The sequence below is a fragment of the Bradyrhizobium sp. DN3 genome (genome assembly GCF_041357655.1).
GTDB lineage: Bacteria > Pseudomonadota > Alphaproteobacteria > Rhizobiales > Xanthobacteraceae > Bradyrhizobium.
Genome location: NZ_JAULLN010000004.1, coordinates 1 through 56,359 on the forward strand (window position 1 = coordinate 1; position 56,359 = coordinate 56,359).

At 64.6% G+C, this 56,359-nt stretch carries 51 protein-coding genes and 2 pseudogenes (1 of these 53 cut by a window edge); 12 read left to right on the forward strand and 41 right to left on the reverse strand.

All coding sequences use genetic code 11. The annotated features are described in order from the left end of the window. Nucleotides 1-227: 227 nt before the first annotated feature. On the reverse strand, nucleotides 228-1,145 hold the full coding sequence (locus tag AAE027_RS07265) for an NADP-dependent oxidoreductase (RefSeq protein ID WP_370990457.1): 918 nt from the start codon (nucleotides 1,143-1,145) through the stop codon (nucleotides 228-230). 249 nt (nucleotides 1,146-1,394) lie between these two features. On the opposite strand from AAE027_RS07265, the pseudogene AAE027_RS07270 reads away from it, so the two are divergent. Further along, nucleotides 1,395-1,553 (forward strand): annotated as a pseudogene (locus tag AAE027_RS07270) (EamA family transporter); the annotation flags it as partial. Nucleotides 1,554-1,675: 122 nt separating this feature from the next. Beyond that, on the forward strand, nucleotides 1,676-2,542 hold the full coding sequence (locus tag AAE027_RS07275; RefSeq protein WP_370990458.1) for an alpha/beta fold hydrolase: 867 nt from the start codon (nucleotides 1,676-1,678) through the stop codon (nucleotides 2,540-2,542). A 113-nt stretch (nucleotides 2,543-2,655) separates the two neighbouring features. Here AAE027_RS07275 and AAE027_RS07280 read toward each other — a convergent pair whose 3' ends face one another. From AAE027_RS07280 to tolQ, 11 genes are all read right to left on the reverse strand, one after another. After that, the gene (locus tag AAE027_RS07280) at nucleotides 2,656-2,895 is read right to left on the reverse strand and encodes a hypothetical protein (RefSeq protein WP_479714208.1); all 240 of its coding nucleotides are present in this window, start codon (nucleotides 2,893-2,895) and stop codon (nucleotides 2,656-2,658) included. Next, complete coding sequence (gene ftsH / locus AAE027_RS07285) at nucleotides 2,892-4,814, reverse strand: ATP-dependent zinc metalloprotease FtsH (protein WP_091880422.1); 1,923 nt, start codon at nucleotides 4,812-4,814, stop codon at nucleotides 2,892-2,894. The genes AAE027_RS07280 and ftsH overlap by 4 nt, the downstream gene beginning before the upstream one ends. A gap of 300 nt (nucleotides 4,815-5,114) precedes the next feature. Next, nucleotides 5,115-6,173 (reverse strand): tRNA lysidine(34) synthetase TilS, encoded by a 1,059-nt coding sequence (gene tilS, locus AAE027_RS07290; protein WP_370990459.1) that lies wholly within the window; start codon nucleotides 6,171-6,173, stop codon nucleotides 5,115-5,117. An 80-nt stretch (nucleotides 6,174-6,253) separates the two neighbouring features. Then, nucleotides 6,254-7,333 (reverse strand): tol-pal system protein YbgF, encoded by a 1,080-nt coding sequence (gene ybgF / locus AAE027_RS07295; RefSeq protein WP_370990460.1) that lies wholly within the window; start codon nucleotides 7,331-7,333, stop codon nucleotides 6,254-6,256. A gap of 187 nt (nucleotides 7,334-7,520) precedes the next feature. Further along, nucleotides 7,521-8,009, reverse strand: coding sequence for a peptidoglycan-associated lipoprotein Pal (gene pal, locus AAE027_RS07300; RefSeq protein ID WP_035704649.1), 489 nt, complete (start codon nucleotides 8,007-8,009; stop codon nucleotides 7,521-7,523). A 257-nt stretch (nucleotides 8,010-8,266) separates the two neighbouring features. Then, nucleotides 8,267-9,007 (reverse strand): N-acyl amino acid synthase FeeM domain-containing protein, encoded by a 741-nt coding sequence (locus AAE027_RS07305; RefSeq protein ID WP_128936516.1) that lies wholly within the window; start codon nucleotides 9,005-9,007, stop codon nucleotides 8,267-8,269. Between the two features lie 198 nt (nucleotides 9,008-9,205). Further along, nucleotides 9,206-11,536 carry a putative bifunctional diguanylate cyclase/phosphodiesterase gene (locus AAE027_RS07310; protein WP_128936517.1) on the reverse strand — a complete coding sequence of 777 codons (2,331 nt, stop codon included), beginning with the start codon at nucleotides 11,534-11,536 and terminating at the stop codon, nucleotides 9,206-9,208. A gap of 237 nt (nucleotides 11,537-11,773) precedes the next feature. Beyond that, nucleotides 11,774-13,120 carry a Tol-Pal system beta propeller repeat protein TolB gene (gene tolB, locus AAE027_RS07315; RefSeq protein WP_370990491.1) on the reverse strand — a complete coding sequence of 449 codons (1,347 nt, stop codon included), beginning with the start codon at nucleotides 13,118-13,120 and terminating at the stop codon, nucleotides 11,774-11,776. A 41-nt stretch (nucleotides 13,121-13,161) separates the two neighbouring features. Next, the gene (locus AAE027_RS07320; RefSeq protein WP_370990461.1) at nucleotides 13,162-14,121 is read right to left on the reverse strand and encodes a protein TolA; all 960 of its coding nucleotides are present in this window, start codon (nucleotides 14,119-14,121) and stop codon (nucleotides 13,162-13,164) included. 4 nt (nucleotides 14,122-14,125) lie between these two features. Then, the gene (gene tolR / locus AAE027_RS07325) at nucleotides 14,126-14,578 is read right to left on the reverse strand and encodes a protein TolR (protein WP_279666570.1); all 453 of its coding nucleotides are present in this window, start codon (nucleotides 14,576-14,578) and stop codon (nucleotides 14,126-14,128) included. A 55-nt stretch (nucleotides 14,579-14,633) separates the two neighbouring features. Further along, nucleotides 14,634-15,350, reverse strand: a complete 717-nt coding sequence (tolQ, locus tag AAE027_RS07330; protein ID WP_028180156.1) for a protein TolQ — start codon at nucleotides 15,348-15,350, stop codon at nucleotides 14,634-14,636. Between the two features lie 458 nt (nucleotides 15,351-15,808). Here tolQ and AAE027_RS07335 point away from each other — a divergent pair, with 458 nt between their 5' ends. Then, nucleotides 15,809-16,327 (forward strand): DUF2231 domain-containing protein, encoded by a 519-nt coding sequence (locus AAE027_RS07335; protein WP_091880443.1) that lies wholly within the window; start codon nucleotides 15,809-15,811, stop codon nucleotides 16,325-16,327. 329 nt (nucleotides 16,328-16,656) lie between these two features. Next, nucleotides 16,657-17,820, forward strand: a complete 1,164-nt coding sequence (locus AAE027_RS07340) for an acyl-CoA desaturase (protein WP_370990462.1) — start codon at nucleotides 16,657-16,659, stop codon at nucleotides 17,818-17,820. A gap of 54 nt (nucleotides 17,821-17,874) precedes the next feature. Here AAE027_RS07340 and AAE027_RS07345 read toward each other — a convergent pair whose 3' ends face one another. The 5 genes from AAE027_RS07345 to AAE027_RS07365 form a co-directional block, all read right to left on the reverse strand. Continuing rightward, a complete protein-coding gene (locus AAE027_RS07345) occupies nucleotides 17,875-18,051 on the reverse strand; it encodes a hypothetical protein (protein ID WP_164934733.1) in 177 nt (58 codons plus the stop codon). Between the two features lie 392 nt (nucleotides 18,052-18,443). Next, complete coding sequence (locus AAE027_RS07350; protein WP_091880452.1) at nucleotides 18,444-18,935, reverse strand: DUF2852 domain-containing protein; 492 nt, start codon at nucleotides 18,933-18,935, stop codon at nucleotides 18,444-18,446. A gap of 121 nt (nucleotides 18,936-19,056) precedes the next feature. Then, nucleotides 19,057-19,797 carry a TetR/AcrR family transcriptional regulator gene (locus AAE027_RS07355; RefSeq protein WP_091880455.1) on the reverse strand — a complete coding sequence of 247 codons (741 nt, stop codon included), beginning with the start codon at nucleotides 19,795-19,797 and terminating at the stop codon, nucleotides 19,057-19,059. Between the two features lie 127 nt (nucleotides 19,798-19,924). Continuing rightward, the gene (locus tag AAE027_RS07360) at nucleotides 19,925-20,290 is read right to left on the reverse strand and encodes a YciI family protein (RefSeq protein ID WP_370990463.1); all 366 of its coding nucleotides are present in this window, start codon (nucleotides 20,288-20,290) and stop codon (nucleotides 19,925-19,927) included. A 60-nt stretch (nucleotides 20,291-20,350) separates the two neighbouring features. Next, nucleotides 20,351-20,755, reverse strand: a complete 405-nt coding sequence (locus AAE027_RS07365; RefSeq protein WP_370990464.1) for a YciI family protein — start codon at nucleotides 20,753-20,755, stop codon at nucleotides 20,351-20,353. Between the two features lie 263 nt (nucleotides 20,756-21,018). Between AAE027_RS07365 and AAE027_RS07370 the strand changes: the two genes are divergently transcribed. The 3 genes and pseudogenes from AAE027_RS07370 to AAE027_RS07380 all read left to right on the forward strand — a co-directional run bounded on the left by AAE027_RS07370 (nucleotide 21,019) and on the right by AAE027_RS07380 (nucleotide 23,197). Continuing rightward, complete coding sequence (locus tag AAE027_RS07370) at nucleotides 21,019-21,807, forward strand: SDR family NAD(P)-dependent oxidoreductase (protein ID WP_370990465.1); 789 nt, start codon at nucleotides 21,019-21,021, stop codon at nucleotides 21,805-21,807. Between the two features lie 129 nt (nucleotides 21,808-21,936). Further along, the gene (locus tag AAE027_RS07375; RefSeq protein WP_370990466.1) at nucleotides 21,937-22,374 is read left to right on the forward strand and encodes a hypothetical protein; all 438 of its coding nucleotides are present in this window, start codon (nucleotides 21,937-21,939) and stop codon (nucleotides 22,372-22,374) included. 503 nt (nucleotides 22,375-22,877) lie between these two features. Next, nucleotides 22,878-23,197: pseudogene (locus AAE027_RS07380) on the forward strand (hypothetical protein). A 171-nt stretch (nucleotides 23,198-23,368) separates the two neighbouring features. On the opposite strand, the gene AAE027_RS07385 reads toward AAE027_RS07380, so the two are convergent. From AAE027_RS07385 to AAE027_RS07400, 4 genes are all read right to left on the reverse strand, one after another. Then, complete coding sequence (locus tag AAE027_RS07385; RefSeq protein ID WP_370990467.1) at nucleotides 23,369-23,782, reverse strand: VOC family protein; 414 nt, start codon at nucleotides 23,780-23,782, stop codon at nucleotides 23,369-23,371. A 30-nt stretch (nucleotides 23,783-23,812) separates the two neighbouring features. Continuing rightward, a complete protein-coding gene (locus AAE027_RS07390) occupies nucleotides 23,813-24,352 on the reverse strand; it encodes an SRPBCC family protein (protein ID WP_370990468.1) in 540 nt (179 codons plus the stop codon). A gap of 217 nt (nucleotides 24,353-24,569) precedes the next feature. Beyond that, nucleotides 24,570-25,868: an RNA polymerase sigma factor gene (locus tag AAE027_RS07395; RefSeq protein ID WP_370990469.1), complete on the reverse strand. Its 1,299-nt coding sequence runs from the start codon at nucleotides 25,866-25,868 to the stop codon at nucleotides 24,570-24,572. Further along, on the reverse strand, nucleotides 25,865-26,233 hold the full coding sequence (locus AAE027_RS07400) for a YciI family protein (RefSeq protein ID WP_128936532.1): 369 nt from the start codon (nucleotides 26,231-26,233) through the stop codon (nucleotides 25,865-25,867). Before AAE027_RS07400 ends, AAE027_RS07395 begins: the two co-directional genes overlap by 4 nt. A gap of 140 nt (nucleotides 26,234-26,373) precedes the next feature. Here AAE027_RS07400 and AAE027_RS07405 point away from each other — a divergent pair, with 140 nt between their 5' ends. Both AAE027_RS07405 and AAE027_RS07410 read left to right on the forward strand, forming a co-directional pair. Next, nucleotides 26,374-27,339, forward strand: coding sequence for a 2-hydroxyacid dehydrogenase (locus AAE027_RS07405; protein WP_370990470.1), 966 nt, complete (start codon nucleotides 26,374-26,376; stop codon nucleotides 27,337-27,339). 319 nt (nucleotides 27,340-27,658) lie between these two features. After that, complete coding sequence (locus tag AAE027_RS07410; protein ID WP_370990471.1) at nucleotides 27,659-29,626, forward strand: methyl-accepting chemotaxis protein; 1,968 nt, start codon at nucleotides 27,659-27,661, stop codon at nucleotides 29,624-29,626. Nucleotides 29,627-29,931: 305 nt separating this feature from the next. Here the strand turns inward: AAE027_RS07410 and AAE027_RS07415 are convergent, their stop codons facing one another. Further along, on the reverse strand, nucleotides 29,932-30,576 hold the full coding sequence (locus AAE027_RS07415) for a TetR/AcrR family transcriptional regulator (RefSeq protein ID WP_091880485.1): 645 nt from the start codon (nucleotides 30,574-30,576) through the stop codon (nucleotides 29,932-29,934). 105 nt (nucleotides 30,577-30,681) lie between these two features. Here AAE027_RS07415 and AAE027_RS07420 point away from each other — a divergent pair, with 105 nt between their 5' ends. Next, nucleotides 30,682-31,326, forward strand: coding sequence for a glutathione binding-like protein (locus AAE027_RS07420; protein ID WP_128940104.1), 645 nt, complete (start codon nucleotides 30,682-30,684; stop codon nucleotides 31,324-31,326). A 51-nt stretch (nucleotides 31,327-31,377) separates the two neighbouring features. Here the strand turns inward: AAE027_RS07420 and AAE027_RS07425 are convergent, their stop codons facing one another. The 9 genes from AAE027_RS07425 to AAE027_RS07465 all read right to left on the reverse strand — a co-directional run bounded on the left by AAE027_RS07425 (nucleotide 31,378) and on the right by AAE027_RS07465 (nucleotide 43,388). Further along, nucleotides 31,378-32,682 carry a TRAP transporter large permease gene (locus tag AAE027_RS07425; RefSeq protein WP_091880491.1) on the reverse strand — a complete coding sequence of 435 codons (1,305 nt, stop codon included), beginning with the start codon at nucleotides 32,680-32,682 and terminating at the stop codon, nucleotides 31,378-31,380. 34 nt (nucleotides 32,683-32,716) lie between these two features. Further along, complete coding sequence (locus AAE027_RS07430; protein ID WP_091881164.1) at nucleotides 32,717-33,310, reverse strand: TRAP transporter small permease subunit; 594 nt, start codon at nucleotides 33,308-33,310, stop codon at nucleotides 32,717-32,719. Between the two features lie 9 nt (nucleotides 33,311-33,319). Beyond that, a complete protein-coding gene (locus tag AAE027_RS07435) occupies nucleotides 33,320-34,321 on the reverse strand; it encodes a TRAP transporter substrate-binding protein (protein ID WP_091880494.1) in 1,002 nt (333 codons plus the stop codon). Between the two features lie 39 nt (nucleotides 34,322-34,360). Continuing rightward, nucleotides 34,361-36,019 carry a hydantoinase B/oxoprolinase family protein gene (locus tag AAE027_RS07440; RefSeq protein WP_370990472.1) on the reverse strand — a complete coding sequence of 553 codons (1,659 nt, stop codon included), beginning with the start codon at nucleotides 36,017-36,019 and terminating at the stop codon, nucleotides 34,361-34,363. Nucleotides 36,020-36,021: 2 nt separating this feature from the next. After that, a complete protein-coding gene (locus AAE027_RS07445) occupies nucleotides 36,022-38,106 on the reverse strand; it encodes a hydantoinase/oxoprolinase family protein (RefSeq protein WP_370990473.1) in 2,085 nt (694 codons plus the stop codon). 141 nt (nucleotides 38,107-38,247) lie between these two features. Continuing rightward, complete coding sequence (locus AAE027_RS07450; RefSeq protein ID WP_370990474.1) at nucleotides 38,248-39,069, reverse strand: NAD-dependent protein deacetylase; 822 nt, start codon at nucleotides 39,067-39,069, stop codon at nucleotides 38,248-38,250. Between the two features lie 75 nt (nucleotides 39,070-39,144). Further along, the gene (locus AAE027_RS07455) at nucleotides 39,145-40,944 is read right to left on the reverse strand and encodes a cation:proton antiporter domain-containing protein (RefSeq protein ID WP_370990475.1); all 1,800 of its coding nucleotides are present in this window, start codon (nucleotides 40,942-40,944) and stop codon (nucleotides 39,145-39,147) included. Nucleotides 40,945-41,159: 215 nt separating this feature from the next. Then, nucleotides 41,160-41,996: an SDR family oxidoreductase gene (locus AAE027_RS07460; RefSeq protein WP_370990476.1), complete on the reverse strand. Its 837-nt coding sequence runs from the start codon at nucleotides 41,994-41,996 to the stop codon at nucleotides 41,160-41,162. Between the two features lie 72 nt (nucleotides 41,997-42,068). After that, nucleotides 42,069-43,388, reverse strand: a complete 1,320-nt coding sequence (locus AAE027_RS07465) for a solute carrier family 23 protein (RefSeq protein WP_370990477.1) — start codon at nucleotides 43,386-43,388, stop codon at nucleotides 42,069-42,071. A gap of 127 nt (nucleotides 43,389-43,515) precedes the next feature. On the opposite strand from AAE027_RS07465, the gene AAE027_RS07470 reads away from it, so the two are divergent. Further along, nucleotides 43,516-44,844 carry a dicarboxylate/amino acid:cation symporter gene (locus tag AAE027_RS07470; protein ID WP_370990478.1) on the forward strand — a complete coding sequence of 443 codons (1,329 nt, stop codon included), beginning with the start codon at nucleotides 43,516-43,518 and terminating at the stop codon, nucleotides 44,842-44,844. Nucleotides 44,845-45,024: 180 nt separating this feature from the next. On the opposite strand, the gene AAE027_RS07475 is transcribed toward AAE027_RS07470, so the two are convergent. The 10 genes from AAE027_RS07475 to AAE027_RS07520 form a co-directional block, all read right to left on the reverse strand. Next, complete coding sequence (locus AAE027_RS07475) at nucleotides 45,025-46,635, reverse strand: ABC-F family ATP-binding cassette domain-containing protein (RefSeq protein WP_370990479.1); 1,611 nt, start codon at nucleotides 46,633-46,635, stop codon at nucleotides 45,025-45,027. Between the two features lie 171 nt (nucleotides 46,636-46,806). Beyond that, on the reverse strand, nucleotides 46,807-47,154 hold the full coding sequence (locus AAE027_RS07480; RefSeq protein WP_370990480.1) for a RidA family protein: 348 nt from the start codon (nucleotides 47,152-47,154) through the stop codon (nucleotides 46,807-46,809). Nucleotides 47,155-47,382: 228 nt separating this feature from the next. Next, the gene (locus AAE027_RS07485; RefSeq protein WP_370990481.1) at nucleotides 47,383-48,504 is read right to left on the reverse strand and encodes an NAD(P)/FAD-dependent oxidoreductase; all 1,122 of its coding nucleotides are present in this window, start codon (nucleotides 48,502-48,504) and stop codon (nucleotides 47,383-47,385) included. Continuing rightward, the gene (locus AAE027_RS07490; RefSeq protein WP_370990482.1) at nucleotides 48,501-49,919 is read right to left on the reverse strand and encodes an FAD/NAD(P)-dependent oxidoreductase; all 1,419 of its coding nucleotides are present in this window, start codon (nucleotides 49,917-49,919) and stop codon (nucleotides 48,501-48,503) included. Before AAE027_RS07490 ends, AAE027_RS07485 begins: the two co-directional genes overlap by 4 nt. Further along, nucleotides 49,916-50,212, reverse strand: a complete 297-nt coding sequence (locus tag AAE027_RS07495; protein ID WP_370990483.1) for a (2Fe-2S)-binding protein — start codon at nucleotides 50,210-50,212, stop codon at nucleotides 49,916-49,918. Before AAE027_RS07495 ends, AAE027_RS07490 begins: the two co-directional genes overlap by 4 nt. A gap of 138 nt (nucleotides 50,213-50,350) precedes the next feature. Further along, nucleotides 50,351-51,487, reverse strand: a complete 1,137-nt coding sequence (locus AAE027_RS07500; RefSeq protein WP_370990484.1) for an NAD(P)/FAD-dependent oxidoreductase — start codon at nucleotides 51,485-51,487, stop codon at nucleotides 50,351-50,353. A gap of 12 nt (nucleotides 51,488-51,499) precedes the next feature. Further along, the gene (locus AAE027_RS07505; protein WP_370990485.1) at nucleotides 51,500-52,306 is read right to left on the reverse strand and encodes an ABC transporter permease; all 807 of its coding nucleotides are present in this window, start codon (nucleotides 52,304-52,306) and stop codon (nucleotides 51,500-51,502) included. After that, complete coding sequence (locus tag AAE027_RS07510) at nucleotides 52,303-53,178, reverse strand: ABC transporter permease (RefSeq protein WP_370990486.1); 876 nt, start codon at nucleotides 53,176-53,178, stop codon at nucleotides 52,303-52,305. The genes AAE027_RS07505 and AAE027_RS07510 overlap by 4 nt, the downstream gene beginning before the upstream one ends. Then, the gene (locus AAE027_RS07515; protein ID WP_370990487.1) at nucleotides 53,175-54,215 is read right to left on the reverse strand and encodes an ABC transporter ATP-binding protein; all 1,041 of its coding nucleotides are present in this window, start codon (nucleotides 54,213-54,215) and stop codon (nucleotides 53,175-53,177) included. Before AAE027_RS07515 ends, AAE027_RS07510 begins: the two co-directional genes overlap by 4 nt. Before the next feature lie 26 nt (nucleotides 54,216-54,241). Next, entirely contained in the window at nucleotides 54,242-55,276 is a 1,035-nt protein-coding gene (locus AAE027_RS07520) for an ABC transporter substrate-binding protein (protein ID WP_370990488.1), read from the reverse strand. A gap of 273 nt (nucleotides 55,277-55,549) precedes the next feature. Here AAE027_RS07520 and AAE027_RS07525 point away from each other — a divergent pair, with 273 nt between their 5' ends. Beyond that, nucleotides 55,550-56,359, forward strand: the 5' portion of a protein-coding gene (locus AAE027_RS07525; protein WP_370990489.1) for a LysR substrate-binding domain-containing protein. 117 nt of this gene lie beyond the right edge of the window; only the first 810 of its 927 coding nucleotides appear in the window; the start codon lies at nucleotides 55,550-55,552; the stop codon falls past the right edge of the window.

Genomic DNA, 56,359 nt, shown 5'->3' on the forward strand with positions numbered 1-56,359 from the left:
AGACTGAATCACTGATATCTCTGCGTCGCAACAGCCGTCTTTTTCAACAGAATCGGCCCTTAGCCGAACAACATTGGGCCTTTTGTGATGTCGGCTATCGGCGGTAAACCGGGCGCGGGGCTCGCTCGCTTCGACTGCCGCTTGTGACCTGCTTCGGACATTTGCTTAACGTCCGGCCGACCCGGACAGCGCCGGGCCGGCTGCGTGCATCAATGGGCATGCATCGCTCAGGGACGAACGCGGATGATCGTATTGCCCTTGCGTCGCTCGGTCGGATTTAAGGCGGCGACGGCATCGTCGAGCGTCGAGATGTTGCCGATGTTCGTCCGCAATCGTCCATCCCGTACCCGCTGGACGATCTCACTCAGTTGCGCACGATCGGGCTCGACGACGAAGTCAACCGCCACGCCGTCGGAGGGCCGCGCCTCGGCCGGCCCGACGACAGTCACCAGTATTCCTCCAGCTCGAAGCAGTCCTGCAGACCGCTTCTGGATATCACCGCCGATAACATCAAATACCAGATCGACTTCGCCGACCTCTTCCAGGGCGTCGTTGTCGAGATCGACGAACTCCTTCGCGCCGAAGTCGAGCACCGTCTGACGGTCAGCGGCACGTCCGGTGCCGATGACGTAGGCGCCGGCCTCTCGTGCGAGTTGCGTCACCATCGACCCGACTGCGCCGGCCGCGCCGTGTGCGAGAACGCTCTGCCCCGCGTGAAGGCGGCCGTGCTGGAACAGCCCTTGCCATGCGGTCAGGCCCGAGATCGGCAGGCTCGCGCCCACCGTGAAGTCGACGTCGCCCGGCAGCGGCGCGAGGTTGCGAGCCTCGATCGCCACATACTCGGCCAGCGTGCCGTCGCGATACCAATCCGCGAGGCCGAACACCCGCTGTCCCACCGACAGCCCCGTCGTGCCATATCCGAGAGCGGCGACCACTCCGGCCAGCTCGTGCCCAGGAATCGACGGTGTTCGGTCATGATCGAGGCGATCGGTCCAGGTCGAGGGCCACGCCAGCTCAGTCGGGACAAATCCCGACGCATGAACCTGAACGACGACATCGTTTATCGCTGCCTGCGGCCCGGGCCGCTCCACCAGCTTCATCGCGGCCGTTCCCGCGGTTCGGTCCGTTACAACGATAGCCTTCATGGGAATTATCTCCTCGGTCATTTGTCTCTTTTAGTGTGTTGCAGGGGGCGTGGATGTGCCGGCCATCGACAAAACGCCAGGCAGTGTGGAACTCCTGTCTCCGTGTCTGCGATCTGAGCTGTCTGCATTGACTGGAGCTCCCACTCAGCCTGATGGATCGGGATCGCTCCAGTCGCCGGTGCTAGCGAATAGATGCGTTGCGCCTGGTCATAAAACAGTACCAAGATTGCGGATTCTGGCTGTACCAAGCGCAATGGACCTTTCGGCCTGCTGCTTCCGGTGTTTGCCTTGATGTCGAGCGTGTTGTTGCTTGGCGAGCGCATGACGCCAAAGTTGATCGTCGGTGGGCTGCTCGCGATGTCAGGCGTGGCGATGACACAGGCCAGGCCGAGCGCGCGGCCCGTTTGAACACGGACGTCGCGTCATGGCATCGACATCATCTGTCCGGCCAATGGAGATCACGATGTTGCGACCCCACGCGCCCGCCTGATCATGCGGTAATATCGAATGGTCGAACAGGAAGACGCATCATGAATTTTCGCCGTCTCGTCACCGCGCTTCTCGTCATGGTCTCGATCGGCGCAGCGCATGCGGCGCCGCAATGGCTGAGCCTGCCGCCGACGCCGACACTGCCCAAAGCGGCCCACAGCGGTCTCGCGCCCATCAACGGGGTCAAGATCTGGTACGCGGTGTTCGGCCGCGGTCAGCCCGTCGTGTTGCTGCATGGCGGTCTTGCCAATGCGAACTACTGGGGCCACCAGGTCCGCGCGCTGCAGCAGCACTATCAGGTCATCGTCATGGAGAGCCGCGGCCATGGGCGCAGCAGCCGCAATCAGGAGCCCTACGGTTACGACCTCATGGCCTCGGACGTGGTCGGGCTGCTCGACCATCTCAAGATCAGGAAGGCGGCGATCGTCGGCTGGAGCGGCGGCGCGATCATCGGCCTCGATATCGCCATGAAGCATCCGGAGCGGGTGAGCAAGCTGTTCGCCTTCGCGGCGAACTCGGATCCGTCAGGCGTTGCGGATATCGCTTCGAGCGACGTGTTCAACGCCTACATCGCCAGGGCCGGCGAAGAATACAAGCGCCTCTCGCCGACACCGACGGAGTACAAGAGCTTCGTCGCCGACATCACCAAAATGTGGGAGAGTCAGCCGAAATGGACGGCTTCGGATCTCGCTTCGATCAAGGCCCCGACCTGGATCGTGGACGGCGATCATGACGAGGCGATCAAGCGCGAGAACACCGAGTTCATGGCGACGAACATTCCCGGCGCCGGCCTGTTGCTCCAGCCGGAGGTCAGTCACTTCTCGTTCTTGCAGGATCCCGAGCAGTTCAACGAGGATGTGCTGCATTTCCTGGGGCGTGGCGGAGGCCCGCGCGCATCGCCCAAATGAAGAGCCGTAGGGTGGGCAAAGCGTAGCGTGCCCACCATGTCGACCGTGCGTTCCGAGAGATGGTGGGCACGGCGCAAGTGCGCCTTTGCCCACCCTACAAAGCTGGTGCCACGTCATTGCGAGCGCAACTGCATCAAGATCATCATTGCGAGCGCAGCTCTCAACGCCGTCATTGCGAGGAGCCCTTGCGGCGAAGCAATCCAGAATCCCTCCGCTGTGACAGTCTGGATTGCTTCGCTGCGCTCGCAATGACGGAGTCTGCGGTAATAGCGCCTCCCTCTCGTGTGCGAGACCACAAAAAAACGCGGCGTTGCCGCCGCGTTTTTCAATTCGATCTGCAGCTCGGGGCTCACGCCTGCGGCTGCGGCTCCAGGCCGGGATCCGGATCGGGCCGCGGGCGCGACTTGCCGGCCGGGGGCACGGCGGAGGCGCGCGGCGTGGCCGGCTCCAGCACGGACTCGCGGTTCGGCTTCTTGCCCTTGAGCAGGTCGACGATCTCCTCGCCGGTCAGCGTCTCGAACTCGAGCAGGCCCTTGGCGAGCGTCTCGAGGTCGGCATGCTTCTCGGTGAGGATGCGGGTTGCTTCCTTGTAGCCTTCCTCGACCAGGCGTTTGATCTCGGAATCGATCTTCTGGACCGTTGCCTCGGAGGCGTTCTGCGTCCGCGACACCGACATGCCGAGGAAGACCTCGTCCTGGTTCTCGCCGTAGGAGACGGTGCCGAGCTCTTCCGACAGGCCCCAGCGCGTCACCATCATGCGGGCAAGGCGCGTGGCCTGCTCGATGTCGGAGGCGGCACCCGAGGTCACCTTCTCGCGGCCGAAGATCAGCTCTTCGGCGACGCGGCCACCCATCATGATGGCGAGGCGCGAGGTCATCTGCTCCAGCGACATCGACAGCTTGTCGCGCTCCGGCAGCTGCATGACCATGCCGAGCGCACGGCCGCGCGGGATGATGGTCGCCTTGTGGATCGGATCGGTCGCGGGCACGTTGAGGCCGACGATGGCGTGGCCGCCCTCGTGATAGGCCGTCAGCAGCTTCTCTTCCTCGGTCATGACGAGCGACTTGCGCTCGGCGCCCATCATCACCTTGTCCTTGGCCTCCTCGAACTCGGCCTGCGTCACCATCCGCTTGTTGCGGCGGGCAGCGGTCAAAGCGGCTTCGTTGACGAGGTTCATCAGGTCGGCGCCGGAGAAGCCCGGGGTGCCGCGCGCGATGGTCTTGAGGTTGATATCGGGCGCCAGCGGAACTTTACGAACATGCACCTTGAGGATCTGCTCGCGGCCGACGACGTCGGGATTGGGCACGACGACCTGACGATCGAAGCGGCCCGGACGCAGCAGCGCGGGATCGAGCACGTCGGGACGGTTGGTCGCCGCAATCAGGATCACGCCCTCGTTGGCCTCGAAGCCGTCCATCTCGACCAGCAGCTGGTTCAGCGTCTGCTCGCGCTCGTCATTGCCGCCGCCGAGACCGGCGCCACGGTGACGGCCGACGGCGTCGATTTCGTCGATGAAGATGATGCAGGGCGCGTTCTTCTTGGCCTGCTCGAACATGTCGCGGACACGGCTCGCGCCGACGCCGACGAACATCTCGACGAAGTCGGAACCGGAAATGGTGAAGAACGGCACGTTGGCCTCGCCCGCGACCGCACGCGCGATCAGCGTCTTGCCTGTGCCGGGAGGGCCGACCAGCAGCACGCCGCGCGGAATGCGGCCGCCGAGGCGCTGGAATTTGCCGGGGTCGCGCAGGAATTCGACGATCTCCTGGAGATCCTGCTTGGCCTCGTCGACGCCGGCGACGTCCTCGAAGGTGACGCGACCATGCGCTTCGGTCAGCATCTTGGCGCGCGACTTGCCAAAGCCCATCGCCTTGCCGGCGCCGCCCTGCATCTGTCGCGACAGGAAGATCCACACGCCGATCAGCGCGATGAAGGGCAGCCAGGAGACCAGCAGCGAGACGAACCACGGCACGTTGTCGCCGGGCGGCTTCGCGGTGATCTGCACCTTGCTGTCATAGAGCCGCTTCACCAGCGTCGGGTCGTTCGGCGCATAGGTCTGGAAGCTCGAGCCGTTGGTGAAGGTGCCGTGGATGTCGGGCCCCTGGATCACGACGTCGCGGACATTGCCGCGGTCAACCTCGCTCAGCAGCTGGGAGAAGGCGATGTCCTGCGAGGACGCGCGCTGACCTGGATTCTGGAAGAGCGTGAACAATGCCAATAGCAGCAAGACAATGATGACCCAGAGGGCGAAATTGCGCAGATTGGCGTTCATCGATCTTCCTTCGTGGTCGCGCGGATCGCGGCCCTGATCCTTGGGGAGTTACTTTGGTCAATGCGAGGAAATCCCAAGGAATCCTCTCGGTTAGACGCATACAATTTAGGTGCCGCCCCGGTCGCTGCCAAGGGAACGAGATGGGACTATTTATCCCATCTTAGCGCGATTCCCGCTGAAATAATGGCGTCCTAGCCCGGGTTTTTCCCGCCTGGTTAAGGTCGCCTGACGGCGCCGAGCCGAAACGGCCGGTGTCATGATCCGACCTCATGCAGCCCTCATGCGCGCTTCATGCACCCTTCACGGACCCTTGCGCCGCCGGGCCGGCGCCGGCGCGATGTGGATACGCCCGCCGGCGAGGCTGATCAAGGCTCCCGCAAGGGTCTGCTTCAGGACCGGCCGGCCATTTGCGGCTGCACGGGGACCTGCGGCGATGGCCCGATCAAGCGCGGACATCAGGGTTTCGACCTTGCCGAGTTCCGCCGGCCCCTCGTGCCCGAGCGCGGCGATGGCCCGCAGCAGCAGCCGCAGCCGGACCTCCTCGGGCAGGACGGCAAACGCCGATGCCTCGAAGCTTCGAATGCCCGCCTGCGGCGCAACGTCGCGATCCCGCAAGCGGAGGAAGCGCTCGGCGCCGTCGGCGAGCACCTCGACGGCCGCATTGGCGCGCGCCAGCCTTGCTGCGAGCCGCACGAGCGTGCGGGCATCGCCGCCTTCGGCCGCGAGCTGTGGCAGCAGCGCGCGCAGCCGCGGCCGGGTGAAGGCGGTGTCGCGGTTGGTGGGGTCATCGGCAAAGCCGACCTTCGCCCGCTTCAAGGTCGCGATCAGCTGCGCCTTCGGGACGTCGAGCAGCGGACGCGCCAGCACGATGCCGTCGCGCTCGCTGACACTGGCCATCGCCGACAGCCCGGCAAGTCCACTGCCGCGGAGCATTCGCATCAGCAGGGTCTCGGCCTGGTCGTCGCGGGTGTGGGCCATCAGCACGTGGCTGGCGCCCACGGCCCGTGCGGCCTGTGCGAGCAGGCGATAGCGGGCCTCGCGCGCCGCGGCAGGCAGTCCCGTCTTCGGCTTTGCGCCACGCCAGCGCAGGGTCCGGTGCGGCAGCCCGAGTTCGGTTGCCAGACGCTTGACCTCGCGCGCCTCGCGGGCCGCTTCCGGACGCAGGCCGTGATCGACGGTGACGACGGTGAGTTGCGGGCCGCGCACAAGACTGCGCCGCCAGCGGGCCGCGAGCCACATCAGCGCGACCGAGTCCGGCCCGCCGGAGACCGCGAGCACCAGCGCCGGCGCAGCTTTCAGGCCCGCGAACAGCCGCCTCGCCTCGCGCGCCGAGATCGGAGAATTGTCGTCGTCTGACATGACGGCCCAGCAATCGTCAGCGGATGATTGCGATGTTTAGCGCAGCACCATCCGCGTTGTCAGGACCCTAACGCCACGCGTCAGCACTTCACCCGCTTCTGCTCGCGATCGACCGCGGCTTTGACGCCGGCGGAGGCGCGCGGATATTTGCGGCCGACCTCGCCGAAGGCGGCGCAGGCGGCCTCCTTCTCCTTCAGCGCGGCGAGCGACTGGCCGAGCCGCAGCAGCGCATCCGGCGCCTTGGCCGATTTCTCGTATTTGGTGGTGACGGCGAGGAACGCTTCCGCGGAGTCGCGATATTGCTGGCGCTGGAAGTAGCTCTCGCCGAGCCAGTATTGCGCGTCGCCGAGCAGCGGGTCGCTCGGATATTTCTGCGCAAAATTCTTCATGGTCTGCTCGGCGAGCGCATAGTCCTTGCGCTGCATGTAGCCGATGCCGAGGTCGAACTCGTCGCGCGGCGTTGCTGATGGCGGCAGCGTCGTCAGGCCAACGCCGCCTGATGGCGCGGGACGGCCGGATTGGGCCGGCGGATAGCCGGGCTGCGCGGCCGGGGGAGCGGCCTGTTGCTGATAGCGGGGGCTGGTGTTGGCGAGATCGAGCGGTTCGCCGGCACCGCGTCCGCCAGGGGCACCACTGGGAGCTCCTGCCGGCATCGGCTGCTGACCGCCGCCGAGCGCACGCGGCGCGCCGGGCGCGTTCGGGTTCTGGTTCGGATCGAAGGCATCGCCGCGGCGGCGCGTGCCGGGTGCGCCGGGCGCCGGCTGCTCCTGAACGATCGGCGCGGGAGCGGCGATCTGCGGCTGCTCGTAATTCGGCTGCACGGCCTGCTGCTGCGGCTGCTGCTGGCGATAGCCCGGCGCGACCTGACTTGGCGCGATCTGGGCGGGCGGCATCGCCGCGACATTGGGCGACTGTCCGGGCGCGCCTTGCGCGCCGCCTTCGAGCGCCCGCAGCCGCTCCTCGAGCTGGCGGTTGCGATATTGCAGCTCTTCGTTCTGACCGGTGAGTTGGCGCAGCTGGTTCTCCAGCCGCTCGATCCGCATCTCGGGGTCGGCATCATCCGACTGCGCCAAGACCGACTGCGCAAGTGCGGGCGAGCACAAAGAGAGCAGCGCGGCGATCGCCGCGGTGCCGGTAAAGACCTTAAATCTGGATGACATCTTGCCCTGACGACAAAAGCGAAATGGCCTGCGACGGAACATTTGACGCGCCACACATTGAAGTGGAGTACGCCAAAAATGTGACTGGTACCAAGGGGTTTCTGTCACAGAATGCTGAAACGAAACCGGCGCCCGAGAGGGCGCCGGCATCATCCAGTTCTGAAGCTGAACGGCGCCTGACTGAACGTCAGGAGCTCGCGTTCAGGACGGTGACGGCGCGCCGGTTCTGCGACCAGCAGGAGATGTCGTTACAGACCGCGACCGGCCGCTCCTTGCCGTAGGAGATCGTGCGCATGCGGTTCGGATCGATGCCGCGCGAGGCGAGGAACGAACGCACCGACTGGGCGCGGCGGGCGCCGAGCGCGATGTTGTATTCGCGGGTGCCACGCTCGTCGGCATGACCTTCGATGGTGAAGCTGTAGCGCGGATAGGTCTGGAGCCATTGCGCCTGCTTCTCCAGGGTCACGATCGCCTGCGGGGTCAGATCGGTCTGGTCGCTTTCGAAGAACACGCGGTCACCCACGTTGACGACGAAGTCCTGCTGGCTGCCCGGCGTCGCCGCGTTGGCCATCGCATCCGTCGCAGCATTCTTGTTGGCGCAGGCGCCCATCGACAGCGCGACGGCAAGCACCGCGACCAGCTTCAATCCCTGGAGGATACGCATAGGATGTTTCATTCCGGAGCCTCCACGCTCGCGTTAGTCCACTGCTGTCCGGTCTACAGGGGGTTGGTTAAGCGAACGTTCCGTCAACCTTGACGGAACCTTGCCTCAGCCGATCAAATGCCCCCAACCAGCGAAAAGCACCCATGATGGTTAATGGGTTGTAAATGTGGCGCGAGGGTGAAGGCAAGCCGCGCCAGCGGGCACAGCACTGTTTTTTGCCGGGATTCTAGGCCGAAAGGCGTACGGCGGCCCGAGACGCCGCTTCGGAATCAGGCGTGAACGGCGTCCGCCACGAACACCGGCCGCTGCGGAACGGACCGTTGCGGCGCCTGGCGCTGACCACCGCGCCCGAACAGCATCCGCCGCTCGAAGGCGGTCGACCGCATGATCGGATAGCGCTCGAACACCTTCTTGCGGAAGGTCGGGAAGTCCGCCGCCATCAGCCCGAACGGCTTGGTGAGACCGGGAACCAGCCGGGGCTCGGCGATGGTCTGGTGCAGGAACACCCGGCGGTAGAAGGCCTGGTGCTCGGGGCGCACGATCGCAAGGCCGAGATCGGCATTAAAATGCTCGCAGGCCATGTAGGCGAGGCGCGTCGTCAGATAGGGCAATTCCGGGACGCGTTTGACTTGGTCGGGATCGGCGACGAAGCGGGTCGGGTCGATCATGACCTCGCCGCGGTCGAGCCGCGGCAGCAGGATCTCGGGGAAGACGTCGGCCGAGGTGGACTCGCGCCATTCAGAGGTCAGCACGCTGATGCGCACGGAGCTGCAGAGCTCGCCGTTGAGATAGACGCCGAAGGTCCACGCGTTCGGCAGCTCGTCGTAGCGGTCGGTGACCCGTGCGTCCGCCGATTCCTTGACGGCGCCTTCGCGCCGATAAGCGCGGTAGCGGAGATTGTAGATCTCCTCCTTCTCGTCTGCCGTCTCTGCGAGATGATAGTCGAGGTCGGTGAGGAGTTCTGCCCCTCGCCCAACAGCCGAAATGACCGCTTTGGCCGAGGACTGCATCCCAACTCCTTACCCACACCGCTCACTGCAAATGCGCGCAAGAAAGGAGGATTTCTCCAGAACAACTTCCACGCGCGCGATGAATTATTAACAGCTTCTTAACATCTATGCAAAGCAATCGAATGGTTAGGGTTAACCACCGTAGCATTGCGGTGGCGGCAACAGACTGAAACGGCAGGAAGTTTTTGAGAGGCGGTCTTAAGCGAAGGAGCGCGAGAAGGCGACCTGGAGCGCGCTGTCACCCCGGCGTCCATGCGAGGCGTTGAGGAGCTGGCGCATCCGCACCGCGGGCACCGGACGGCTGAACAGATAGCCCTGCCCCTCGGAGACGGTGCCGTCGGCGCTGATCAGCTCGAGCTGCTCGTTGGTCTCGATGCCCTCGACCACGACGGCCATGCCGAGGTCGGCGGACAGCCGCGCGACGCCGCGCAGCAGCGTCAGCGGCCGGTCGGTATCGATGCCTTCGAGGAAGGAACGGTCGATCTTCACCTTCTGCATCGGGAAATTGTGCAGATAGCTGAGGCTGGAATAGCCGGTGCCGAAATCGTCGAGCGAGATGCGCACGCCGAGCGCATGCAGTTGCGACAGGATGTCGTGCGTGAGCTGGGTGTTGCGCAGCAGCGAGGATTCTGTGATCTCGATCTCCAGGCGATGGGCCGGAAGCCCCGAGACTTCGAGCGCGTAGCGGATTTCGCTCAGCACGTCGCGCTGGTGGAATTGCTGCGGCGAGAAGTTGACGGCGACGCTGACGCCCTCCGGCCACTTCATGCATTCCATACAGGCGCGGCGCAGGATCCAGCGGCCGAGATCGACGATCAGGCCCATGTCCTCGGCGACCGGGATGATGTCGACCGGCGAGACGGTGCCGCGCACCGGATGATTCCAACGCAGCAGGGCTTCGCAGGTGGTGATCTTGCCGGACTTCAGATTGACCAGCGGCTGATAGAACAGCTCGAACTCCTCGTTGGCGAGCGCCTTGCGCAGGTCGAGCTCGAGGATGCGGCGGGCCTCGACGGTTGCCGCCATCTCGTCGCGGAAGAAGCAGAAGGTGCCGCGGCCGTCGGCTTTGGCGCGGTACAGCGCCATGTCGGCGTTCTTGAGCAGCGTATCGGCGCTGGTGCCATCGGGCGAGGTCAGCGCGATGCCGACGCTGGCGCCGATCTCGACCAGATGATTGTCGATGCGATAGCGCTCGCTCAGCCGCTCGACGATGCGGCGGGCGAGACTAGCTGCGTCTTCGGGCGAGGAGATGTTCTGCTGGAACACGACGAATTCGTCGCCGCCGAAGCGGGCGACGAAATCCTCCGGCCGCAACATCTCGCGCAGGCGGTTGGCGACCGCACACAGCAGCTGGTCGCCGCAGGGATGGCCGAGCGTGTCGTTAACCTGCTTGAATTGATCGAGGTCGACGAACAGCAGCGCCGAGAGCCGTTCGGAATGACGCGAATGCGCCAGCAGCCGCTCGATCTCGTCGCGGAAGCTGACGCGGTTGGGCAGCGCCGTGAGCTCGTCATAGCGGGCGAGATGGCTGATGCGGGCTTCGGCGCTGGTGCGTTCGGTGATGTCTTCCAGCAGCAATACCGTGCCGCCGCCGGTCATCGGCTGGAACGTCCAGGCCAACGTGCGGCCGCGCGCCTGATCCGGATCGGCGGTGACGATCTCGCAGATTCGCGCCTTCTCGATCTCGGACAGGATCTGATTGCCGCTCTCCGGCGAGATCGACCCGGCAGCGACGCAGGCCGAGGCGATGTCGGCGGCCGTGGCGCCGCGCTTGACGAGGTCCTCGGGCAGCGCCATGAGCTCGCTGAAGCGGTGGTTCATCACGGCGAGGCGCCGATCGGCGCGAAACATGCACAGGCCGTGCGGCATGTTGTTGAGCGCGGTGTCGAACTGGCTGGCCAACGCGGATTCGCGAAAGCTCGAGGTCAGCGCCTTGACGAAGATCGCGTGCAGGCTGAGGTTGATGTTCTTCAGCGCGATGAAGAACAGCACGAGCAGGATCGCGAGCCCGATATAGTAGAATCCGCCGTGCAGCAGCAAGGCGAGCGACATCGGACCGCAGGCGAGCGCGACGTGCCACTGCACCACCCTGGGCTGGCCGTAATTGCGGGCGGCGCCGCCGGCGGTGTAGCCGACCGTGACGGCGACGCAGAGCATGTTCGCGACCGCGTCGTCGTTGTTGAAGATCACGACGAAGCACCACACGCCGATGACCGCGGCGTAGACGAGCGCGCCGAACCAATAGCGCGGCTCCAGATGCTTGGCCTGCTGGAACGTCAGGCCCGGCACGCGGTTTTCGTAGGGCCGCATCTGAAACGCGCGCCCGGTGCCGATGGCAATGATCAGAAACGCGATCGGCCACAGCAACACATCGCCGGTCTTCAGCGCAGTCATGACCGCGGCCACGGCCGCGGAGGCCGAGCCGAGGAAGATCGCCCAGAAATTCTGCACCATAGAGTTGATGAGAGCGGCGTAGAGTATCGGCTCCAGCTCGTCTCGATCGCTCTGCTTCTGGTCGGCCAGCTGCATTGAGTTGCTACGCGTCCTGTTTGGCGCGTAGTCTTACCCAGACCAGATGAAGCCTTTCTGAGGGAACATCGTTAAAGTCGAGTTGTTTTTCGGCAATAGCGAATTAGTTTCCGCTGATATTTCAAGCACCTAGACAAGTCTTGCCGAGCGCAAGGTGAAGGAAAGCTTGCTTTCCTCACCGAACCCGAAAAAAAACTGCACGCTTTTTCGATAACATCGCGCGTCCAGAGGCGCGATCTATTGACCTGCCGTCGAGGACAGTAGCGGCGACCATGCCGGGTCGGAGGCGAAGCCGGGCGTCGGCACCTTCAGCTCGTTGCGACCGGAGATGTCGACGGTGTACAGCGACGGTCCGGCATTGCCGCCGGGATCACGGAAGAACATCAGCACGCGGCCGTTCGGCGAGAAGGTCGGCCCCTCGTTGTGGAACCCGGAGGTGAGCAGCCGCTCGCCGCTGCCGTCCGGCTTCATGACGCCGATCGAGAACTGCCCGCCGCCCTGCCTGGTGAAGGCGATGTAGTCGCCGCGCGGCGACCACACCGGCGTCGAATAGGTGGCGTTGGTGTCGTCCTTGGAGAACGAGATGCGCTGCGCCTGCCCACCACCCGCGGCCATCACGTAAATCTGCGACCTGCCGCCGCGATCGGATTCGAAGCAGATGCGGGCGCCATCTGGAGAATAAGAAGGAGAAGTGTCGATCGCCGGCGTGTCGGTGAGGCGCGTGGTCGAGCGCGAGCGCAGATCCATCACGAACAGGTTGGAATTGCCGCCCTGCTGCAAGCTCATGATGACGCGCTGGCCGTCCGGCGAGAACCGCGGCGCAAAGGTCATGCCCGGGAAGTTGCCGACGATCTCGCGCTGGCCGGTCTCGATGTTGAACAGATAGACCTTCGGATCGCCCTGGCCGAACTCCATATAGGTGATCTCTTGCGAGTTCGGTGAGAAGCGCGGCGTCAGCACGAGGTCGGAGCCGCGCGTCAGATAGCGCACATTGGCGCCGTCCTGGTCCATCATCGCGAGCCGCTTGACGCGGCGCTCCTTCGGCCCGCTTTCGTCCACGAACACCACACGGCTGTCGAAATAGCCCTTCTCGCCGGTCATCCGCTCGTAGATCTGGTCGGAGATGATGTGGGCGATGCGCCGCCAGTATTCCGGCGAGGTGAAATATTGCTGGCCGGCGAGCTGCTGGCCGGAGACCACGTCCCAGAGGCGAAATTCAGCCTTGAGGCGGCCGTCCGGCTGCCGCGTCATGCGACCGGTGACGAGGGCCTGCGCGTTGATGGTCTTCCAGTTCTGGAATTGCGGCGCGACGTCGATGTTGCTGATGCGCTCGATGAAGGCGGCCTGGTCGATCGGCGCGAACAGGCCTGAGCGCTTCAGATTGTTGGTGATCACTTGCGTGACGCCGTTGCCGACGTCGCCGTCGGACGGCGAGCCCGGCAGGAAATTGGTGATGGCGATCGGGACCGGCTGGAATTCGGTAGGATCGATGCGAAGCCGCGGCTGCCCCTGGGCCAAAGCGTGTCCACCCCCGAGCATCGCGAGTGCCGATCCGGTGACGGTCATGAAGCGGCGGCGGTTCATCGAACGGGCATCATTCATCGCAAAATTCTTTTGTTCGGATGTCACAACATATCTTTCAGACCGAAAGTCATCGGAATGAGCTTCCAGCTCTCGTACTGCTGCTTCGGCATGAACGAATAGACCTGGCACTGCACGATGGCGCGCTTGGCGCTCTCCGCCACCGCCTGGGCGATCGACCGCGACGGTCCTCGCACCGCGACGACGATCGGCTCGGCCGCCAGCGATCCGTCGATCTTCATGGGAATGTCGATGTCGGCTTCATACTGGTCGGCGTCTTGCCCGTTATAGGTCGGCGTGAAGCAGCGCTTGACCGCGCCCTGGAATGCACCGCGCCAGGTCGCGACGTTGTTTGCGGCGGTCCCGGTCGCCGCTCCCAGCGATGCCGACGCATTCAGGGCCGAGCCGGCGAGCTCATGCCGGGTCGCGGCGCGCTTGTCGAGATCGCGCTGGATCTGCGCGGGGTCGAAGGTACGCTCCTTCGGCTTCGGCTGCTGCTGAGGCTGCACCGCCGCGACCTTCTGCTCGACGGGCTTCGGCGGCGGTTTCTTCGTCTCCAGCTTCTTCTGCAGCTCGGCGATCGGATCTTCCTTGGCCGGATCAGGCTTCTTTTCCTGCGGCTTCGGTTCTTCCTTCGGCTTGGCCTCGGCGACGGGCTTCGGCGGCTCAGGCTTCTTCTCGACCGGCTTCTCCACGGGTTTTGGTGGCGGCTCGGGCGTCGAGTTGGTCTTGATCAGCTCTTTCTTCTCGGTGACCTTGCCGACGGCGTCTTCCTCGGGCTTGGGCTCGGCGATCTTCTCGACCTTCGGCTTCGGCTTGTCCTTCTCGCCGGTCTTCTGCCCCGCCATCATCTTGGCGAGTTGATCCGAGGAGATGATGTCGACCGGAAGCGACTCCTCCGGCGCGATGTAGGCCTTGCTGCTAAAGGTGACGAGGCCCCATCCCAGCACGAGGACATGGAGGGCAATCGACGCAACGAGTGTCTTGTCGACGTTCACCTTCACCGGCCTAGGACCCCTGATCCGCTTCCGTGACGAGGGCGAGCTTCTTGAAGCCGGCGCCGGACAACAGGCCCATCACCCTGGCCACCGTCCCGTAATCGGCCTTCTTGTCGGCACGGAGATAGATGCGTTCCTCGAGCCCGCCGCGGGCGTCCGTGATCGCCTTGAGCTTGGGCACCAGCTCGTTAATCGCGATCTCGGCGTCGTTGATGAACACCTTGCCCTTGATGTCGACCGACATCTGGATCGGTTTCTGGTCGTTCTGCTCGAGGCTCTTGGCCTGGGTCTGCGGCAGATCGAGCGGCACGCCGACGGTGAGCAGCGGTGCCGACACCATGAAGATGATGAGCAGCACCAGCATCACGTCGACCATGGGGGTGACGTTGATCTCGGCCATGACCGGCTTGCGCCGGCTGCGGCGCCCGCCGCCTCCGGACGAACTCGCGACGTTCATGCCCATGGTCTGGTGCCCAAATTGCCCTTCACACTATACATGCCGTCATACATGCCCTCCGTCAGCCCCGCTCGTCGATCTGACGTGACAGAATGGCGGAAAATTCATCGGCGAAGCCTTCGAGCCGCTGGGCCTGCCGATTCACCTCGGACGTGAACTTATTGTAGAAAATAGTGGCAGGAATGGCGGCGATGAGACCGACGGCGGTCGCAAACAGCGCCTCCGCGATGCCAGGGGCCACCACCGCCAGAGAGGTGTTTTTCGACGCCGCGATCGACTGGAAGCTCGACATGATGCCCCAGACCGTGCCGAACAGGCCGACGAAGGGGCCGGCGGAGCCGACGGTCGCGAGCACCAGGAGCCGGCGTTCCAGCCGCTCGACCTCGCGCGCGATCGAGACGTTCATCACCTTGTCGATGCGCATCTGCAAGCCCGCGACCGAGCGGGCATGGCTCTCGAAGGAACGCTTCCATTCGCGCATCGCCGCCACGAAGCAGGCCGCCATGGAATGGGTCGGCTTGGCCGAAAGCGTGCGATAGAGCTCCTCGATCGACTCGCCGGACCAGAACGCCTGCTCGAAACGATCCATCGAGCGCCGTGTGCGCGCGTAAAGAAAGATCTTGTCGATGGCGATCGCCCAGACCCAGACCGAGCAGGACAGAAGTCCCAGCATCACCGCCTTCACGATCCAGTGAGCCTGCCAGAACAGCGCAATCAGCGACACGTCGGCGGAGGCAGCAACCGGAAGGGCTGACTGAGCCACGTCGGCCGGATTCATAAGCAGTATCCTCTCAAGGCGATCGTTACCTAATGTCCTTCGGCCAGCAAATGGCGGCCGGTGTCCTCTAACAGCCGCGCTAGAACCGGCGCGGCCGGCAAGCCCGCTCAAAGCCTTGGTTTTTTGGGGTGCAGGGCTCGTCCAAAAGGCTCTCCAAAGCCGGCCGCCTGCATTCCCCGCCAAGATGTCAAAACTATGGGCCTCGACACGGCTTCGGGCGCGACTGTCCGCAATTACCAGAGCCCGGCGTTGGTTAATGCGGGGTTACCGGGAACGAATTTGGCTGCGGGAAAGGCAGGCAGCGCAGGAGGATGGGGGGCGGACAGGGTCCGCTGCGTCCGAGATACGAGAGTTCCGCTTCCTCCCGCACATGGCATGAGGAGCGCCCCCGTGCCTGCAGGAACCAGCCCTCGCCCGGAAAAGTTGTTCCGGAAATTCATCTTTGGCGAGGTTTTGCCATGAGCATCAACCCCAAAACGACCGCCGCGATCGGCGATCACCCCTTGCACCCCATGCTGATTCCGTTCCCCGTCGCCTTCCTGGTCGGCGCGCCGATCGCCGACCTTGCGTTCATCGGAACCGGTGATGCTTTCTGGGCTCGCGCCGCGATCTGGCTGATCGGCGCCGGCATCGTCATGGCGCTCGTTGCTGCCGTAGCCGGTTTTACCGACTTCTTGAGCGAGCCCCGGATCCGCAGCCTCGAAGATGCCTGGTATCACATGGTCGGCAATCTCGCGGCGGTCGTGCTGGCGCTGGTCAACTTCTATCTCCGTTACGCGCAAGGCACTGAAGCTGCGGTCAAGCCGTGGGGCGTGGTGCTGTCGCTCATCGTCGTCGGCATCCTCCTGTTCACGGGATGGAAGGGCTGGGAGATGGTGCACCGGCATCACGTCGCGGTGCTGGACGCGCCAGGCCAGACCAGCTCGGAGCCGGTCATGCCGCCTCATGGCGGCGAGAGCGACCGGCGGGCCGCCTGAGCGAGGCGCGCATCAAGCGGCCGAAGCGGGCTCGGGGCAGTTGGTGAGCTGCGGCAGGATTGCCGACTGCCGTGCAGGGTCGTCGGCGGCCGGTGCGCCAAGCTGGCCAGCGCAGTTTCCGTGAGACTACGTGCTTGCATAGCAGGCATTCAGGACCATATGCTCAATTATCGAGCTTCGGCCGACTGCTTTGGCCGGAATCTCCTGGCAAAGCATCTCGTTCACGACCCCGCGGTGGCACGCCATCAGCGGGGTTTTTCGCAGGCGGCCGACTTCAGCTCCGCCGGAGCGAATCCCGCATCCTCTTGGTTCAAGGTCCTTCCGAAAACATGTCGCCCAATACCGCCGCCGACGACCAGCACGACGACATCATGTATCCCTCCGCCCTGCCGTTTCTCCTGGTCCATCTCGGCTGTGTTGCGGCGATCTGGTCAGGCATCGATTGGCAGGCCGTCGCGATCTGCGTCTCACTCTATTGCGTGCGGATGTTTGCGATCGGAGCCGGCTACCACCGCTACTTCTCACATCGGGCGTTTGCGACCAGCCGGGCGTTTCAGTTCATCCTGGCCTGCCTCGCGCAGAGCAGCGCGCAGAAGAGCGTTTTGTGGTGGGCGGCCAAGCATCGGCACCATCACTTGCATTCCGATACCGAGACCGACGTGCATTCGCCGCGTCACCGCGGCTTCCTCTACAGCCATCTCGGCTGGATTTTTTCGCGGCAACACGACACGACCGATCTCGTGAAGGTCGGCGATCTCGCCGCCTATCCGGAGCTGATGTGGCTGCATCGGCTGGAGTTGCTGCCGGCTTTCGCGCTTGCAACGCTCTGCTTCCTGGCGGCGGGCTGGTCCGGCCTGGTGGTTGGCTTCCTCTGGAGCACGGTGCTGCTCTATCACGCGACCTTCTGCATCAATTCCCTCGCCCATGTGCATGGACGCAAGCGGTATGTGACGGGCGATGACTCCCGCAACAACTGGCTGCTGGCGCTGTTCACGCTGGGTGAGGGCTGGCACAACAATCACCACGCCTACCAGAGCAGCGTGCGACAAGGCTTCCGCTGGTGGGAGATCGACGTGACCTATTACGTCCTGAAAGTCTTGTCGTGGATCGGCGTCGTCTGGAACATGAAGGCACCGCCCGAACAGGTGCTGCGCAACGAGCAGCCGCTCGGCGCACGGGTCATCAATCGGGCGGCCCGCGAGCTTGCCGGACGGTTCGATGCGCAGACGCTCGCGCACGCGATCTCGTCGGCGCGGCGCCGGGCCGACCTCGCCCAGCTGCAACTGCCGACCCTGCACGACATCCTCAATCGCGCGCATGAAGGCGTCGATGCGCTGACGCATCTGCATCTGCCGAAGATACCGACCCGGGACGAGTTTCTCGCCGAGGCCAAGGCGATGTTCGCGCGAACACGATCGCTCAACGAGATCGTGGACCACGCCTACGAACACTTCCTGGCGTCGGTGCGCGCGCAGCTCGCGACCACGACCTGAACCCACGCGGAAAACGCGTTGTCAGGACTTGTCGCGCCTCCCACAGCCCGGGTCCTACGGCACCTTCTGGTCCTGCACGTGCCCGTAGACCACACCGCAGAACGAGCGCTGGCCCGGACACCGGCCAAAATGGCAATCCGGATCAAGCGCGCAGCCGCCGTAGACGAGGCCGATATAGCCCAACACTGCGAACGCGGTGATGCCGAGCAGCAATCGGGTGTGGCGGTCCATGAACTTCGTCCTGGAATAACCTGCGCCCATCGGCGAAGCGGCACGCACACATCCTAGTGTCGATAGACGCACCGTTCGAGGACCGGCGCTGACATTTTCGCAACATCATGACCGGGCTTGGCGCCTTCGCTGAAGTTTCGGCAGCCGACCACATTTGTGGGCCCGGCGCAGCCTTGGCGGAGCCGAGTCCCGGCCGTTCACGCCTTGCCCCGCGGTGCAAGAACGTGGATGCCAGGGACAAGCCCGGGCATGACAATCCCTCGCAGGTCCGGCGGACGAGGAAGGTACCAAAAACCAAACCGCCCGCCTGCGGGTTGCGCAGGCGGGCGGCTCGGGCCATCAGGACTTTGGGGGCATGCGCCTGAAGGCTTTGAGAGGTGTCATTTCCCGGATCAGCCCTGCTGCTGGTCGTTGGGCGGCGGGGTCGGACGCGTCTTGTGCTGCGCCATGAATTGGTCGAACTCTTCCTTGTCCTTGGCGTGACGCAGCCGGCTCAGGAAATCCTTGAACTCGCGCTGCTCTTCCTCGAGCCGCTGCAGCGTCTCGGCGCGATATTCGTCGAAGGCGCGGTTGCCGGATGACGGCGGGCCGAAGCCAAAACCGAAGCCACGGCGCTCCATGCGATCGCGCATGCGGTCCATCTTGTACTGCATCCTCTCCATCTTGTTCTGCCAGCGATCCTGGTGGCTCCAGCACGACATTCTTCTGCTCCCGAGTGTGAAAAAGAGAAGGGCAAGTCCGATCGGCCACCAGATGATGAAGCCGAGAATGGTCACGGCGATCCAGCCGGGATGCCAGGGCGTCTCGAGCATGTGAGGACGTTGGTACTGTTGGTATTGGTCCGAGGGGCCGCGCCATCGATTGACATCAGCGGTGTAGGCCATTTCCCATCTCCATCACGGCATCAGCGCCGTTGTGAATGTAAATAACATTTACATAGCTAGACCATCCCGCGATTTTGTCAAGCCGACCACAAGACAGGCCCGCGGAATTATTTGCGCAACTTTATTTCGGCTTGCCCCAAGGACCGCCGGGCGGCACCCCAGAACCGGAGGACGCCTCCGGTGGCACCGGCGGTGGCTCGGCGCTCTTCGCTGGCGGACGGCGGTCGGTCGGGAAGCCGAGGCCACGCAGATAAATCAGCACCTCGGCTTCGAGCAGTTCGTCCGGCGACATCGGCAGTTTTCGCCGTGCGGCATCGCCGCGGGAAAACAAGGAAGCCACGCCATGCGCCATCGACCAGATGTGCAGCGCCATCATCATCGCCGGCGGCCGCGGCGTGCCAGGCGGCGTTAGCGCCGCAAGCCGTTCGGCCGCGGCGCGAATGATGTTGAAGGCACGTTCGCTCGCGGCCTGAAGCGCCGGATTGGCATCGACCGGCACGCCCGATTCGAACATCGCATTATAGAAAGCGGGCTCCTCGCGGGCGAAGGCGAGATAGGTCTTACCGACGCGCTCGAACGCGGTGACCGTATCAGGACGCCCGTCGTCCCAGGCCGCGGCCAAGCGTGCCTCGAACTGCTCGAAGCCGCGCTGGGCGATCGAGGACAACAGCTCGTCGCGGTCGCGGAAATGCCGGTAGGGCGCCGCCGCGCTGACCCCGGCCATGCGCGCGGCATCGGCAAAGGTGAAGCCGGCCGCGCCCTTCTCGGCGATCAGGCCTAGAGCGGCCTGCAATAGGGCTTCTTTCAGATTGCCGTGGTGATAGCCGCGCTCGGCGCGGCGTTGCTCCTTGCGCCAGCTCATGTGAACGACTTTTACATGAGCCGGGCGTGAAGGTCACTAGCGGCGATGCGGCGTAATTAACCCCGTACTTTCACGGTCCTGCCGGCCCGATGCGTCGACATCGAGCCGGAAACGAGTTCGCCCGAAGCTACATCTGCGGAATCGGCAGCACGGGCATGACTTCGATCGCCTCGCCCGGGAAGATCGCAAAATGCGGATGGTTCTCGAACAGCTTGGCAGCTTCCTCTTGCGAGGCGGCCCGCACCACCGTGAAGCCGGTCAGCGCATTGCTGATCTCTGTAACGCCGCTTCCGTCGATCCTGCGGGTCTTGCCGAGCGGGCCGCCGATCTCGACGATGACGGCCTTGTGCTTCTCGACCCAGCCGCGCCAGGCGGCCATGCCCTGCTGTTCCTTTGCTTTCCGTTCGGCCTCGGGCAGCGCGCGCCAGGCCGCCATTTTCGAGCCGTTCATGCTGCCGAGATAGACGGCGAGGAATTTGTGTTCGGTGCTCATCGGTTTTCTCCTTGTTGATCAATTGAACGTCAGTCGCAATTTCGTCGCGACCCGCCGCGGCTACCTCTTCAGGTCGTCGAATCCGGCGGCCGCTGCCTGCACCTCCGGCGGAAAGTCGCCCATCTCCTGCACCTGCCGGATCTCGATGATTTCGTTGGGCGAAGCCGGGCACTTCTTCGCCCAGGCGATCGCCTCGGCGCATGAGGCAACCTCGATCATCCAGTAACCGCCCAAAACTTCCTTGGCCTCAGCGAAGGGTCCATCGGTGACAATGGGCACGCCGGTCGCAAACGAGACACGTGCGCCCATCGAGGGCGGATGCAGGCCGTCGAGCGTGATCAGCACGCCGGCATCCTTCAGCGCCTCGTTGTAGCGCATCATCGCGGCAACGCGTTCCGGATCGAGCTGCACATTCGGCGGCGCGCTCTCGTAACCGAGCGGGATCATGAGCATCATGAATCGCATGGGGGTTCCTTGTTGCTCGCTGTCATTCCGGGGCGCGACGAAGTCCAGCCGGCCCGCATTCCCCTGTAAGACGAACGACCCCTCGCCGCCCCGACAGCGGCGCAGAAAAAATTTGGCGGCCGCGCCAGCGACTGCGGCAGGCGCATTCGGGCCGGACCGGGATCGATAGGTTCGGGCTGAGACCTTTCTTGCCCGAACGAAAGCGAAGTAAAAGGAGCCCGCGCTCACGCGCCCCTCCTCCCGGACACAGGACAGATCAGCCAATGCCGCAAGCCCCGCAAAAAGTCGCCCTCGTCACCGGAGCCGCGCGCGGCATCGGGCTTGCGACCGCGAAGAAGTTCCTCGCCGAGGCTTGGCGCGTGGCGCTGCTCGACATCGAGGGCGAGCTGCTCGGCCGCGCGGTCGCCGAGATCGGCCAAAGCGAGGCGACGCTGGCGCTGACCTGCGACGTCTCGGACAAGGCGGCGGTCGGCGCGGCGATGACCGCGATCGAAGGGCGGTTCGGCCGGCTGGATGCGCTGGTCAACAATGCCGGCATTGCCGTGTTCGCGCCGCTGATGGAGACGTCGGAGGCTGACTGGCGCCGCGTGCTCGAGGTCAACCTCACCGGCCCGTTCCTCTGCACCAAGGCGGCGGTGCCCTTGATGCGCGACGGCAATGGCGGCGCCATCGTCAACATCACCTCGATCTCGGCGGTGCGCGCCTCGACGCTGCGCTCGGCCTACGGCACCAGCAAGGCGGGGCTGGCGCACCTCACCAAGCAGCTCGCGGTCGAGCTCGCGTCGCTCAATATCCGCGTCAACGCGGTCGCGCCGGGGCCTGTCGACACCGCGATGGCGAAGCAGGTTCACACCAAGGAGATCCGCGCCGACTATCACGACGCCATTCCGCTCAACCGTTACGGCCTGGAAGAGGAACTCGCGGAAGCGATCTACTTCCTATGCTCGGCAAATGCGAGCTACATCACCGGCCAAATTTTGGCCGTTGATGGCGGCTTCGATGCGGCGGGTATCGGCCTGCCGACGCTGCGCGGCCAGCGGCGCAACGGGTAGGAGCGGAATTTGTAGGGTGGGCAAAGGCGCGAAAGCGCCGTGCCCATCATCGTTCCGGACCAGCGTTGCCAATGGTGGGCACGCTACGCTTTGCCCGCCCTACGATGTCAACCGTGCGGAGAGAGCACCATGCAACGCCTTGCTTTCGTCCAAGCCGTGATGCTCGCGACAGCGCTGCTCGCCTCTGCGCCCGCGGCCGCCGAAATCCGCATCATCCAGTCGCCGGGCGGAGCGGTCGGGCCGTTTCTCGACCTGTTCGAGAAGGTGCGCGAGAGCGGCGAGCGCGTGGTGATCGACGGTCCTTGTCTGTCAGCCTGCACGCTGGTCTTGAGCATCGTGCCGGGCGAGCGCATCTGTGTCACCAAACGTGCGGTGCTCGGCTTCCATGCCGCGCGCTCGGTCGACGGGCGCGGGCGCTTCTATGCCGAGCCGGAAGCATCGGTCGCGGTGCTTGCCGCCTATCCTGGCCCGGTGCGCGACTGGATCAGCCGCCGTGGCGGCCTCACCTCGCGGTTGCTCTTGCTGAAGGGGCGTGATCTCGCGGCGATCTATCCGCGCTGCCGCTGACGAATTTGGCAGCCGCCGCTCTAATGGCCTTTGGCTTGGCTGGTTCGAGGCCATACGGCGGGTTCCCTGTGCTCGCACGCTATGTGCGCACGGGGGTTATTCGCCATCACGCGCTGGCTGGCTTCAAAAGAGAGTCTGGATCACCGGCACCAGCTTCATGCTGGCGCAAATGAGCATCCCCCAAAGAGCAAAGTTGATCTGTAGCGCCGTCGCCATCGGCCGCTCCCCTTCCAAGTGACGTCCATCCCAGTTTGTAGTTTTTATGACTCACAAATACCGATTCTGGCGTGCAGATCACAGCCCAATATTGCGTCAATTGTTGTGCGATGCAGTCGGCATCGTTTCACGAAGCGGCCGCACTGCTCGCGCAGAGTGATGCGAATCGTAAGTTCATTGCTCGGCCATGCCGGCCAACTGGTTTGCCTTAAGTTCCATTTGACCGACGCTATGCAAGTTTCCCCACGCGGATCTTGCCCATCGCGCGCCGAACTTTGGGTCCCGGCATGATGCGACTTGGCTTGATCTTGCTCACTTTCTGCACAACGCTGCTTGGATGTGCAGTCGCACCGGCGCAGGAGCGTCGTCCGATCGCATGGGATGGCCTCGGCCAAGATCCCAACAAAGGCCCGAACCGCCCTCATGTCACGAAGCGGCGCGCAACGAACCCCGCGCCCGCGGCAAGTGATCCCAATCAGGAGCGGGAACGATTGCTCGGCACCCTGCGGCCGTATTCCGACGCGTGGTGGGCGATCCATGACGAATCGAAGCGGAAAATGACAGGCAGCTCGGCACCAAGCTCGTGATCTGCCCTCGCTGCGTGTAACCGGTGCCGCCGGACGGGGACGTGACCGGATCAACCCGGTGAGAGGCAAGCGGCCGATCCGCGCGTGACGGAACGACTCTACGCTCCGTACGAGTCATTATGTGTCCCCTCTCCCGCGGGTTTGGAGAGAGGGGATCACATTTCAATGAATCATGTGGGCGGTCGCGCCCGTCACATTCCTTCCGCCGGGCAGTTCACCATCCAGGGGATGCCGAACTTGTCGACGCACATGCCAAAGCCCTTGGCCCAGAACGTCTTGCTGAAGGGCATGGTGACGCTGCCGCCGTCGGCGAGCGCGTTGAACTTGCGCTCGCCATCCGCGGGATCCTTGACCGTGATCGAGATCGAGAAGCCCTGCGGCTTGTGAAAATGCTCGGGCGGCGCATCGGACCCCATCAATACGCTGCCGTCGGGCAGCGACATCCGCGCATGCATAATCATCTTCTCGCGGCCCGGCGAGGCCGGCATCTCCGGCGGCGCATCCGATGCGCGCATCATTGCATCAATCTTGCCGCCGAGAACCTTGGCGTAATGGTTGAACGCCGCTTCGCAGGTGTCCTGATAGAACAGATAGGGATTGAGCATCGCTTCTCTCCTTTTCGTTGGTAGTGAGGCCTATTGCTTCTCGGTAAGCTTCTTCAGGCTGGCGAGTCCGGCCTCGAAATCCTTGCCGATCATGCTGTCCATGTTGATGAACACTTGCATCACTTTGGACAGGAAAGGGGCCGGACCGGACATCGCCCATGTGACCAGTGTGACATCGCCTTGCGGCACAAAGGTGAACTCGGCGCTGTTATGGCCTTCGAACGGGCGCTCGAAATCGAGCTTGATGCGGAGCCTCGAAGGCGCGTTGGCCTCGAGGATCTCCATGTGACCGGCGCCGACATTGTTGTTCCCGTCCCAGGCATAGGTCGCGCCCTTGCCTTCCGCGGTTCCTCCGAAGGTCCGCTTCATGGCGGGATCGCGGCCCTCATAGGGTGACCAGGCGGTCCAGCGGCGGAAATCGGCCACCACCGGATAGATCGCATCGGCCGGCGCTTTCACGGCGAGACTGCGCTCGACGCGGAATGTGTCGGGTTTCGTCAAGGCAAAGACGAGCACGGCCGCAATTCCGGCCGCGAGGACGATGGCGATGACAGCAATGGCTTTCAGCATGGATAGCTCCCGGGATACGGGCGTAGGACGAACGAGGGAGACCCCGGTCGACAAGACCGAAACGAAATTTTTGGCACAATGCCGCCCTACGTCATGACCGGGCATTAGCGCGAAGCGCGTCTTCGCACAGATGTCCCGGCCATCCACGCCTTGAACGCCAAGAGGGAACGTGGATGCCCGGGACAAGCCCGGGCATGACGGCGGAGATGGTGTTGCCCTATTTCGCCTTAGCGCTTTCCTTGGCGCTTTCCTTCGGCTTCGGCTGGCTGTCCCGGATCAGGCGGTCGAGATGCATGCGGATATGGGCGGCTTCCGCGGAGGTGTTGGCGAGCGCGATGGCGCGGTCGAAGGCGATGCGGGCCTCGTCGTTGCGGCCGAGCTGCATCAGGAAGGCGCCGCGCACGCCGTAGAAATGGAAGTAGTTGGCAAGCTTCGGCGCCAGCGGCTCGATCAGTTCGAGTGCGGCCTGCGGTCCGCGCACCTTGGAGACCGCGACCGCACGGTTGAGCGTCACCACCGGCGAGGGCTGCACCAGTTCGAGCGCGCCGTAGAGCAGGTCGATCTGCGTCCAGTCGGTCTCCTCCGGCGCCGATGCGCGCGCATGCAGCGCGGCGATCGCCGCCTGGATCTGGTAGGGCCCGCTGCGGCGGTGGCGCATCGCCTTGTCGATCAGGGCGAGGCCCTCCGCGATCATGGTGCCGTTCCAGAGCGAACGGTCCTGGTCCTCCAGCAGGATCAGCGACCCGTCCGCGGCAAAGCGCGCGGCGCTGCGCGCATGCTGCAACAGGATCAGCGCCGTCAGGCCCATGATCTCCGGCTCGCTCTGGAACAGCCGCAGCAGCAGCCGCGCCAGCCGGATCGCCTCCTCGCACAGCGGCTTGCGAAGCTCCGCGGTATCGCCGCTCGCCGAATAGCCTTCGTTGAAGATCAGGTAGATCATGGCCGCGACGCCGGCGAGCCGCTCGGATCGCTCGACCGCGCCGGGCGCTTCGAAGGGGACACCGGCGTCGGCGACCTTTGCCTTGGCGCGGGTGATGCGCTGCTCCATCGCAGCTTCCGAGACCAGAAAGGCGCGCGCAATCTGCTTCACGGTGAGGCCGGAGACGATGCGCAGCGCCAGCGCGATCTGCTGTGTCGCCGGCAGCTGCGGATGGCAGCAGATGAACATCAGCCGCAAAATGTCATCGCGGTAATGCGAGCCGTCGAGCCGCTCGGCAAGCGCGCCTTCGGCGTCGTCGAGGTCGGAGATCGCCTGGTCGTCCTCGGGCAGCGGCTGCTGCTTACGGGCGCGGCGGACCTCGTCGATCGCGACGTTGCGGCCGACCATGATCAGCCAGGCCGCGGGATCGCGCGGCGGACCGTTCTGCGGCCAGGTTTTCAGCGCGCGCAGGCAGGCGTTCTGAAAAGCCTCTTCGGCGGTGTCGAGATCGCGGAAATAACGCAGCAGCGCGCCGACCGCCTGGGGGCGCGCCGAGGTCAGCGCTGTCTCGATCCAGGCGGTGTCGGCCTCGCTCACGTCAGATTTCCTCCGGGCCTGAACACGCCGACGGGACGCACCTCATAGGCGCCGCCGGGATTGGCGGCTCCGAGTTCGCGCGCGACGTCGAGCGCGTCGTCGAGGTTCTTGCAGTCGACGATATAGAAGCCGAGCAGCTGCTCCTTGGTCTCCGCATAGGGGCCGTCGAGCACCAGCGGCGGGTCTTCCTTGCGCAGCGTCGCCGCCGCGGTGGTCGGCAACAGCCGCGCCACCGGCCCGAGCCGACCCTGCTGTGTGAGCTTCTCCTGCACCACGGCGAGCTTCTTCATCACGGCCTCGTCCTGGTCCTTGCTCCAGGAGCCGACGAAGTCCTCATCGTGATAGCAAAGAATGGCATAAAGCATAGGCGACACTTTCCACGTCTGTTCTAAAGACGCGCCAATATGCCCCGCCCCGACAGGGCTGCGGAAAAAATTTGCAAGAAAAATCCGGCGGATCGTGCCAAGGAGGGCCTTCTCAAGCGGAACTCGACGAGGCACTTCGAATGACCAAAGGCACACTGGCCGTCCTGATCAACAGCACGCAGCAGAACTGGCTGCCGGAGCGCTGGAAGGCCCGGTTCGACGCGGTCTGCGGCGGCCGTCGCGTGATGCTGCTGCCCGATTCCGCCCTTGATCCGGCCGAGGTGCACTATGCCGCCGTGTGGAAACCGGTGCCGGGCGATCTCGGCGCGTTCCCCAATCTGCGTGCGATCTTCAATCTCGGCGCCGGCGTGGACGCGTTGATGGCAGACAAGAGCCTGCCCGATGTGCCGCTGGTGCGCGTCGCCGTGCCCGACCTGACCAACCGCATGACCGAATATGTCGTGCTGCATGTGCTGATGCACCATCGCCAGGAGCTCTATTTGCGCCAGTGCCAGCGCGAGAAGCGCTGGGAGCCGACATATCAATGGCCGGCGAGCGCGATCACCGTTGGCGTCATGGGCCTCGGCACGCTGGGCACTGATGCGGCCGATGTGCTGCGCCGGCTCGGCTTCCGCGTCGCCGGCTGGAGCCGCAGCCCGCGCACGATCGAGGGCGTCGAATGCTTCCACGGCACGGACGGAATCGACGCGTTCCTGCGCGCGACCGACATCCTGGTCTGCCTGTTGCCGCTGACCCCGGACACGCATGGCATCCTCAACCGCGACGTCTTCACAAAGCTCAGCCGCAACAGCCCGCTCGGCGCGCCGGTGCTGATCAATGCCGGCCGCGGCGGCTTGCAGAACGAAGCCGACATCCTGGCCTGCCTCGACGACGGCACGCTCGGCGCCGTCTCGCTCGACGTCTTTGTGCAGGAGCCGCAGCCGGCGGACAGCCGGTTCTGGACTCATCCGAAGGTGCTGCTGACGCCGCACAATGCGGCCGACACCGACGCTGACGCGATTTCGGCCTACGTCGCCGAGCAGATCGCGCGGCTCGAATCGGGCGGCGTGCTGGAGAACGTGGTGGATCGGGCCAGGGGGTATTAGGGCCTCGCCTGGTTGGAAGAGGCACGACCGCGCCTCACTTTCGATGTCGTCCTGGCGAAAGCCAGGACCCATTACCACAGGGAGAAGTTGCGGCGCGAAGTCGTAATCGGAGTCTTCGCCAAACCACTTCCTGGGGTAATGGGTCCTGGATCAGCGCTCCGCCCTGGACAACGCTACGCGTTGCCAAGAGCTGCGCTTGTCCAGGACGACAGCTTTGTTGGGCTCGTCGCCCCGCCCCTCCCCACCCGTATCCCGTTCACCCTCTCTTAGAGAGAAGTTGATAGACGTTGTTAATCAACGCTCAACGAATGGGTCGGACATGCGGGCGAACCTCGGCCTCAGGATGCGGATCACGGTTGCGCTGGCGGTGACGGCGGCGGCGACTGCCCTGTTTGCCGTGCTCGGGGCGATGTGGATCATCGCCGGGATCATCGACCGGGCCGACCAGCGCGAGCTGCGCAGCCACTACGATGCGCTGCAATCGCGCATCGCCGAGGAATCGCATCGCGCCGCCGCGATGAGCGCCGTAGTCGCGTCGATGCCGGCGACGCAAGAGGCCATGGCGAAGCAGGATCGCGAGGCGCTGGTGCGCCTGTTCGGACCGGTCTTTGCCGCGACCAAGTCGGACTACGGCGTCGATCAGTTCCAGTTCCATGTGGCGCCGGCGACCTCGTTCCTGCGCGTGCACCAGCCGGCGAAATTCGGCGACGACCTCTCCGGCTTTCGCAAGACGGTCGTCGTCGCCAACCAGGACCGCAAGGTCGTGGTCGGTCTCGAGGGCGGTGTGGCCGGACTCGGCATCCGCGGCGTGGTGCCGATCGCGCAAGCCGGCAAGCATCTCGGCACGGTCGAATTCGGTCTGACCTTCGGCCAACCTTTCTTCGACGACTTCAAGGCCAACCGCCATGTCGACGTCGCCTTCCATCTCGCCGACGGTTCAAGCTTCAAGCTGTTCGGTGGCACGCTGAACGGCAAGAGCTTCTTCGATGCGGCCGATTACGGCCGCGCCACCGGCGGCGACTTCACGGTGCGGCAAGCCAAGCTCGACACGACGCCGGTCGCCGCGTTGCTCGGACCGATCAAGGATTTTTCCGGCAAACCGCTCGGCGCGGTCGAGCTGGTGATGGACAATGCCGACTACGAGGCCTCGGCCGACCGCGCCTGGATGCTCGCGATCGGGATCGCCGCGCTCGGGCTCGTGCTGGCCGCGATCGTCGGCTATCTCATTGCTCGCAGCATTTCGCGTCCGATCATCTCGATCACGAGCGTGATGCGCGAGCTCGCGGATGGCCGGCTCGACGTCGCCATTCCCGCCAGCAAAGCGAATGATGAGGTCGGCGCAATGGTGAAGGCCGTCGCGGTGTTCCGCGACAATGCCGTGAGCTTTAGCAAGCTCCAGGCCGAGCAGCTCGAGGCCAAGGCGCAGTCCGAAGCGGAGAAGCGGCGCGCCTTCGCCGCACTCGCCGACAATTTCGAAGCCAGCATCCGCGACGTCGTCACCACGGTGTCCTCGGCCGCGGTCGAGATGGAGCACACCGCGCGCTCGATGTCCGAGATCGTCGAGCAGTCGCGGCAACAGACCCGCACCGTGTCTTCGGCCTCGGCGCTGGCCTCGGAGAACGTCCAGACGGTAGCGGCCGCCGCGGAAGAACTGTCCTCATCCATGACCGAGATCAGCCGCCGCCTCGCCCATGCGACCGAGGTCGTCGGCAGGGCTGCGAGCGACGGGCAGCGGTCGAATGCGCGCGTGCAGAGCCTTGCCGACGCCGCGCAAAAGATCGGCGACGTCGTCTCCTTCATCAGCGGCATTGCGGGACAGACCAATCTGCTCGCGCTGAACGCGACGATCGAGGCGGCGCGCGCGGGCGAAGCCGGCCGCGGCTTTGCCGTGGTCGCCTCCGAGGTGAAGGCGCTGGCGACCCAGACCGCAAAGGCGACGGAGGAAATCGGCGCGCAGGTGACAGCGGTACAGGGAGAGACCACCGGTGCTGTCGACGGCATCCAGTCGATCTGCGCGACGATCCGGGAGGTCGACGAAATCTCGGCCGCGATTGCGGCAGCCGTCGGTCAGCAAGGCACGGCGACACAGGAGATCGCGCAGAACGTCCAGCAGGCCGCGGCCCGCACCGGCGAGGTCTCGCAAAACATCTCCGGCGTCACCGCCGGCATCGCGGCGACCGGCACCGCTGCCGAGGAAGTGCTGGGATCGGCGATCGAGCTGTCAAAACAGTCGCAGCGGCTGCGGGACGAAGTGGACCGCTTCCTCGCGCATATCCGCGCGGCGTAGCTGCGGCTGCAAATTGGATGTCGTCCTGGCAAAAGCCAGGACCCATTACCCCAGGGAGAAGTTGCGGCACGACGTTCTAACCCCGAGCTTTCGCCAAATTGCATTCGGTGGCTATGGGTCCTGGCTTTCGCCAGGACGACGTCGGGGAAATAGCTCGCGCCAAGTACTCACAGTCGTCCCGGCGGAGGCCGGAACCCATACCGCGTGATTCATCGATTGTGCGCGGTAAGAGTAGACTCGTCATCAAAAGTCTTCGCCTAACCACTCCCTGTGGTTATGGGTCCCGGCCTGCGCCGGGACGATAGCTAGGGTTTAGCCCCCACCATCACGTCGATCGCGCCGCTGACGATGGCCTCGAGCTCCTTGCGCGGGACGCGAGCGCGGGAACGGATGGCGATCGTGTGCACGGTGGCGGATGCGACCTGCGCCAGCACCGATGGGTCGGCGCTATCAGGCAGTTCGCCCTTCTCCTTGGCGCGGCGGAAGCAATTGGCAAAGGCCTTGTCGAGTTCGGTAAGACCTTCGAGCACCATGGCGCGGATCTCAGGATCACTCACCGCCTCGGAGGCCGCAGTCACCACCGTGAAGCAGCCCCGCGGACCAGTGTCACCCGAGAGATAGATGTTCAGCGCGGAGGCAAAGATGCGCTCCAGCCGCTGGCGCACCGGCATCTCCTGGCGAAAGATCTCCACCATCGATGCGCGCGCTTCCTCCCGGTAGCGCTGGTAGCTCTTGATGTAGAGCTCGCGCTTGTCGCCGAACGCGCCATAGAGGCTCGGGCGGTTCATGCCGGTGGCTTCGCTGAGATCGTCGAGCGAGGTCGCGGCAAAGCCCTGCTTGCGGAACAGGTCGAGCGCTCTGCCGAGCGCGACATCGGGCTCATAGGCACGCGGCCGGCCACGGCGCTTGGGTCCGTTGGCAGCAGCTGGCGGTTTCGATTTTTGTACCATTTCGCAAAATAATCCTTGACCGACCCTATATTATGCAAGACAGTACAAAAATCAATCTGGCCAGGTTGAGCGACACCCAGAAGGAATTGCCCAAGGAGGCTACAGATGGATCTCTATTTCTCGCCGCTCGCCTGCTCGATGGCGACCCGCGTGGCGCTGTATGAAGCTGGCGCCGAAGCGAACTATCTCGAAGTCGATCCGCCGACGAAGACAGTGCTGAGTGACGGCTCCGACTTCCGCAGCGTAAACCCGATTGGCCTCGTGCCGACGCTGCGCACCGACGAGGGCGTGGTGCTGACCGAGAACGCCGCGATCCTGCAATATGTCGCCGACCGTTTCCCGCAATCCGGCCTCGGCGCCGCCGCGGGCATCGAGCGCACGCGGCTACATCAATGGCTCTGCTTCATCGGCACCGAGCTGCACAAGGCCCTGTTCGTGCCCGTGCTCGACCGCAAGGCGCCGCAGGAGGCCAAGGCCTATGCGCTAGAGAAGAACCTGTCGCGACTCGACTACCTCGACAATCATCTCAAGGGACGTGAATTCCTGCTCGACCATTTCAGCGTCGCCGACGCCTATCTCGTCACGGTCATCAACTGGACCATGGCGACGCCGCCGATCGAGCTCGCGAAATGGCCGAACCTGAAGGCGTATTACGAGCGCCTGCGCCAGCGGCCCTCAATCGCGAAGGCGATCGCGGAGGAGTTCGAACTGTACAAGGCCGAGCAGGCGCGGAAGAAGGCGGCGGCGTAAGCCAGAAGCATCGAAATGCCGTCCCGGCCGCTCAGCCGGGACGGCGCAAATCTATCCGTACAGCACCCGCGGCAGGATCGTGACGATGCCGGGCCACAATGTGAGCAGCAGCACGAAGCCGATCATGATCATGAGATACGGCATCGTCACGCGCGCGATGTAGCCGAGGCCGTCCTCGGTCAGGCCCTGGATCACGAATAGATTGAAGCCGACCGGCGGGGTGATCTGCGCCATCTCGACGGCGAGCACCAGGAAGACGCCGAACCAGACCTCGTCGAAGCCCGCCGCCTTCACGATCGGCAGCACGATCGGCAGCGTCATCACGATCATCGAGAAGCCGTCAAGGAAGCAGCCGAGGACGAGATAGAAGACGACCAGCGCCACGATCAGCATGAAAGGCGACAGGCCAAGCCCCTTGACGAAGGCGGCCACCGCCTGCGGGATGCCGAGGAAGGCAGCCGCGTTGCCGAGGATCGAGGCGCCGAGCACGATCAGTGCGATCATCGAGCAGGTCACGACCGAGCCGATCAGCACGTCCCGCATCACCTGCTGTGACATCGCTCCTTGCGCCCAGGCGACCAGCGCCGCGCCGAGCACGCCGACAGCCGCAGCTTCGGACGGCGTCGCCAGCCCGCCATACATCGAACCGAGCACGCAGGCGATCAGGAACAGCGCCGGCGCGAGGTCCTTCAGCGCCGCGAAGCGCTCGCCCCACGGCACTTGCGAGAGCTTTGCTTCCGTCTCCGGCACCATGGTGCCGTTGAGGCTGGTGTGCAGCATCACCCAGGCCATGAAGGTGGCGGCTAACAGCAGGCCGGGCAACACGCCCGCCGTGAACAGCTTCAGGATCGAGACGTCGCCGAGCACGCCATAGATGATCATGATGTTGGACGGCGGGATCAGGAAGCCGAGCGTGCCTGCGCCGGCGAGCGAGCCGATCGCGATGTCGCGGGAATAGCCGCGGCGCAGCAGCTCGTTCAGCGACATGCGACCGATCACCTGCGTGGTCGCGGCCGATGAGCCCGAGATCGCCGCAAAAATGGTGCAGCCGATCACGTTCACATGCAGCAGGCGGCCCGGCAGAAGCCCGGCCCAGGGCGCGAGCCCCTGAAACAGCGAGCGCGACAGGCGGGTGCGAAACAGCAGTTCGCCCATCAGGATGAACAGCGGCAGCGCCAGCAGCTCCTGCGTGGTCAGGATGTTCCAGGCATATTGCGGCAACAGCTTGTCGAGCGGGATCGAGCGGAAAATCGCGAGCAGCAGCGTCGCGGTGAGCGCCAGCGTCAGGCCGATCCAGACGCCGCAAGCCAGCAGCGCGAACAGGATCGCAAACAGGGCGACGACTTCGATGGTCATGGGATCCGCTGTCCGGGGATTGGCGCGTGGGCGATCATTCGACGGGCGAGGCCTTCATGCGGTGATCCTCCAGCGGCAGGCCGAGCAGGGCCTGGATCGCACGCGCCAGGAACTGAAGCGTCAGCAGCAGCATGCCGAAGGTGACGACGGCTTGCGGAAACCACAGCGGCGTATCGCTCGAGGTCGAGACCTGGCCGCGCACATAGGCGCCGAAGGCGAACTTCGCCATCGCCGAGGTCAGGAACGCCATGAAGGCGAAGCCGGCCGCCGCCGATAGGATCTCGAGCGCACGCTGCACCAAGGCCGGCGCGTTCTTGAGCAGCAGCACGACACGGATGTGACCGCCGACACGCAACGTCATGGCGGCGCCGAAGGTGAACGACGCCGCCATCAGATAGGACGAATACTCCCAGGCGATCGAGATCGACGGCGGGAAGAATGAAAAGAAGTTCGAGAGGAAGCGCGTTGCGACCTCGCATAGCATCAGCAGTGTCAGCATCAACAAGCAGCCGCCGCCGATCCAGCCGTCGAGCCGGCCGAGGCGGTCGATGCAGTCGAGCAGGATGCGCAGCGGCGCCGGCGCCGCTGCATTGAGACTCTGCGGAGCTTCGGGCGAGACGCTCACCAGACGTCACCCTCAGCCACGCTTCATTTCGGCGAGATAGGCCCGCACCGGCTTGTCGGCCGCCGGCACACGCTTGAGGAACGCATCGAGCTGCGGGGCGGTCTTGCTGCGGATGGCCGTCATCATCGCGTCCGAGACCGGCACCACCTCCATGCCGCCCTCCTTGAGACGGTTGAGGCTGTCGACGTCGGCCTTGAGAGAATTGGCCCAGAATGCCGGCTCCATCTTCGTGGCGATATCCGTAACGAGCTTCTGTTGATCGCTGGAGAGCGCCTTCCAGGAATCGAGATTGACGGTGAGCATCTGCGACGACCAGACGTGGTTGGTCGGGTAGATGTATTTCAGGAATTCCCAGAATTTTCCGTCGACCCCCGAGACCGCCGAGGTGGAAACGCCCGAGACCGCACCCGATGCCAGCGCCGGAATCGTCTCGCCCCAGGGGATCATCACCGGCGCCATGCCGACCACGGCCAGCATGTCGACGGCGTTCTTGTCGGGCACGCGGATCTTGATGTTCTTCAGGCCCTCGACGTCGGCGACCTTGACCTTGAGGTGCAGATATTGCGTCGGCCACGGCACGATGTAGAGGATCTTCTGGTTGTTGCGGGCGGCGACCTTCTCGTATTCGGGCCGCACATATTTGTGCAGCACCTTCAGTTCGTCCATCGAGCCGCACAGGAAGGGGATGCTCTCGACGCCCATGAAGGGTTCGTCGCCGACCTGCTGGATGTTGAGGACGTCAGCGAGCGGCACCAGGCCGTCGCGCACGGCGCGCAGATGCTCGGGGCCCTTGAAGCCGAGCTGGCCCCCGGCCTTCACGGTGATCGCTACCGAGCCGCTACTCTGCTTCTTCACCTCTTCCGCGAAGGCAAAAGCGTTCTGAGTGTGGAAATTGCCGTCGGGCCAGACCGTCGACATGTCCCAGCTGACCGTCGCCGCCCGCGCGCGGGTGGAGATGTGACCAGCGGCCAGCAGCGTCGCTGCACCCGCGGTGAAATTCCTTCGCGTGATCATTGCACCCCTCCGTTCGCTATCGCACAAGACTTCAGCGCGTCACCGCGCGTACCCATAAACTGCAACTGCATTGTCTGAAGACACGAAACCACTCTCGACGTCGTCCTTCACCGCCGCGCGCTCGCGCTTGCCGGGATCGCCAATGCCGGCGCCGCCCGGTGTCAGCACCACCAGCCGGTCGTCCGGCGGCACCTGCTGAAAGCCTTTTCCACGCAGCTTCTTTCCGGATTTGAGGCCGACATAGCCGGCCTCGCCGTCCCGGCCGCCATCGCGCCCGCGCGGCGGATGATCGATGCGATCGAACGCCGCCAGGATGTCGAACGGCGCATCGACGCCGCTGCCGACCTCGATGATCTGGCCGAGCCCGCCGCGCGTGCGCCCTGCCCCGCCGGAATCCGGGCGCAGCTCCTTGCGCCAGAAGATCAAAGGCGTCTGCGTCTCTGCGATCTCGACCGGCGTGCCGCGCACACCACTGGGATAGGCGGTGGCCGACAGGCCGTCCTTGCCGAAGCGCGCACCGGTGCCGCCATTGGAGGTCACCGCCATCGAGAACCCGTAATTGCCGCCGGCGCCGCTTCGCGTCTGTCCTCGGACGTTCAGATTCCACAGGCACGACGTGCCTTCGGCCGGCACGCGCTCGGGGATGATCTGGCGCAAACAGCCGAACACGACGTCGGGCAGCATCTGGCCGATGACGTGACGCGAGGCGACCGGCGCAGGCTTCGGCGCATTGAGGATCGCACCCGCCGGCGCCGACACCGTCAGCGGCGAGAGCGAGCCGGCGTTGTTCGGGATGTGCGAGGCGACGACGCAGCCGAGGCCGAACACGGTATAGGCCGTGGTGTAGGACAAGGGCACGTTGATGCCGAAATTGGAGGCGGCCGAGGTGCCGTCGAAATCGACGTGGATACCCGCATCCGAGATGGTCAGCGTCGCCGCGAGCGTCACCGGCGCGTCGTAGCCGTCGACCACCATGGTATTGCGCCAGCTGCCCTTCGGTAGCTTTGCGACCTCGGCAAGCACGGCCTCGCGCGAGCGGTCGCAGATGTGGTCGCCGAGCTCGTCGAGCGTCTCGATGCCGAACTCGTTCATCATCTCGACCAGGCGCTCGCAGCCGACGTCGTTGCAGCCGGCCAGCGAATAGGTGTCGCCCTCGGTGTCGATCGGCAGCCGCGTGTTGGTGCGGATCATCGCCATCAGCGTCTCGTTGACGATGCCCTGGTCGATCAGCTTCAGCATGGGGATGTAGAGCCCCTCCATGAACACGTCGGTGGCATCGGGCCCGAAGCCGATGCCGCCGATGTCCATGAGATGGCTGGTGCAGGAGAACAGCGCGACAGGCTTACCGTCCTTGAAGCAGGGCGTGGTGACGACGAAATCATTGAGATGGCCGGTGCCCATCCAGGGATCGTTGGTGATGTAGGCATCGCCCTCCTTCATCGTCTCGATCGGAAAATGGGCAATGAAATGCTTGACCGATTCCGCCATCGAGTTGACGTGGCCGGGCGTGCCGGTCACCGCCTGCGCCAGCATCCGGCCCTTGAGGTCGAACACGCCGGCGGAGAGGTCGCCGCATTCGCGCACGATCGGGCTGAATGCGGTGCGGAGCAGCACCTGCGCCTGCTCCTCGACCACGGCGATCAGCCGGTGCCACATGATCTGGAGATCGATCAGGCTCGCGCCGCTTACCTTGCTCATGATCAGGCCGCCTTTCGTTCCATGACGATGCTGCCGGCACCGTCGATATGAGCATCAAAACTGGTCGAGACGAAGGTAGAGGTCTCGTCCTCGGCGATTACGGCCGGGCCCGCAATGGTCGCGCCCGGCGTCATGTCTTCGCGGCGATAGAGCGGGATCTCGATCACCTCGCCGGCGCGGCCGTCGAAGAACTTGCGGCTGCCGACTGCCTTTCCGGCGGACTTGCGCGCGACGGCCGCGACCGCGGGTGGATTGCGCGCTTCGGTGGTCGCGAGCACCGACCAGCTCAACACCTCGATCGCGGCACCCGGGATCGGCCGCTCGAACATCGCGGCATAATCCGCCTCGAACTTCTGGCGCAGACCAGCGAGATCGGCGGGCGCCAGCCGCCGGTTCGGCAGCTCGACCGAGATCTCATGGCCTTGACCGACATAGCGCATGAAGGCTGCGCGCCGCTCGCGCACCGGCGCACCGGCGGCGCCGGGCTCGACCAGCGCACGCGCTTCGGTCGCCATCTCCTGCAAGAGATCGGAGACCGCCTCGGTGTCGAAATCATCGAGCCGGACGTGACGGCTGCGCACCAGCTCGTAAGCGATGGGCGCCGCCAGGAATCCGACGGCCGATCCGACACCGGCATTCGAGGGCACGATCACGCGGGAGACGCCGATCTTCTCGGCAACGCGCGCCGCATGCAACGGCGCAGCGCCACCGAAGGCGATCAACGTGTGCTGGCCGACCACGGCACCGCGCTCGACCGCATGCACGCGCGCCGCGCTCGCCATGTTCTCACAGACGACCTCGTGCACGGCATAGGCCGCGGTTTCCGCCGACAGGCCGAGTGGCTCACCGACGTCGCGCAACAGCGCCTGCTTCGAAAGCTCCGAGTCGAGCTTGATCGTGCCCGCCGCAAACGCGTCGGGATCGATCATACCGAGCGCAACGTCCGCATCCGTCACGGCCGGACGCTGGCCGCCGCGGCCGTAGCAGGCCGGTCCCGGCTCGGACGAGGCGCTCTCAGGACCGACGGTGACACGTTTCATCGCGTCCACATGGGCAATCGAGCCGCCGCCGGCGCCGATTTCGACCATCTCGATTACGGGGATGCGCACCGGCAGGCCGGAGCCTTTGAGGAAGCGCGCGGCACGGTCGACCTCGAACACGCGCGAGGTCTCGGGCTGGTACTTCTCGATGAGACAGATCTTTGCAGTGGTGCCGCCCATGTCGAAGGACAGCACTTTGGTCTCGCCAAGACGCGCCGCAATCTGCGCCGCGAAGATCGCGCCGCCGGCCGGACCGGATTCGACGAGCCGCACCGGAAAACGCCGCGCCGTCTCGATCGAGGTGACACCGCCGCCGGAAGTGACGAGATAAATGGCGCCGCGGAACTGCTCGACCTGCAAGGCATCGGCCATGCGGGCGAGATAGCCGTCGATCAGCGGTTGCACATAGGCGTTCGCTACCGCGGTGGAGGTGCGCTCATATTCGCGAATCTCGGGACAAACGGCGGACGACACCGTCACGGAGATGCCGGGCATCTCCTCGCCTAGGATCGCTGCGGCGCGGCGCTCGTGTTCGGGATTGGCGTAGGAGTGCAGGAAGGCGATCGCGACGCTCTCGACGCCTCGCTCGCGCAATTTTGGCGCGAGCGCGCGCACAGCAGTCTCGTCCAGCGGGAGCCGAACAGCGCCGTGCGCGTCGATGCGCTCGGGCACGGTGAAGCGCAGGCTGCGCGGCGCCAGCGGCTTCGGCTTGTCGATGCTGAGGTCATATTGGTCGTAACGGCTCTCGGTGCCGATATCGAGCACGTCGCGAAAGCCGTCCGTTGCGATCAGTGCGGTTTTCGCGCCGCGGCGCTCGATGATGGCATTGGTGGCGAGCGTGGTGCCGTGAATGAAGACGTCGATGTCGCTGATATGGGCGCGCGCGTCGGCGAGAATGAGGCGCATCCCGTCCAGCACCGCCTGCTCCGGCCGCTGCGGCGTCGTCAGCACCTTGCGCGTCTTGCGCGCCTCGCCCACGTCCAGCACGATGTCGGTGAATGTGCCTCCGATATCGACAGCAAGCCGCACCTCGGCTCCCTCAAGCATTCCAAATTCTCCGCGCTGATCGTCAAGACTGAGGTCGAAAGCGCAGCAATTTCCATGCCATGGACGACGAGGGCAACGCCGCGCCCGGCTATTCTGCTTGGCACCTATGCAATAGGCAAGACGTGTTCGCGGCCGGCGCGATCAGAGCAGGAATGCGAGCGCCGCCTCGCAGCGCTCCTCGACCTTCAGCGTCAGGAGATCGTCGGCGCGGGTGCGGCCGAGATTGACCGCCGCGATCGGAATATTGCGCTGCGCGGCAGCCCGGACGAAGCGGAATCCGGAATAGACCATCAGCGAGGAGCCGACGATCAGCATGGCGTCGGCCTGCGCCAGATGATCCTGCGCGGTGGCGACGATGTCGCGGGGGACGTTCTCGCCGAAGAACACGACGTCGGGCTTGAGGATGCCGCCGCAGGCCTCGCAGGCCGGCACTTCGAAGGACGAAAAATCCTCGTGCTCCAGATCAGCGTCGCCATCAGGTGCATCGGCGGCATCGAGCGTCAGCCAGGCCGCATTTGCGCGACCAAGCGCGTGCTGAAACTCATCGCGCGGCGTCTTGCCGCCGCAGCCCATGCAGCGGACCAGATCGAGCCGGCCATGCAGGTCGATCACCTGGCGGTGGCCGGCCGACTGATGCAGCCGATCGACGTTCTGGGTCAGCAGCATCCCGCACCGGCCGTTCGCCTCGAGCCGGGCCAGCGCATGATGCGCATCATTCGGCTTCGCCTGGCCGAACCGCCGCCATCCAATCAGGCTGCGCGCCCAATAGCGCCGGCGCGTATGCTCGTCCGACATGAAAGCCTGGAAGTTGACCGGCTGGGTCCGCTTCCAATTGCCGTGGCTGTCGCGATAGTCGGGAATGCCCGAATTGGTGCTACAGCCGGCGCCGGTCAGCACGAACAGCCGTTCGTGCCGGCCAATGAAATCCTGGAGCGGAGGGTTTGCCAGCGGAGCATTTGTCATGGCGCAGATGTAGTCCGCGCGGGCGGGTTTTGCCAGATCACGACAGTCCGCAGCGCACGGCCGCCCGATATGCGGCTATCTCGGGGACCGGCGCCCTGTGCTATCGAGGAGACGAGTTTTCTCTTCTGCTGCAATGCGGGCGGCTTGCTGCAATGTCAGCCGAAATTCGTCCCGCTTCTCGTGCACCGAGGCGATCGCATGCCCGACCGCGACTCCGAGGCCGATCAGTGCGGCTTCGGAAAGTTGCAGGCTTGCCTCGATGGTTTCCGGCACCGCATCGGTTGCGCCGATCGCATAGAGGTGGCGGGCATGATCGGCGTCCCGCGCACGTGAGACGATCAGCACGTCCGGCCGCACTGCGCGAATCCGCTCGACGACGGCATCGATCGCTGCTCGCGACTGAATGGTAATGATCACACCGGTCGTCTGCATCAGGCCGCAGGCTTCGAGAAAGCCCGGTTCTGTCGCATCACCAAAATAGACCTTGTGACCATCGCGGCGGTCGCGCGCCACGGCGACTGCTTCGTTATCGATCGCGATGTAGTTCAGGCCGTGGCTGGTCAGCAGCGAGCAGACGACTTTTCCAACGCGGCCGTAGCCGACCACGATGGCCTGCGCCCGGTCGCCGGGCGGCCGAACCGTCAGTTCAGGATCGAGAGTGCGCTCGCTCCCCAGTTTCGCGGCCAATCGTCGTCCGAGCACGCCCAAAACCGGCGTCAATGCCATCGTCACGGCGGTGATGGCGACGGCAAAGCTCGACGCGCGAGGTTCGATCAGGCCGAGCGTCGCCGCCATCCCGATGCTTACGAAGGCGAATTCGCCGACTGGACCCAGCAGGAAGCCGATCTCGATCGCCGACGGCCACGAGAGCCTGAAGAGGCGGCCCAGGATGATGAGCACGATCGCCTTACCGGCCAATACGCCGATAACGGCGGCCAGCAGCCAACCGGGCTCGCGCATGAACACGCGGAAGTCGATGGCCATACCGACGGTGAAGAAAAAGATGCCGAGCAGCAGGCCCTTGAATGGATCGACGGTGGCCTCAATGGCCTTGCCGTACTCCGTTTCCGCCAGCATCAGTCCTGCAACGAATGCTCCGAGCGCCATCGACAGGCCGGCTTGGTGCGCGGCAAGGCCTGCGCCGACGATGACGAACAAGGTCGCCGCGACGAAGAGCTCCGTCGAATGGGTGCCCGCAACCATCTGGAACAGCGGACGCATCAGCAGCCGTCCGATCAGAATGAGAAATGCGACCGCTACTCCGGCCTTCAAGATCGCACTGGAGATGTGCGCCACGACGGAGCCGCCGCTGCCTGCGCCAAGCACCGAGACGAGCACCAGAATGGGAATCACTGCAAGGTCCTGAGCCAACAACACCGAGAAGCTGGCGCGCCCCGCAGTGGTCGCAAGCCGTCTCTCGGTGGACAGAAGCTCAAGCACGATCGCCGTCGAGGACAGCGCAAGACTTGCGCCGAGGATCACGGCTGTATCGGAATTCTGCCCCGCGAGAAGGGTCGCGCCGAAAATGATCGCGGACGTCGCCAGCACCTGCAGGCCGCCAAGCCCGAACACCAGGCGTCGCATCGTCACGAGCCGCCTGAAAGACAGCTCGAGCCCGATCAGGAATAGCAGGAACACGACGCCGAGATTGGCGATGCCTTCGACGTTCTGCGCGTCCGCCACGGTGAACCAGTACAGGAACGGGAGTTCTCGAACGAGCGAGCCGAGTCCGAGCGGGCCGAGAATGGCGCCGGCACCGAGATAGCCCAGCACCGGATTGATGCCCCAATGGCGAACAATTGGCACCACCACGCCGGCAGTGCCGAGGACCACCAGCGCGTCACTGTAGGCATTGATGTTTATGGTTGTGGTCACGAGCCCATCATGTGTCGGCGCCTGCCAATAGCGGCAGCGTCGTCCACGGTCGATAGCACACGGCGCCGCAGACCCCTACCCGGCCGCAAACCGCCACTCCTGCGCGGTGCATCGGTGTCCAGGTAGGCCCAGTGAGAAGGCTGGCCTCGCGACCATGATCTAATCGTTGCAACCCGGTCGGGCCGTCGCAGATGCGCACGCTTCCAAGTTGACGTTCAGCTCGCCCAATTGTCCCGGAATTCGGGGAACAGCGTCAGGCCTCCGCAGGCATAGATGGTCTGTCCGGTGATGTAGCTCGCGTCATCCGAGGCGAGGAAGGCGAACACGGCGGCGATCTCTTCGGGGGTGCCGACGCGGCCGAGCGGAATGTGGGAGGTGACGACGCCGCGCTTCTCGGGATCGCCGGTCCAGGCCGCGTTGATCGGCGTATCGATCGCACCGGGACCTACCGCATTGACGCGGATGCCTTGGCCGGCAAATTCGAGCGCCAGCGTTCGCGTCAGGTTGGCCATGCCGCCCTTGCTGATCGAATAAGCGAGATAGCCGGGCTTTGGGATGATCTGGTGGACGCTGGAGCAATTGATGATGCTGCCGCCTCCGCCGCGGGCGACGAAATGCGCGAGCGCCTTCTGGGCGCAAAGCACGGCGCCGTTCAGATTGACGTCGATGATGCGGCGATAGGTTTCGACGTCGAGCGCTTCGCTCGGCGATTCCCGCTGGAAGCCGGCATTGTTGACGAGACAGTCGAGGCGCTTCCAGCGCGCCAGGATCGTCTCGAACATCGCGACGATGTCCTGCTCGTTGCCGACATCGGCCTTGACGATGATGTGATCGAGCCTGCCGTGGCCACGATCGCCCGATGCCGTCCGCGCCAACGCGAGCGTCTCCTCGGCGCTTTGGGGGTGATCGAAATAATTGATGGCGACGGTCGCGCCTTCCTGGGCGAGCCGGATGGCGACAGCGCGGCCGATGCCTTGTGAAGCGCCGGTCACCAGCGCGTATTGGCCCACGAGGCGCGAGGGAAAGAAGGTTGAGCGATTGGTTTGTGGCATGAGTTCTCTCCGGGATGCCTGATCATCGACGGAACCCGCCCTTTGTTCCATCTCTCGACGCATTGCTGTGATTCATTTGGCGTGGCGGGCGACCGTCAAGGTCAGGATCTGGTAGAGGATGATGGCGCCGAAGGTCGCGGTGCCGATTCCGCCGATTGTGAACGCACCGAATTTGAGCGTGAGATCGCCGGCGCCTGCGGTGAGCGCCACCGCGACGGTCATCAGGTTTGCGGGATTTGCGAAGTCGACCTTGTTCTCGACCCAGATCCGTCCCGCCATCGCCGCGATCAACCCGAACAGCACGATCGACAGGCCGCCGATGACGGGGCCGGGGATCGACAGGATGAGTGCGCCGAATTTCGGCGAGAAGCCGAGCAGGATCGATACCGTGGCCGCGAACGCGAACAACAAGGTGGAATAGACCTTCGTCGCCGCCATGACGCCGATGTTCTCGGCATAGGTGGTGACGCCGGTACCGCCGCCGCAGGCCGCCACGATGGTCGCGAGGCTGTCGGCAAACAGGGCGCGGCCGAGATAGGCATCGAGGCTCCGGCCCGTCATCGCGCCGACGGCCTTGATGTGACCGAGGTTCTCGGCGACGAGAATGATCGCAACCGGCGCGATCAGGAAGATTGCATCGGCATGGAAGCTCGGCGCGGTGAAGTTGGGGAGGCCGAACCACGGCGCGGCCGAAAGTTGCGCGAAGTCGATCGGCTTGCCGAAACCGAGTCCGTTTGCGAACAGCAAGTACAGGAGATATCCGCCGATGGCACCGACAATGATCGGCAAGCGGCGCCATAGGCCCGGCGCCGCGACGGCGACCACGCCGATGATCAGAACGGTCGCGAGCCCGATCCAGGTGTCGAACGTGCCGGCGCTCACAGCCTTGACAGCCACGGGCGCAAGATTGAGCCCGATCGCGGCGACGACGGCGCCGGTGACCGCCGGCGGCAGCAGCCTCTCGATCCAACCAACGCCCGACCACATCACGATCAGCGCAATCAGGCCGTACAGCACTCCGGCTCCGACGATGCCGCCGAGCGCAACTGACAGATTTGGGTTCGGCCCCTGCCCGGCATAACCGGTGGCAGCGATGACGACGGCGATGAATGCGAAGCTCGAGCCGAGATAGCTCGGCACGCGCCCTGCGACGATGACGAAGAAGATCAGCGTGCCGATGCCGGAGAACAGGACCGCAACATTGGGATCGAACCCCATCAGCAGCGGCGCGATGATCGTTGATCCCGACATTGCGACGCAATGCTGGAGACTGGAGACAATGGTCTGGCTCCAGGACAGCCGCTCCTCCGGCATGATCACGCCCGAGGTCTTGAGTTTCCAACGCGGGAAATAGCCTTGCGTTTGCTCGTCGGAGTCTGTTGCAGTCGACATGTTTCCCCCGAGTTGCCGTGCAGCGGTCGATCTTCGTGCGATCCGACAAAAATGTGATTGTCGCTTCCGCAGCGGCCATCACATGATGCGAACCAAGCAAGATCAATACGTTCCGGGGCACTACAATATGACACAAGTCGCGATCCAGCCAGCCGTCCTCCGCCGGCACCAGCCCTGGTACAAGATCCTCTACGTCCAGGTGCTGATCGCGATCGCGCTCGGCGTGCTCATTGGCTATTTCTATCCCGATCTCGGCAAGGCCTTAAAGCCGCTCGGCGACGGTTTCATTGCGCTGATCAAGATGATGATCGCACCGGTGATCTTCTGCACCGTGGTGCACGGCATCTCCTCAATGGGCGATCTCAAGCGCGTCGGCCGCGTCGGGCTGAAGTCGCTGATCTATTTCGAGACGGTCTCGACCGTCGCGCTCGCGGTCGGTCTGCTCGTCGGCGAGATTCTGCAGCCTGGGCACGGCTTCAACATCGATCCCGCCACGATCGATCCGAATTCGGTGGCGACCTACGTCACCAAGGCCAAGGAAGAAGGCATCGTCGCCCATCTGATGGCGATCATCCCCGACAGCTATCTGGGCGCCATCGCGCGCGGCGACCTGCTTCAGGTGCTGTTGATCTCGATTCTGTCGGGCTTCGCCATCGCCTTCCTCGGCAAGGCCGGCGAGCCCATTGCGGACGCGATCGATAAGGCCGCAAAAATGTTCTTCGGCATCATCCGCATCATCGTGCGCGTGGCGCCGATCGGCGCTTTCGGCGCGATGGCGTTCACCGTCGGCGCCTACGGGCTCGGCTCACTGCTCAACCTCGCCGCGCTGATCGGCACGTTCTACCTGACCAGCATCCTGTTCGTGCTGATCGTGCTGGGTGCGATCGCACGGCTCGCCGCTTTCTCGATCCTGCGCTTCATCGCCTACATCAAGGACGAGCTGCTGATCGTGCTCGGCACCTCGTCCTCGGAGACGGTGCTGCCGCAGATGATCCAGAAGATGGAGCATCTCGGTGCCTCGCGCTCGGTGGTCGGCCTCGTCATCCCCACCGGCTACAGCTTCAATCTCGACGGCACCAACATCTACATGACGCTGGCGACGCTGTTCCTGGCGCAGGCCACCAACACCCATCTGACCATCTGGCAGGAGCTCGGCATTTTGGGCATCGCCATGATCACCTCGAAGGGTGCATCGGGCGTGACCGGCGCCGGCTTCATTACGCTCGCAGCGACGCTCTCGATCGTGCCTGATATCCCGATCCAGTCGATCGCGATCCTGGTCGGCATCGACAAGTTCATGAGCGAATGCCGTGCGCTGACCAATCTGATCGGCAATGGCGTCGCCTGCGTCGTCATCAGCCTCTCCGAAGGCGAGCTCGACCGCGACGCCCTGCACGAGACCATGGCCCATCCGCTGGAGATCGGCGAGGCGCTGGAACCGGGCGGCAGTGCATAGCACCCCGGTTCCGATGCGGTAGTTTCCCGGAATGGAAAAACGGTGAGATACCCGTCACAACAATGGCGTTGGGATCACGGATTGATACTCATTTTTTCCACCCGACGCGCTGGGGGCAGGGCGTCGGGTTTTTGAAAATCTCCGCCAGGACTAGCCGCTATATCGTGACGTAAGGCGGGATCAGATGATCCCGCCATTGACGTGAAGCGCCTTGCCGGCAAGTTCGAGCCGGCGCGTGATCCCGATCGCCTGCAAGAATGCCTCGTCGTGACTGACGACGAGCAGCGCGCCGTCATAAGCCCTCAGGCCCGCTTCGACCGCTTCGATGGACTCGATGTCGAGATGATTGGTCGGCTCGTCCAGGATTAGCAGGGACGGCGGCATCGTCCCGCCCAGCACGCAGGCAAGGCCCGCGCGAAACATTTGTCCGCCGCTCAGGCTTCCCACGATCTGCAAGGTGGCATCGGCGCGAAACATGAAGCGAGCCAGCGCGGCATGGCACGCGTTCGCACCTGCCGTTGGATTGAGACGGCCGAAATTTTCCAGGATGGAGAGCGCAGGATCAAGCAGGCTGATCTTCTGGTCGAACAGCGCGAAGTCGGGCCTGACCCGCACGGTACCCGAAACTGGGCGCAACTCGCCGGCAATGAGTTTCAGCAGCGTCGTCTTGCCGGAGCCGTTCGGCCCGACGACCGCAACGCGCTCCGGCCCGACGATCGCGAGCGAGAGATCGCGCAAGACCGGCTGCTGCGGCTGATAGCCGGCGCTGACGCCGTCGAGCCAAACCACCTCCCTGCCCGCCGGCAGGCCAGTCGCCGGCAGTTTCACCGACAACGGCTGAAATATCTCGACGCGCCGGCGCGCGGTGTCGACGGCCTCGACCGCTTCCGCGCGCCGCCGCTCGGCGATTTGCGCGGTCTTGCCGCCGCTGTCTTCGCTGCGATCCTTGCGCGCGCCGGCCAGGATGCGCGGCATGTCGCCCTTGGCGCGCTTCTTCCTGCCGCCGCTGTCCTTGCGCGCCTTCCGTTCCGTAGCCTCTGCCCTGCCATCAATCTCGGACAGGTGCCTCTCAGCATGCGCGAGATCGTGCCTAACCGCCGCGAGCTCGACGGCCTTCTGCGCGCGAAAACTACTCCAATTGCCGCCGTATCGGGTTGACCCGAGCGACGTCAGCTCGACGATCGCATCCATCGTTTCGAGTAAGTTCCGGTCGTGGCTGACGACGATCGCGCCGCCGCGCCAGGCAGCGAGGAGCGCGGTCACGGCCTCGCGTCCATCCTGGTCGAGATTGTTGGTGGGCTCGTCCAGCAGCAGGAAGTCGGGCTCAGCGAAGATCAGTGCAGCAAGACGAACCCGCGTGATCTGGCCGCCGGACAGTCGGGACAGCTCCGTCTCGGGAGACGGATCGAACCCGAGGCGCGCCAGCGCGGCCTGAAGCCGCGCTTCGAGCGTCCAGTCGATCACCGCGATCTCGCCGGCCGAGGCGTCGCCCTGCTCGGCACGGCGCAGCAGCTCCAGCGCCGACCGCACGCCGAACAGATCGGCCACAGTCGCGCCCGCGGAGACCTGGACGTCCTGGCGCAGCAGGCCGATGCTGCCGTTGATCAGAACGCGCCCGGACTGGGGAACATGGCCCCCGGAAATCGACGCGAGCAGCGTCGTTTTCCCGATGCCATTGCGGCCGACGAGACCGGTCCGCTCGGCCGCAAAAGTGAGATCGATGTTGGAAAGAAGCGAACGGCCGTCAGGCGTGGACAGCGACAGGTTCGATAGGATGATCGAAGCAGGCATGGAATTCCCCGTGAGCAAGGCGGATGGGCTTTGCGGTCGGGGTAAAATCCATGGCTGCGAAGTTCCTGGTTGAGAACGCTCTAACTAGTGCGGCAGAAGTGCAAGATCAAGGTGCAGTTTGAGGGGACGACAGCGCGAGGAAAGCGCTGACGTCCCTATCGATCGGCGCGATCAGCCCTTGAGCGCGGTGACCACCACCTCGATCAGCGCATTGCCGCCGAGGTCGGCGACACCGACGGTTGCGCGGGTCGGCAGATCGTCGCCGAAGAACTCGGTCCAGGCCGCGTCCATCTCCTTCTTCTTGGAGAGATCCGTGACGAAGATCGAGGCGCTGACCACGCGTGACTTGTCGGTTCCCGCTTCCTTCAGATAGCCGGCGATCTTGCCGAGGATGTTGCGGGTCTGCTCGCCCATCGAGACCGAGGTGTCGTCAGCGATGGTGCCGCCGAGAAAGACGAAGCCGTTGGCCTCGACGGCGCGGTGCATGATCGGCGTACGGATGCTGCGGGTGATGCTCATGATGTCCTCTTGTTAGAGCGTGGAAGGAGTTGAGTTCGGCTGAGGGCCACGAAGGAGGTGCGCCCCCTCTCCCGCTTGCGGGGGAGGGCCGGGGTGGGGGTGTCTCCGCATTGGGACTTTCCCCGTGTGGAGAGAGCCCTCACCCGGCGCTTCGCGCCGACCTCTCCCGCAAGCGGGAGAGATTGAGCGAGCTCGGGGCAATCGATCGGATACGACAACTTCTTGTTCCTAGAGCGTGGACGGATGAAAGCGGTCGATGCCGAGATCACTGACGCGGGTCTGGGTGCCGCCGTTGACGATCAGCTCCGCCATCACGGCGCCGGCGCCAGGACCAAGCTGGAAGCCGTGCAGCGAGAAGCCGAACTGGTGATAGAGACCCTGGTGACGCGAACTCGGGCCGAACACGGGAATGTCGTCCTTCATCCTGGCCTCGATGCCGGCCCAGGCCCGCACGATCGTGGCGCTGCGCATCACCGGAAACAGCTCGAACACGGTGCGCGCGCTGATGGCCAGGCTCTTCCAGTCGAGCACCGTCTCGTTGCGGTCCTGATAGGGCGTTGCCAGATGGCCGCCGCCGATCAGCACGGTACCGTTGGAGAATTGCTTGAAGGACAATTTGCGGCCGCGCAGGATCACGACGGGATCGATGAAGTGCGGCACGCGCGAGGTAATCATCAGCATCGGCGCGACGGTTTCGACCGGCACGGGCTCGCCGAGCGCAGCGGCGATCTTGCCGGCCCAGGCGCCGGCGGCGTTGACGAGCACCGGTGCGGCATAGGTGTCCGAGCCGACGTCGACATGCCAGAGACCATCACTCCGCCGGATGTTGCCGGCGGCCTCGCCTTCGCGCACGGTCGCGCCAAGCTGCTCGGCCTTGCGGCGGAACGCCGTCGTCGTCTGCGCCGGATTGGCCGCTCCATCGCGACGCGAGACCACGCCACCCGGACAAGTCTCGGCCACCGCGGGTACGAGCCGCCGCAGCTCGGCCGCATCGATCAGCTCTTCATGGGTGAAGCCGAGCGCGTTGAGCTCGGCCACCCGCGCGCGGCAGACCGCGAGCTCCTCCTCGTTCTCCGCAACCAGCACCTGGCCATGGCTCTCAAAGCTGCAATCGTCGTCGACGAGCTCGGTGATCTTCTCCCAAATCCCCATCGAGCGGATCGAGAGCGGAATCTCGGGGATGTGTCGGGCGAGTTGGCGCACGCCGCCGGCGTTGACGCCGGACGCGTGCCGGCCGGCATAGTCCTTTTCGATCAGCACCGGCTTCATGCCGGCAAGGCACAGATGCAGCGCGGTCGAGCATCCGTGGATGCCGCCGCCGACGACGATCGCATCCACGTTTTTGGTCATCCGCGCACCACCGCCTTGACGTCGGCCTCGCTCTTCGGGACGGCGGCGAGCTCGGCGAGCGTGATCGGCTTCACCGGCGCGCGCAGCCGGTAATAGCCGATCTCCTGGGGCGTCTTCCCGCGCGCCTGCGCCATCAGCTCGGTGACGGTGAGACCGCAGAGCCGGCCCTGGCACGGACCCATGCCGGTGCGGCGATAGGCCTTGAGCTGGTTCGGCCCCGTCGCACCGATCGCGACGGAGTCGAGAACGTCCTTTGCGGTGACTTCCTCGCAGCGGCAGACGATGGTGTCGCCTGCGGGAATGCGGAACTGTTGCGCGGGGCGGAACAGCGTATCGAGGAAGACGCGGCCACGCTCGGCCTTGGCAAGATCGGCACGAAGCGCCGCCATCGATGTGAGCTTCGCGGCAGCCGCAGGCGCCAGTGCTTCGACCGCCGCGCGCGCCGCGATGCGACCGCGCACCACGGCCGCGTTCGCGCCGCCGATGCCGGCACCGTCGCCGGCGATCGCGATGCCGGCGACCGACGAAGCCCCGCTCGCATCGAGCACCGGCGACCAGCACAATTGCAGATCATCCCAGCGATGCTCGACGCCAGCCGACATCGCCAGATTGACGTTGGGCACGACACCCTGATGCAGCAGCAACAGATCGGCAGGAATGGTCTCGCGCTTGCCGCCGGCGACATAGCTCACGCTCGCGAGCTGACCGTCGCCGGACGCAGCAAGCTCGGTGACACCGGAGACGACCTGCACCTTCGCTTTCACCTCACGCATCATCGACAGGCCTTTGGTGAAATAGGGCGAGGTCAGGAAGGCGAAGGCGTGCGGCAGCGCGGCGAAATAATTGCCGCGCTCGGTGGTGTCGAGGATGCGGTCGATGCGGCCGCCGAGGCGCAGGATCTGCGCGGCGAGCAACCAGAGCAGCGGCCCCTGCCCTGCGATCACGGCGCGGCCATCAGGCACCAGCGCCGACGATTTCAGCATCGTCTGCGCCGCGCCCGCCGTCATCACACCCGGCAGCGTCCAGCCTGAAATCGGGAACGGCCGCTCCAGCGCGCCGGTCGCGAGGATCACACGCTGCGCCTTGACGAAGGCAGAGGCGCCGCCGATCGAAACCGCGATCTCGAGATTGCGGTCGAGGCTCCAGACCGTCGCACGATGGATGACCTCGGCGCTGCTGGCGCGCAGCGCCTGCACGAGATCGGCACCGACCCAATAATCGGCCCCGAGCTGATTGCGCTCTGTCACGGGCGTCGAGGCGATGGCGCGGAACACCTGACCGCCCGGACCGATGTTCTCGTCGAGCAGCAGCGTCGACAGGCCCGCTTCGGCAGATGTCGCAGCCGCGGCGAGGCCGGCGGGACCGGCGCCGATCACCACGACGTCGTAGGCTTCGCGCTTGGGAGCCACAGTCATTTTCCGATCTCCCGCTTGCCCTTCTGGATCTCGACCTGCATGCCGTCGGCGACCGGCACGAGACAGCCCTGCCGATTGCCGACGCCGTCGATGGTGACGAGGCAATCGAAGCACACCCCCATCATGCAATAGGGCAGACGGGGCGCGCCGCTCACTGCGGTCGACCTGCGCACGTCGCAGCCGGAGGCCAACAGCGCCGCGGAGACGGTGTCGCCCTGACGTGCCGCGACGGCAACGCCGTCGACGAAGATCTGCACCGATGGACGCTTGTCCTGTTCGGATCGCTTAAACATGGATGCCTCTTGGCTCCTTAAGAACTTCTAGAGGGTGATGGAATCTGGTTCGGCTGCGCGAGGGTTCACCTCTCCCCAACGGGGAGAGGTGATTTGAGTTCTGGGCCAGCATCGATTCAAATCGAGCCTCCTAATTTTCTAATAGCCGCTGTTATTCGCGGCGCCGGCGCCGCCAAAACGGTTGGCCGAGAACGCGCCGACCAGCTCGGGCTCGAGCGCGCCTTGCGCCACCATGCGCGCGATCTCGAAGGCGTGGTTGGAGGCGAGCGTCACACCGGAATGACAGCAGGCGACGAAGGCGCCGGGATGCGTCTCCGACTGGTCGTAGATCGGAAAGCCGTCCTGCGGCATGACGCGGATGCCGGCCCAGCTTCTGACGACATTGAGTCGCGACAGATGCGGGAACATGCGCTGGGCGCGATCGGTCATCACGGCGCTGATGGAATGTTTCAGCGTGCGGTCGTCGAGCTCGTCCTCCTTGCTGTCGCCGATCATCACCGTGCCTTCGTCGGTCTGGCGGATCGTGGTCAGCGGATGCGGCAGGAACGGCATGGTGCGCTCGGTCACCACGATCTGGCCGCGGGTCGGACCCATCGGTGCGTAGAGCCCGACCATCGGCGCCAGCGTCTGGTTGGCATTGCCGGCGGCGAGCACGATTTTGGCGGCGCGCAGCTCGCCTTTCGGCGTGGTCAGGCGGAATTCGCCGCCGCTCTTGCTGATCGCCGAGACCGGCCGTTCCGGAAAATAGTCGATGCCGAACGCAATGAAGCCGGTGTGAAAGGCGCGGAACGTGCGCAGCGAATTGACGTGGCCGTCCAGCGGGCAATAGCTGCCGCCTGAGACTTCCGGGCCGATCAGCGGCAGCGACTTCTTCACGTCGGATGCGGAGAGCATCTCCATCTTGTAGTCGGCCGCACCGACCTGGTTGTGCATGCGCTTGACCAGTTCCGTGCGCTGGCCGAATTCGTCCTCGCCGAGCGTGAGGTGGAAGCCGCCATTTTGCTGAAGAGAGACGTCGAGCCCGGTCTGCTGCTTCAGCTCCGACGCCAGTCGGCCCCACGCCTGCGACGCCTGCACGGTCCAGCCCGTATAGGCGGGCATGCCGAGTCCCTTGCTCTGCACCCAGACCAGCGCAAAATTCGCGCGCGAAGCGCGCTTGGTGATGTCGCCTTCGTCGAGCACGGCCACGCGCTTGCCGAGCCGGCCGAGGCCCCAGGCAATGGCGGAGCCGAGCAAGCCACCGCCGACCACGGCGACGTCGTAATCTCCTGACATAGGGTTCTTCTCCTATCGTCCCGTATCGCCCTTGCCAGCGAGCACACGGTCGAGCCCGTAGAAGCGGTCGAGCAGAATGAGGGCGGTCATGGTGATCGCGATCACGCAGGCCGAGACCGACGTCACCAGCGGATCGATGTTGTCCTGGATGTAAAGGAACATGCGCACCGGCAACGTCTCGGTACCGGGCGCCGCGAGGAAGACGGTCATGGTGAGATCGTCGAAGGACTGGATGAAGGCGAGTGCCCAGCCGCTGATGACGCCGGGCAGGATCAGCGGCAACGTCACACGGCCGAACAGCGTCCAGCCGCCCGCGCCGAGCGAGACCGCCGCCATCTCGACCGAGAGATCCATCCCTGTCGCCGCCGCCAGCGTTAGCCGCAGCGCGAACGGAAACACGATGATGACATGCGCGATGATCAGCGCCGCAAAGCTGCCGCCCAGACCGGCGGAGGTGAAGAAGCGCAGGAAGGCGATGCCGAGCACGACATGCGGAATCATCAGCGGCGACAGGAACAGCGCCGCCAGCGCATCGCGGCCGCGGAAGCGGTAGCGCGCAATCGCCAGCGCCGCAGGCACCGCGAACAGCAGCGCCACCAAGGACGACAGCGCCCCCAGGCCGAGGCTGACCCAGAAGGCGTGGATGAATTCGGGGTAGTTCGCGATCGTCCTGAACCAGCGCAGCGAAAAACCGTTGGTCGGCAGCGACAGGAAGCCCTCGGGTGTGAACGCGACGAGGCAGACCACGAGGATCGGCGCCACCATGACGATGACGAAGAGGGCGTGGAAGATCAGCGCGAGCGGGCCGTTCCGTCTCATCGGAACACCTCCGCGTAACGGCGTTCGATCAGCGCGTTGCTGCCGACGACGATCAGCACCAGTGCGACCAGCAGCAGCGTCGCGACCGCAGCCCCCAGCGGCCAGTTCAGCGTGTTGAGGAATTCGTCATAGGCGAGCGTCGCGGCGACCTTGAGCCGACGGCCGCCGATGATCGCAGGCGTCGCGAAGGCGCTGGCCGAGAGCGAGAACACGATGATCGCGCCCGAGAGCACGCCCGGCATGATCTGGGGCATGATGATGCGGCGGATGATGGTCGCAGGGCTCGCGCCGAGCGACATCGCGGCATTCTCGATCTGCGGATCGAGCCGCTGGAGTGCGGCCCATACCGACAGTACCATGAACGGCATCATCACATGCGCGAGCGCAACCACCATTCCTGTTTCGGTGAACATGAAGGGAATGGGGGAGCGGATCACCCCGAGCGACATCAAGAGCTTGTTGACGAGTCCGTTATTGCCACCGAACAGCAGCGCCCAGCCGAGCGTGCGCGCCACCACTGAGATCAGCAGCGGCCCGAGGATGACCAGCAGGAAGAAGCTCTTCCATCGGCCGCTCATGCGGTTGAGGATGTAGGCTTCGGGCGCACCGAGCGCGGCAGTGAGGAATGTCGTCAGGATCGCGATGCGAAACGTCCGCCAGAACATTTCTGCGTAATAGGGATCGGTCGCGATCTCGTGCCAGTTCTTGAGGATGAAGACCGGCTCGATGCCCTTGTACTGGCCCCAATCGTGGAACGACAGCATCACGGTCATCGCCAGCGGGATCAGCAGCACGCCGACGAACAGCGTCAGGGCGGGCGCCGTCAGTGCCCATGGCGCACGCGCGCGGCGTTCCTCGGCAGCCGCGCTCATGCGACGCCCCTCGCGCGCACGCTCATATCCTCCGGCCGCCAAGCGAGATGAACGGCCTCGCCTTCGGTTGGCTGGACCTTGCCATCATTCTGGCGGATCACGATCGCAGGACCGCATTCGCTGTCGCACTGGAACAGCCAGTGGTTGCCCTGGAAGATGCGGGTGATGATTTTTGCGCTGAGGCCGGCAGCGCCAAAACCGATGCGCTCGGGGCGGATGCTGATGGTCACCGGGCCATTGAGGCCGGCCGGTGCCGGCGCACTCCAGGAGCCCGCAGTCAGCCGCGCCGGCATCACGGTTCGATCGATCGTCGCCGCAAAGTCGTTGGTCTTGCCGAGGAACTGCGAGACGAAGGCCGAGGCCGGCTTCTCATAGGTCTCCTGCGGCGTGCCGATCTGCTCGATGCGGCCCTGGCTCATCACCACGATGCGGTCGGACAATGACATCGCCTCGTTCTGGTCGTGGGTGACCAGGATCGTGGTGGTGCCGATGGTGCGCTGAATCTGGCGCAGCTCGATCTGCATCTCGTCGCGCAGTTTTGCGTCGAGATTGGACAGCGGCTCATCGAGCAGGAGCACGCTCGGCTTGATCACCAGCGCACGGGCCAACGCTACGCGCTGCTGCTGGCCGCCGGACATCCGGCGCGGGTGACGGTCCTCGTAACCGGCAAGGCCGACCATCGCGAGCGCGGCACGGACGCGCTCGGCTCGCTCTGCGCGCGGCACGTTGCGCATCTCGAGGCCGAACGCGACGTTCTCCGCCGCCGTCATGTGCGGAAACAGCGCGTAGCTCTGGAACACGATGCCGAGCCCGCGCTTGGCCGGATGGATCGCGGTCAAATCCTTGTCCTCCAGGCGGATCGCGCCGCGCGTGGGATCAAGGAAGCCTGCGATCATCTGGAGGGTCGTGGTCTTGCCGCAGCCGGACGGGCCAAGGAAGGAGATGAACTCCCCCTTCCCCACCGACAGACTGAAGTCGTCGACCACAGTCTGCGCGCCGAACTGTTTTGCGACCCGATCGAGCTCGAGATAGGCCATGCGCTGTCTCCGCTGTGACGATCAGATCAGCGCTCGACCTCGCGGTTCCAGCGCTTGGTCCACTCCTCGCGCTTCTCGTTGATGACGGTCCAGTCCGGATTGTAGAGCTTGGCCGCGCGCTCGCCGATCGGCGCCATCTTGCCGAGCTCGGGCGGGATCACCAGCGATTTCAGCACCGGGCCGTAGCCATAGTCCTTCAGCATCACGAGCTGGATCTTGGGATCGAGCAGCATCTTGACGAAGCTCGCGGCCAGCGGCGAAGCGTTGGGCTTGTTGATCGGACAGGCCGTCGTCAGCAGCGTCGCGGCACCTTCCTTCGGATAGACGAAGTCGACGGGGAAGCCGGTGTTGGCAAAGCTCTGCACCCGGCCGGTGCCCCACACCGCGATCACGGCCTGGCCGGACTGGAACAGCTCGGTCATCTTGCCGGGCGACGGCTCGTAGGCGAGCACGTTCGGATTGATCTGCTCCTTGAAGATCTTGAAGCCGGAATCGACGTTGGTCTCACCACCGCCATTCATCTTCGACAGCATCACCAGCGCTTCGAGGCCGTAGGTGTTGTTGATCGGCGGGATCACGAGCTGCTTGGCGTATTTCGTGTCCTTCAGGTCGTTCCAGGAGGTCGGCGGCGCCCAGCCTTTCTCCTTGAACACTTTGGTGTTGTACATCAGGCCCGTCGCGACGATGCCGATCGCGACCGCACGATCGTCCTTGAAGCGCGCGGTGTCATAGAGATCAGACGGCAATCCGTCGAGCTTGCCGCAGAAGCCGAGCTGGATCGCCTGGTACATCGGACCGTCGTCGACGATGGCGACGTCGATCTGTTGGTTGCCCTTCTGCGCCTGGAGCTTGGCCAGCGTGTCGGTGGAGTTACCGGCGACGTATTCGACCTTGACGCCGTTTTCCTTTTCGAAGGTCGGGATCACCTCGTCGCGGATCGTCTTCTCGAACGAGCCGCCGTAGCCGGCGACGTAAAGCGTCTTTTGCTGGGCCGAGGCGGCCGACGAGGCGGCCATGAGCGCCGCGATGCTAAGCGCAGTCAGAAGGCGAGAAGTCTTCATGTGGACCGATCTCCATACCGGAATGAGGTGACGTGCCGACAAGTCTCCGGCCGAAGCGCCTTCCGCATTTCCTTCCGCGCAAATTCCTCTCCGATCAGGGCTCCGGCCCCTGCTCGGCGGGTTTTGGCGCGATCTGAAGGGTGGAATCCCTCCAATCTGCCGAAAAAGCGGGCTGGCTCCAGCTCTGATGAAAAAGATCGCAGACGTATACTTCCATCGTCCAATGAATAATGGCACCCTCTGCATGCCGAGATGTTATGAATGGAATTCGGGATGGTGCGGATCAATTCGCGGCAGGTGGAGGCTTTCCGGGCGACGATGCTGACCGGGAGCGTCACCGAGGCAGCGAAGCTGATGGTGGTGACGCAGCCCGCCGTCAGCCGCTTGCTGCGCGACTTCCAGGCGCTGTTGAAGATGGAGCTGTTCGAACGACGGGGCGCCGGCCTCGTGCCGACCGCGGCGGCGATGGCGCTTTACACGGAAGTCGAGCGCTCGTTCGTCGGTCTCGAACGCATCACCGCGGCCGCCGAAGAAATCCGCGGCCGCCGCACCGGCTCGCTGCGCATTGCCGCGCTGCCGGCATTGGCAAACGGCTATTTGCCGCGGCTCGCCGGACACTTTTTGAAGGAGCGGCCCAACCTCAACCTCGCTTTCTTCGGCGTGATCTCGCCGATCGTGGTCGACTGGGTGCTGAACAACCAGTGCGACATCGGCTTTGCCGAGGTGCCGATCGCCCATTCCGGCCTGCCAAGCTTGCGGCTGCCGGCGCTGGCGCGTGTCGCGGTACTGCCGACCGGGCATCATCTGGCGGAGAAAGAGGTGCTGCAGCCACGTGATTTCGAGGGCGAGACCTTCATCTCGCTCTCGGCGGGATCGTCGAGCCGGCACCTCGTCGACCAGGCCTTCCACCGCAGCGATGTCCGCCGCGTGCTCAGGGTCGAGACCACGCTGTCGGAGATCATGTGCGGCATGGTGTCATCGGGACTTGGGGTATCGATCTGCGATCCCTTCACCGCGCAGGAATTTGCCACGCGCGGCGTCGTCGTGCGCCGCTTCCTGCCGCGCATCGACTTCGAGTTCTCG

Coding starts and splice junctions, on each gene's coding strand:
- AAE027_RS07265 (WP_370990457.1), bottom strand. CDS start 1,145: ATGAAGGCTATCGTTGTAACGGACCGAACCGCGGGAACGGCCGCGATG.
- AAE027_RS07275 (WP_370990458.1), top strand. CDS start 1,676: ATGAATTTTCGCCGTCTCGTCACCGCGCTTCTCGTCATGGTCTCGATC.
- ftsH (WP_091880422.1), bottom strand. CDS start 4,814: ATGAACGCCAATCTGCGCAATTTCGCCCTCTGGGTCATCATTGTCTTG.
- tilS (WP_370990459.1), bottom strand. CDS start 6,173: ATGTCAGACGACGACAATTCTCCGATCTCGGCGCGCGAGGCGAGGCGG.
- ybgF (WP_370990460.1), bottom strand. CDS start 7,333: ATGTCATCCAGATTTAAGGTCTTTACCGGCACCGCGGCGATCGCCGCG.
- pal (WP_035704649.1), bottom strand. CDS start 8,009: ATGAAACATCCTATGCGTATCCTCCAGGGATTGAAGCTGGTCGCGGTG.
- AAE027_RS07305 (WP_128936516.1), bottom strand. CDS start 9,007: ATGCAGTCCTCGGCCAAAGCGGTCATTTCGGCTGTTGGGCGAGGGGCA.
- AAE027_RS07310 (WP_128936517.1), bottom strand. CDS start 11,536: ATGCAGCTGGCCGACCAGAAGCAGAGCGATCGAGACGAGCTGGAGCCG.
- tolB (WP_370990491.1), bottom strand. CDS start 13,120: ATGAACCGCCGCCGCTTCATGACCGTCACCGGATCGGCACTCGCGATG.
- tolR (WP_279666570.1), bottom strand. CDS start 14,578: ATGGGCATGAACGTCGCGAGTTCGTCCGGAGGCGGCGGGCGCCGCAGC.
- tolQ (WP_028180156.1), bottom strand. CDS start 15,350: ATGAATCCGGCCGACGTGGCTCAGTCAGCCCTTCCGGTTGCTGCCTCC.
- AAE027_RS07335 (WP_091880443.1), top strand. CDS start 15,809: ATGAGCATCAACCCCAAAACGACCGCCGCGATCGGCGATCACCCCTTG.
- AAE027_RS07340 (WP_370990462.1), top strand. CDS start 16,657: ATGTCGCCCAATACCGCCGCCGACGACCAGCACGACGACATCATGTAT.
- AAE027_RS07345 (WP_164934733.1), bottom strand. CDS start 18,051: ATGGACCGCCACACCCGATTGCTGCTCGGCATCACCGCGTTCGCAGTG.
- AAE027_RS07350 (WP_091880452.1), bottom strand. CDS start 18,935: ATGGCCTACACCGCTGATGTCAATCGATGGCGCGGCCCCTCGGACCAA.
- AAE027_RS07355 (WP_091880455.1), bottom strand. CDS start 19,797: ATGAGCTGGCGCAAGGAGCAACGCCGCGCCGAGCGCGGCTATCACCAC.
- AAE027_RS07360 (WP_370990463.1), bottom strand. CDS start 20,290: ATGAGCACCGAACACAAATTCCTCGCCGTCTATCTCGGCAGCATGAAC.
- AAE027_RS07365 (WP_370990464.1), bottom strand. CDS start 20,755: ATGCGATTCATGATGCTCATGATCCCGCTCGGTTACGAGAGCGCGCCG.
- AAE027_RS07370 (WP_370990465.1), top strand. CDS start 21,019: ATGCCGCAAGCCCCGCAAAAAGTCGCCCTCGTCACCGGAGCCGCGCGC.
- AAE027_RS07375 (WP_370990466.1), top strand. CDS start 21,937: ATGCAACGCCTTGCTTTCGTCCAAGCCGTGATGCTCGCGACAGCGCTG.
- AAE027_RS07385 (WP_370990467.1), bottom strand. CDS start 23,782: ATGCTCAATCCCTATCTGTTCTATCAGGACACCTGCGAAGCGGCGTTC.
- AAE027_RS07390 (WP_370990468.1), bottom strand. CDS start 24,352: ATGCTGAAAGCCATTGCTGTCATCGCCATCGTCCTCGCGGCCGGAATT.
- AAE027_RS07400 (WP_128936532.1), bottom strand. CDS start 26,233: ATGCTTTATGCCATTCTTTGCTATCACGATGAGGACTTCGTCGGCTCC.
- AAE027_RS07405 (WP_370990470.1), top strand. CDS start 26,374: ATGACCAAAGGCACACTGGCCGTCCTGATCAACAGCACGCAGCAGAAC.
- AAE027_RS07410 (WP_370990471.1), top strand. CDS start 27,659: ATGCGGGCGAACCTCGGCCTCAGGATGCGGATCACGGTTGCGCTGGCG.
- AAE027_RS07415 (WP_091880485.1), bottom strand. CDS start 30,576: ATGGTACAAAAATCGAAACCGCCAGCTGCTGCCAACGGACCCAAGCGC.
- AAE027_RS07420 (WP_128940104.1), top strand. CDS start 30,682: ATGGATCTCTATTTCTCGCCGCTCGCCTGCTCGATGGCGACCCGCGTG.
- AAE027_RS07425 (WP_091880491.1), bottom strand. CDS start 32,682: ATGACCATCGAAGTCGTCGCCCTGTTTGCGATCCTGTTCGCGCTGCTG.
- AAE027_RS07435 (WP_091880494.1), bottom strand. CDS start 34,321: ATGATCACGCGAAGGAATTTCACCGCGGGTGCAGCGACGCTGCTGGCC.
- AAE027_RS07440 (WP_370990472.1), bottom strand. CDS start 36,019: ATGAGCAAGGTAAGCGGCGCGAGCCTGATCGATCTCCAGATCATGTGG.
- AAE027_RS07445 (WP_370990473.1), bottom strand. CDS start 38,106: ATGCTTGAGGGAGCCGAGGTGCGGCTTGCTGTCGATATCGGAGGCACA.
- AAE027_RS07450 (WP_370990474.1), bottom strand. CDS start 39,069: ATGACAAATGCTCCGCTGGCAAACCCTCCGCTCCAGGATTTCATTGGC.
- AAE027_RS07460 (WP_370990476.1), bottom strand. CDS start 41,996: ATGCCACAAACCAATCGCTCAACCTTCTTTCCCTCGCGCCTCGTGGGC.
- AAE027_RS07465 (WP_370990477.1), bottom strand. CDS start 43,388: ATGTCGACTGCAACAGACTCCGACGAGCAAACGCAAGGCTATTTCCCG.
- AAE027_RS07470 (WP_370990478.1), top strand. CDS start 43,516: ATGACACAAGTCGCGATCCAGCCAGCCGTCCTCCGCCGGCACCAGCCC.
- AAE027_RS07475 (WP_370990479.1), bottom strand. CDS start 46,635: ATGCCTGCTTCGATCATCCTATCGAACCTGTCGCTGTCCACGCCTGAC.
- AAE027_RS07480 (WP_370990480.1), bottom strand. CDS start 47,154: ATGAGCATCACCCGCAGCATCCGTACGCCGATCATGCACCGCGCCGTC.
- AAE027_RS07485 (WP_370990481.1), bottom strand. CDS start 48,504: ATGACCAAAAACGTGGATGCGATCGTCGTCGGCGGCGGCATCCACGGA.
- AAE027_RS07490 (WP_370990482.1), bottom strand. CDS start 49,919: ATGACTGTGGCTCCCAAGCGCGAAGCCTACGACGTCGTGGTGATCGGC.
- AAE027_RS07495 (WP_370990483.1), bottom strand. CDS start 50,212: ATGTTTAAGCGATCCGAACAGGACAAGCGTCCATCGGTGCAGATCTTC.
- AAE027_RS07500 (WP_370990484.1), bottom strand. CDS start 51,487: ATGTCAGGAGATTACGACGTCGCCGTGGTCGGCGGTGGCTTGCTCGGC.
- AAE027_RS07505 (WP_370990485.1), bottom strand. CDS start 52,306: ATGAGACGGAACGGCCCGCTCGCGCTGATCTTCCACGCCCTCTTCGTC.
- AAE027_RS07510 (WP_370990486.1), bottom strand. CDS start 53,178: ATGAGCGCGGCTGCCGAGGAACGCCGCGCGCGTGCGCCATGGGCACTG.
- AAE027_RS07515 (WP_370990487.1), bottom strand. CDS start 54,215: ATGGCCTATCTCGAGCTCGATCGGGTCGCAAAACAGTTCGGCGCGCAG.
- AAE027_RS07520 (WP_370990488.1), bottom strand. CDS start 55,276: ATGAAGACTTCTCGCCTTCTGACTGCGCTTAGCATCGCGGCGCTCATG.